This is a genomic window from Nonlabens sp., from assembly GCF_051251825.1.
Classification (GTDB): Bacteria; Bacteroidota; Bacteroidia; order Flavobacteriales; family Flavobacteriaceae; genus Nonlabens.
This window is the reverse complement of record NZ_JBPOGG010000011.1, coordinates 1-57,531: the sequence shown is the minus strand read 5'-3', so window position 1 is coordinate 57,531 and position 57,531 is coordinate 1. Positions and strand designations below refer to the sequence as shown.

Here is a 57,531-nt window from a genome sequence, read left to right as displayed (position 1 = left end):
TATAACACAATGGTTATTAGGCAACAATCCTAGCCATTCCTTAATAGTAAAAAGTGATTTAGAGCCAGTAGAGTACATGAAAACATTTTGCTTAATGGCTTATGGGAAAAGTGATTACTCACTTGATTATTCTATAGGACAAATATGGAGAAAGTTACAGCCTACTCTTTATGAATTATTAACGAGCTCACCGTTAAGTCAAGAATTGCAAAGTGAATTTATCAAAGTAGATGAGTTTACTAAAAGGTATTCTTATGGTCCACCAGTAAACCGAGTGCTTCAATTAATCGCTCTTGCCGAGGCTCAAATTTTAAATCTAGATTTCACCATCGATCCTAAGATTAGGGAAACTTTAACCGGTTGGGAACTTCATAATGGAACTAAAAATGTAAAGGTTGAAGCGATGGTTAATGGAGTTCTCGCAAGTCCAGATCTTAAAACTATTAAAGATGATCTCGTAGAAGAAATGTTTAATACTAATTATTTACAGCAATTTCACAAAGAACTAGGAATACTCACAGATGATTACGGCCGTGTACTTACTGACGCTGGCTCGGCTTTAAATATATCAGTATTAGGTAGAAATGCAAAAGGATCTGTTTATGGAGTAGATGCTATACTTGAATGTTTCAGTAATAAAATTACCCGATGGGCAAGTCAGTATGTGGAAGATTTTATGTCTGCAGATTGATTGTATGTGCGAACATTTAAAACATAGAAAAAGCCAGCATTTTAAAATACTGGCTTATGGAGTAGTACTGATTTATAGTTTAGTCTACTATATCTTCTAACTTCTTAATGGTATCAAGTGTGCTTTGAATTCCATTTAATTGAAATCTAACTACATCCTTGAATTCATGCAAGTAATCTTGGTTTTCAAGCACTTCCTGATATTCCTTAACAGCAGCTTCATCACCTCTTATGCATTCTTCTAGAATTGCTTCTTCATTCTTGCCCGTAAAAGCTGTTTTGAAATCCATCCAAGTTCTGTGTGCTGCAGCAGTTGCGCTACCTTTTTCAACTGGCTCGGCATTGAGCTTTCTTAATGAAGCATCTAATTCAGTTGCGTACTGACTGCGATTTGCAGCTTGGTTCTTGAAATAAGTCTTTAATCTACTATTATCAACATCAGTTAACGCATTTTTATAGCCTTTCTCTGCGTCATAATTTTTCTCTAATAATGCATTTAATGCATCTACTGTTGCATCATATGACTTTCTCTGTGCCTCTTCTCTTGTAGTTTCCATAGTTTTTTTTGATTTAAGTTGTTGTTTAATTTAAATTTTGCTCTAATTGTGCTTTCATTTCTTTTACTTCTTTATTACGTTTATGTTCCATGTAATAGTTATAAGCTTGAAACACAACTTGAGCTACGGTTAAGATTTTGAAAAATCGTTTCATTTTTATTTTAAAGGTAACAAGGATATTTCATACAGATTGAGACTTTAATACTATTTAACGTTGGACTATTAAAAAACTATTAAAAAAAGGCTCCAAGTAATAAGATTAACACATTTTATTAACTTAATATTAAATAATAACGTAATCTGATTTGAAATAGATAAGAACAGAAGTTTGACATATCCACTCGCCTAGATTCTCCAAAAAACTATCTTCGCGCCATGTGGATGTATTTGGGTCTTTTGGCCGCTTTATTTTTAGGATTACATAACTTATGTAAAAAGCATGCAGTTCAGGGAAATGAAGTATTCCCAGTTCTTTTAGGCACGCTCATCGCTGGATTTCTTTTAATTCTACCGTTTTTTATTGGATCTATATTCTATCCTCAAGAAACTAAAGAAATAGGCTTTTTCATAGAATCCATTCCATTATCAACTCATGGATACATATTGATAAAGTCCATGATTATGGCTGCGTCTTGGATTCTTGCCTATCAAGCACTTAAACATTTACCGCTTACTATTGTCACACCTATTAGGTCTGCAGGACCATTCTTTACCTTAATAGGCGCCATGGTTATTTATAAAGAAGCGCCTAACTCTTATCAATGGATCGGTTTCTTTTTAATCATACTTTCTGTGATTCTCTACTCACGCATTGGTAAAAAAGAAGGTATTATTTTTAAGAGTAATAAATGGATATTTGCCATTATAGGCGCCACGTTTTTAGGAGCTTCCAGCGGACTCTACGATAAGTTTTTGATTCAAAATTTATCGTTGAATCCGCAGACGTTGCAGTTCTGGTTTTGTTTCTACACCATTTTGATCTTACTAGTCATCCTATCATTTACTTGGTTTCCTTATGCTCAAAAACGTAAAGATTTCAAGTTTAGATGGACCATTCCAGCAGTTGGGATTCTTTTACAAACCGCAGACTATTTTTACTTTAAAGCACTTCAAGATCCTGAGGCGTTAATCATGCTACTATCTGCCATTAAGCGTAGTCAGCTTATAATAGCTGTACTTATAGGCGGATTTATCTTTAAAGAAAAGAACAAGCGTAAAAAACTCGTGCCACTTGCAGGAATCCTCATCGGTGTTTTTCTGATTCTATATTCTTAAATACTAGAAATCAGCGCTGTACTAAAAGAATTAGAACTAATATTTAAAACCACCTTTAATTACCGAGCAATACCTTAACACCTTTTTAGGAACAACTTTTGTATCTTTGAATTATGCTTTTAAAAGTTCTCAAAAATATAAGTTTAACCATACTAGCGGTAGTCGTCTTATGCTCTACCCTATCATTTAGTGTGCATAAACATTTTTGCGGTCCATTTTTAAAAGACATATCTGTCATGGTACCATCACACGGTTGTGGTATGGAAACTACTGATTCAACAGACTCTTGTGCGATATCGCTTGAAAAAAGCTGTTGTAATGATGTGGTAGAACTGGTTAAAGGTCAAGAAGATTTAAAGTTAACTTGGGACAACTTTGACCTCGAGCACCAACAGTTTATAGAATTATTCACACATTCTTACATCTACACAATTACTGGCGGCAGTTATGTAGATCAACCTTTTATTGCCTACTCGCCACCGCTGGTCACACGGGACATACCTGTACTGCACCAGTCTTTCCTTCTCTAGCTCGTGAATCTTGAGCGCATCTTTCTTGCGCGAGTATCACGTGCACAATCATTGTGTACTTCAATTTATTTTTGCGCTATACATGCGCACCACAATTTATATATACACTATGAAACATATTATAATGGTTATGTTGATGGTTTTCGCTTTCGCGAAAGCGTATTCACAAGGACCACCCATCACAGCTGACAAACCTATCATGTTAGGTGGCGGAAGTTTCACCATGAAAACGCTTACTGAAATAAGAAACACAGAACGCGGAACTATAGTTTATGCGCCGGTAATGTTACATTACTTGCCTACTAAAAATTCTCTTGTTGCGCTTCACATTCCTTATACGAGTTATAATTTTAACGATATAGATGGTAGCGGCCTGGCCGACATGAAAATCATGGGGAAATATCAATTCTATCGCAATGACGGAACTGGTAAAACCTTTCGTATGGTTGCCAAAACGCTGCAAACTTTACCTACAGGTAAAGAAATCGATGTTATGGATATTTCCACCGGTAAATATGCTGGTTACTATGGCATAGTTGCTGGACTAGAAACTCTTAAATACGGTATCTCTACAGAGATAGGATATAACTGGATGCCAGACGGTACACTAGATGAATTCAGGACTAAATTAGGTTTTGGGCTTCCATTATTGAAACCTCAGTATCCTAACAAGCAGCTGAATTTATATTTTGAATATAACAGTGTCTGGTTGCATGAACGTGACTGGTATCAACTATTATATTCTCAAGGAATTCAGTACGCAGGAAAAAATATCACTTATGATCTTGCCGTACAGTTGCCATTAGTTCAGGAAATAGATGCTGGTCGAGCACTGAATTATTCCGTGTTTGTAGGAACTCGATACACCTTTTAAATGAATAACCTAAATGTCTTGCTTAGCTTGTCGAAGCAGACTAAATATTAAAAACGTTTTGGTATCAATATTGAAATGAAATATCCAAAACAATAAAACAAAACAAGATGAAAAAAATAACTGTAATTTTAAGCATAATGATTGGTTTACTAGCTTTTACGCAAGCAGATGCACAAACCAATAAAGATAGAGATCAATATGAAGTACAAGTGGACGGACTAGGTTGTCCATTCTGTGCCTACGGACTTGAGAAAAAATTCAAAGAATTTAAAGGAATCAAAGATGTCGCTATCGATATAGAAACTGGTGACTTCTCTTTTAGCTATCCAGCTTCTAAACCATTATCTATGGAAAAAGTGGTTGCTCAAGTAGTAAAAGCAGGCTATACTCCTAACGATGCAAAAATCACTCGCGCAAATGGAACTATTGAAACAAACGAGAAGACAGACGACGTAGCTATGGGCGATGTGACCTCAGCAAAAGTTTTTGTGAACGGTATGTGCGGTATGTGTAAAGCACGTATTGAAAAAGCTACAACGGCACTAGCTGGTGTTGCAAGCGCGACTTGGGATGCAGATACAAAGATGCTAAGCGTGAGTTATGACTCAAAGCAAACGAGTGAAGCTGCTATAGAAAAAGCTGCAGCTGCAGTAGGTCATGATACCAAAGGAACTGTGGCTACTGATAAAGCTTATGATAACTTACACGCATGTTGTAAATATGAAAGAGCTAACTAAGATGAAGCAATTTATATACATCATCGCAGCTGCGGCTGCGATGATTTCTTGTACTGAAAAAGCTGCCGTACCACAAGACTGGCAGTATGAAAAAACAATCTCGCTTGATGATATCAACCCTATAGGGATTGCCATGGATGGTAATGACATTTTCTTAAGTGACGGCGATCACAATCGTGTGGTTAAAGTAGATGATAATGGAAGGATGATGTTTGAGATGGAAGGTTTTGAACGACCTATGCACATCGATTTTGGTGAGGCAGATTTTCAAATTACTGATAAGGTGACGACTTCCATGCTTAAAGAACGTGCGCTTTTTGTACCGGAATATGGTCGTGACTCTATTGCTGTAATGCGTGATAATAAATTAGATTATCTCGTTTTAAAAGACTCTCTAGATGCGCCAGCGGCAATAAGTGTTTATGAAAATGAAATCGCCATCGCAGATTTTTATCCTAATCGTGTACTGTTCTATAACGGTACGGACTGGATAAGCATAGGAACTGAAGGTAAAGAACTAGGACAACTCTACTATCCTACTGATGTACAAATCACAGAAGATAAGATTTTTGTGGCCGACGCTTATAATCATAGAGGTCAAGTTTTTGATAAAACTGGGAAAGGAATCGCTTTCATAGGTGCTGATCAAAAGATTAATGCAGCTACAGGTGTTTTTGTAAATGAAAATGAAATTTTCTTAACCGATTTTGAAAATGGTAGAATCTTAGTTTTTGATTTAGAATACAACCTCAAGCAAATTCTTGAAACTGGAATCGATAAACCTACTGATGTTTATGCTCAAGATGGAGTGCTCTATATTACTAACTACCGTAAAGGTGAATTAGTGAAATATACGCTCAAAGACATCATCGATGAAAAAGTTTAAATTCCTATTGCTACTGGTACTCGCGACCAGCTTGACCAACTGTAATGATGATAACGAACTTAACGGAAAAGTACAACATCGTGGAGCATTAATGAATTTGATGTCTGGAAATCTAGAGGCGACTGCGTCTCTAGATTCTTTGCAAACCTTACCTCATCTTTATGCACTTGGAGCGCTAGAAAATCTTAAAGGAGAAGTACAGATTTTTGATAGCAACTCTTATGTGAGTAAAGCTGGCGCGGCTAATAGCGTAGCTATTGAAGCTGATTATGACCACAATGCTTCATTATTAGTTTATGCTCAAGTTGCTGAATGGACAGAACCGATTCTATTAGATGAGTTCACAGTAAACTCACAGCTAGAAAAACAAATTAAAACTGCTGCTTTTGCAAATGGTATCGATGTAGAAAAGCCATTTCCTTTTTTAATTAAAGGCAAGCCATCTCTTTTGAGTTGGCATGTAATCAATTGGAAAGATGGTGATATGGTTCATTCACATAAAAAGCATAAAGAATCTGGTTCACATGGGACTTTTGAAAATGAAGAGGTAGAAATTATAGGTTTCTATTCTGAAAAGCATAAAGCTATTTTCACCCATCATACTACTTTTCTACACATGCATTTTAAGACAGAAATGGAACATCCTATTGCAGGCCACGTGGATGAATTGAAAGGCAAAGAATTGAATCTTTATTTACCTAGTATTTAATTATAAATTTTTAGTTATGAATTCAAAACCTTATTTAAAATTTGGAATAATGATGTTAACATCATTTGTGATTATGTATGTAGTGATGTTTTTAAATGTAGCTACTACTGACCATGTGATGCTTAGTACCATGCGCACTTACATGACATTATTGATGATTGCACCTATGGCAATTTCAATGATGCTGTTTATGTGGAAGATGTATAAAAACAAAATACTGAATTATATCATTCTGACAATCTCTAGTTTATTACTAGTAAGTGTCTTTTTTATGGAAAGAGAACAAACTGGTATAAGTGATGTACAATGGATGAAGGCAATGATACCTCATCATTCAAGTGCTATTCTTACCAGTTCAAATGCAGACTTAAAAGATCCTGAGGTAAAAAAGCTGGCAAATGACATCATTGAAGCTCAAGAAAGAGAAATTGCTGAGATGAAATCAATGATTAAACGTTTAGAAAACTAAAACATGAAACATACATATAACATCACGGGAATGACCTGTAACGGTTGCCGCACAGATGTTGAGAATAGATTAAATGCCGTAGATGGAGTTGATGAAGCAGTGGTTACTTTAGAAAACGAAAAAGCCGTAATCACCATGAACTCACATATTTCTTTAGAGACTTTTCAGAAAGCCTTGCCTGAGAAATATACCATCACAGTTCAACAAGAACGTAATGTTTTTGAAAGTACTTCCATACCTACCGGTAGGCAAGCTTTCGCGGAAGCGGAACCTACAAGATCTAAGCTTGAACAACTCAAACCTTTATTTTTAATATTAGGTTACATTTCAATCGCTACCATTCTTCTTAATTACCAGAGAGAAAACTGGGATGGCGCCATGCTGGATTTTATGGGAATGTTTTATATCGTTTTCAGCTTTTTTAAGATGTTGGATTTGAAAGGTTTTCCTGAATCGTTTAGAATGTATGATCCGCTTGCAAAGGTTTTACCAGTTTATGGATGGATTTATCCGTTTATTGAAACAGCGCTAGGATTGATGTTTTTAATGCGTTTTCAGGTGGATATGGCACTCATCTTTACGTTAGTTGTTTTGGGAATAACCACGATAGGTGTTACTAGAACTTTACTGGATAAAAAAGCGATTCAATGTGCTTGTCTAGGCACAGCATTAAAACTACCTATGACTGAGGCTACTTTTATAGAAAATGTAATTATGATAATCATGGCTGTTTTTATGCTATGTTATAATTAAATTATAACAAATTATCAATCCAACAGAGCGATTGTTAATAATTAGTTAATGAGGTTTTTTATCTACGATACAGCTAGGAATTAATTTATTTTTATAGAATGAAAACATTAATTACTTTACTACTATTCGCAACTGTTTTGAATGCTCAAACAATCTCAAAACAAATAATAAATACAACAGGTAATTCTACTGTTAGCGGAAATATTAAACTAAGTCATTCAGTCGGAGAAACTGTAACAGGCACTTTTACAGATAACAATGGTCTAATTCAAATAAGTAACGGATATTTTCCAGGCTTATTACAAAATGAACTATCCTTAAGTAGCTTTTCTAATTTAGACTTAAAGATTTATCCCAATCCAACCTCTTCAAAATTTTATTTTCTTAGTGATAGCTTGGAAAAATTTGAATTGAGTTTATTCGATTTAAGTGGAAAAGTTTTAATGAGAAAGAAATTAAATATTAATAACTCTGTTGATATGACGCCGTACCAAGCAGGAATCTACGTTTTGAGAATTAAATATGAAAATGGCAATGAAGAATTCATACATCAACTCATTAAAATATAAATTATGAAAAATATTTTTCAACATTTAGTATTAATAATAATTATTAATATTGGATTTTATTCTATTGCTCAAGCTCCTCAAGGATTTAATTATCAAAGTACGATTAGAGATAATTCAGGCTCATTAATAAATAATCAAACTGTCATTTTTCAGTTTGACATTTATTCTGTAAGCCCTAATACAACTCCCGTTTATTCTGAGAACCACACTGTCACGACAGATAATATTGGACAGATCTCTTTAGTTATTGGACAAGGCACACCATTACTCGGTACATTTTTAAATATCGACTGGGCAAATACAAATCATCATTTAGGAATACAAATTGATACTGGTTCAGGATTAGTTTCGCTTGGAAGTAGTCAGTTCCTAAGTGTCCCATATGCTTTATATGCAGAAAACAGTTCAATACCAAGTCTAACAGACGTATTATCTTCAGGGAATGATGCATCCGCAATAAGAATCACTAATCTACAAGACCCAGTTGATAATCAAGATGCTGCAACTAAAGCGTACGTTGATTCAAATAATTCTCAAAACCAAATACCGTCAGGAATTAATCCGGGAGATATGTTGATATGGGATGGAAATGCTTGGGTTGCCACTCCTTCACCCTTCTCAGCGACAAACATAACAGTAAACTCGGACTCAACGAGTTATTTATTAAATTCTGTAATCACTTTAACTTCAATTGATAATTTTAGTAATGACCTTACTACAGATACCATTTTTTCAATTGATGGGGCTCCAATTTCTGGCAATACTTTTATCGGTTTAACTCCTGGCACAAAAATTATTACAGGCGAGTACAATGGGCGAGTATCTTCACCACTAATAATAGAAGTAATAGCAAACTCATATACCAAAAAAATTCTTATTGATAGTTATACGGGCGCATGGTCTGGTCAAGCACCTAGAGTCTCAAATACTTTTTCCATAATTGATGGTCAAAGCAACGCAAATCAATTTATTCGGCTGGACATACATAATGGAGACAGTATGGCATATTTAGAAGAATCTATTTTAAGAAGTACATTTAATGTCAACTTGTTTCCATCAGCTTATATCGATAGATCTAATCTTTGGAATGCAGTTGATATTAACAACATGGACTTAGTTCAAATCAATGATTTCTTAAGTAATAATGATGCGCCTGGATCAGGATTATCTATTAATTCGACAATTAGTGGTAATATGGTTAATACAACCGTACAAGTAGGTTTTGATATTGATTTTTCAGACACTAAATTGGTTGTTTATTTGGTTGAAGATAATGTGATTTTCAATCAAAGCAATTCAACCACGAATTATGGAGGTGTAAACCCATTAGTGAATTTTCAACATAATAATGTAATGTTAGCTAGGTTTACTAATTTATTAGGTGACTCTATACCTAATAATCAATCATTAAGAAATAATATTTTTTCTTCTACGTATACAACTTCCATACCTTCTACTCCTATAGGAGTCGTTAACGGGAATCTTAAAATTATTGCTTTTCTTACAAATAATAATAATGAGGTCATTAATGCACAAATTGCCGGTGTTGGTACTAATCAACCATTTGACTAAGACAGAAAATCAAAACGCCCGTAATCTATAGAGATTACGGGCGTTTTTTTGTTTAAATATTTCTGGTACTATAAAGTTCCTCTTCTTGCTTGTTGTCTTTCTATAGCTTCAAAAAGCGCTTTAAAATTTCCTACTCCAAATGATTGTGCACCTTTGCGTTGTATCACTTCAATAAACATCGTAGGTCGATCTAAGACGTTATTAGTGAACAGTTGCAGCAAGTAACCTTCATCATCTCTATCGATGAGAATACCATGTTTTTTAAGTAATTCTATATCTTCATCTATCTCTCCTACTCGTTCTAGAATATCGTCATAATAAGTATCTGGAACATATAAGAATTCCACACCACGATCTCTCATGGCACTTACTGTTGCAACGATATCATCAGTCGCAACGGCGATATGCTGGACTCCAGGTCCATTATAGAAATCTAAGTATTCTTCTATCTGAGATTTTTTCTTTCCTTCGGCTGGTTCATTGATAGGGAATTTTACACGGCCGTTACCGTTACTCATCACTTTACTCATGAGTGCGGTATATTCAGTTGCGATATCATCATCAGCAAATGAAATGATTTGTGCAAAGCCCATAACTTCACCGTAGAACTTACACCATTTATTCATCTCGTCCCAGCCTACATTACCTACCATATGGTCGATAAACTTTAATCCTACTGGTTCTGGATTATAGTGTGATTCCCATTTCTCATAACCTGGTAAAAAGACTCCATTGTAATTTTTGCGTTCTACAAAAATATGCACGGTTTCTCCATACGTGTAGATTCCTGATCGCACTACTTCTCCATGCTCATCTTTCTCAACCGTAGGTTCCATATATGGTTTTGCACCACGTTTAGTAGTTTCTTCAAAAGCGCTTCTCGCATCCTCTACCCATAAAGCTACTACCTTCACTCCATCACCATGCACATTAATATGTTCATTGAGCTCACCACCTTTTTGCAATGGAGTGGTGAGAACTAGTTTAATCTTTCCTTGAGTTAACACATAAGACACGCGATCTTTTAATCCGGTTTCTAATCCTGCATAAGCAAAAGACTGAAAACCGAATGCACTTTTATAATAATGAGCAGCTTGTTTTGCATTCCCTACATAGAGCTCTACATAATCTGTTCCTAATAATGGAAGGAAATCCTCAGCCTCACTAAATAATTTCTTAAGTGAATATTCTGTATTTACTAGATTTTTTAAATCTTTTATTTCTTTGGCCATAATCGTAATTGTTTCAAATTTTTAAAATAGTTGATATCATAATCCTCATTAAAAAGATTACCACATAGCTCTTACATGAGCGGCTATTTTAAAAAGTGTACAAGTCATTAGTATTCATTAATTCATCTATTTCTAGATATAGGTAAAGATACAGATTAGAAAAGAAATGGATAGAGCTTAAACATAAGTTGTTGAAGATATAGCTATTATAAATCAGGAATTATTTCCCATAAAAAAACCGCTCAGCTGAGCGGTTTTTCATTTAAATTATATAGATCTATAATCCCATGTCTGCTTTAACAGCATCAGTAATATTTACAGAATCCTCTGCAAAAAGTACTGATCCTACAGAAACTATTATTTTAAAACCTTTTGCTTTGGCAACTTTAGAAATAGCCGCGTTAAGCTTTGCATAAATAGGTTCCATCAATTCATTGCGTCTCATAGAGAGTTTTAATTCTGCTCCTTGCTTTTCAGTATTCAAAGTACCTTCTAGTTGTTGCGCTTGTTTTTCTAGTTCTTGCTTTCGTGCATCAGTAATACCAGGTTTTTGAGATTCTTTCACAAGATCTTGAAATCTTGCGTTTGCATTATTCTCAGCTTTTGTAATTTCTACCTGAAGATTGTTTGCAAAGTTCTTCAATTGAGTTTCGGCAGCGCTTACTTCTGGCATTTTAGATAAAAGAAACTCTGCATCCACGTAACCTGTTTGTGCAAATGTGAAAGTTGATGCTACAAGTGCTACTAATAAAAATATTTTTTTCATGATTGTTTTTTAAGGAGCACAAGATAATTAAAATGTGCTTTTATGTTTATATAATTTTCAAATTCCAATAACTGAGCCAAAGTTATTTCAAGCTATCTTTTTACCGCAAAATATCCACTTATCTCTTGAGAGACTCCATTCACCTCATAGCTCAACATATACCAGTATGTACTCGATGGCAAGGGATTCCCATTATACATCGCATCCCAACCTATACCATCTGGAGCGAGTTGTTTTAATAATTTCCCATAACGATCAAAAATATAAATGCTAGTTACGGTAACATCTGTACTATTAACTTCAATCTTCCAGAAATCGTTATATCCATCATTATTAGGTGTCACATAATCTGGAATGATAAATAATGGTTCTTCAGGTTCGGGAATTATTACTACAGGATTTATTACTAAATCAAAATTCACCTCATCCTCACAACCCGAATTGTTTACATCATAAACATATAAGGTTACTGGATAGGTAGCAAAATCCAATATATCAATCACATCACCAGGCATGTAAGAAGTTCCCATTCCACCAGTTTGTGTAAAGTATAATTCATTACCACTTAAATTAGCACCAGTTATGGCTGGAAAAGTAAAAGTCCCAGTTGAAATTTGATTACCAATAGTATTTAAACTAGGAGCTGGAATCACAGTAATGGTAATCACCTCAGTAGCGGTATTATTCATAGCAAGTCCACTATCCATAACAGTACATTCATATATAGTAGTTGCTACTGGAGTCGCTGTAAAAGAAGCCGATGTTGATAAAACGGTAGTAGAGCCTTGCACACGCCATTGATACGTGTAAATCCCTTGAGCGCTTGATGGGTCAGGCGTTGCGGTTAAAACTGTAGATAATCCTTCACATATATTATTAGAAGAGCTACTCAAGCTTAAAGTTAAAGGCTGCGGCGTTACTATATCCAGTATAAAAGACTCCTCATCGTCGCATGAACCATTATCATCAAATATGTAAAGCGTTACAGGTAAAGATGTAAAATCTGCTGCGGTGACTATATCACCTGCAGTATATATGGTTCCCATTCCATTGGGTTGTGTATAATAAGCTTGTCCACCAGTAAGTCCAGTTCCAGTGATTGTAGGAAATGTGAAGTTGCCAGTTGCATTTTGATTAGCAAGCGCTGTAATATCTACTGTAGGCAAAACCGTAAAATCGGTCATGTCAAATCCCATTCCTGTACCATTCTCTACACCAGAGTCATTTACAGTTACAGAAACCGTAGTGGAAACCGATGCGGTAACCGTTATGCTTGCTGTATTGGGATAAGCCGTTCCTTGAGTATCGCTCCAGTTGTAAGTGTAAGTTCCATATGGTGTTGCAGGAACTGGAGTTGCCGTTAATGTAACCATTTCACCAGCACATACATTTTGAATTCCACCAGGTGTGATAGTTACTTGAGCATCTACAAATTCTATGTCAAACTGCTCAACAAGTTCACAACCGTTAGTGTCTAATCCATACACATATATGGTAGCAGGATTAGTCGCAAACATAGTAGGATCTACAATATCTCCAGTATTCCATGGAGTTCCTGTATGCATAGGATTATCATAAAAAGCAGTGTTTGCTGGAATATTAGTTCCCGTAATTGCAGGTAACGTATAAGAGGAATGAGCTATCACATTTGCTATAGGATTCCACACTGGTTGAGGATTTACCGTTACAGTTATGCTCGCTGTAGCAATATTATCTGGCGCAACTCGACCAGAGTCTGTGATGATACATTCATAAGTTGTTGTTGCTGTAATATTTATGGGTAACACAGCACTTGTACCTACCACACCTGCTTGACCTTGAATACTCCATTCATAACTATAAACACCAAGTGGCGTCAACGGATCTGCAATACTGTTGAGAACGGTATTTGCATTTTGACAATACTCTGGAGCGCTACTACCGTTTGAATCTTCAATCTCTAGAGTAATGGAACATATTACATCACTGGCAACCTCAGCAGCTCCAAAAATCGTCGAGTTCACCACGTTTGAACAATTAAACGTAGTTTGCGCGGTGTTCACATCTACAAATCTAGTGTCATTTCCACCAGTCGCTACAAGCGCATAAGTAGGGTTCACAGCACAAGGATTTGCTGTTATTATAGTTACCACTCCAAAAACGCTCGAAAAACCTGCAGTAGATGGAATTGTTCCTATAAGCGAAGAATTCCCTGGATTTGCAACATCTATTAAAACTAGTTCGTTACTCTCTGCGCTTAAGTATAAATTACCATTGAAAAAAGTCAAATCGCCGGCACTACCAAAACCCGTATTCCCTAAGAAAGTTGCCGTCATTGCGGCCACATCTATTCTAAAAAGTGCTCCAGGTTGGTCCTCATGAACTCCTAGCAATACACCTTGAGATTCCTTAACTAAAGAATTAATATTAAAACTCGTAGTTGTACCTACTACAGTCAAATTACCTAGCGAATTTATAGCTCCAGTTGTCACGTTAATCCTAAACAATTCCGAGTTACGCGTACCATAAAGAGTATCATCTGTATCTCCTTGAGCGATATCATAAAATGCAGACGTGTGACTCGCCACGACCGTTGATGTGCAATTACCTAAATCTGCCAGTACGACATCACCATTTCCTAGGCATAGGTAGGATGTGTTTACGGATTGCGCTTTCGCGAAAGCGAATAAAAACAAACATAACAGGCTCGTAATAAGATGCTTTTTCAAAAGAAATAGTGCTTTAATTATTATGCAAAATTACCGATTTATAAACTTTTACTAAGTGATTCCTTTAACAGACCAACTGAATAACTACTTCTTCCTGCGGCGATTTGCAGTTTTATCACCTCTTGTTTTAGGTTTCTTATACTTCTTCTCCATGATCCTGCGATAGCTACCACCTTGATTGGTCTTTTGGTTCTTTTCACTTTTTTCATGAAATGAAGCACCACGTTCCTCCTCAATTATCTTGTGCGGATTAAACAGCTCTCGCACGACTGGTTTTTCTTCAGGAGTTTTCTGAGTGGAGATCTCTACTTCTTCAGGGAAAGGAAGCTCTGGGATTTTATAATCCATTAATTCCTCAATCTTTTCTTTATCCTCTTTTTCTTTCTCGGTATAGAAAAGTATTGTTTTACCTTTCTCTTCGGCACGACCACTACGACCTATACGGTGCATATAGTTTTCAGGAAAAGAAGGAACGTCTAAATTAATAACGTGTGAGATTTTATCAAGATCGAGTCCACGAGCCATCACGTCTGTAGCTATTAAAATACGTCGCTCACCGCTATCAAATAATTCAATGGAGCGCAATCTATAATTCTGTGTCTTGTTGGAATGGATTACAGCGATTTCATCACCATAGCGTTCCAGCATGTATTCCTGTAAGCGATCTGCACTCTTTTTATTTCCTGCAAAAACGAGTACTTTTTTAAATTCTTCCTCATCAGTAAGTAAGTCCATGAGTAAGTTAGCCTTAGTGTAGAAATTCTCTACAGGATAACAAGTCTGCTCGATGTTTTCTAAACGAGTACCACTAACAGCAACACTTACTTTCTCTGGATTAAAGAAATAAGCTCTTATAAATTCCTCTATCAAGTCAGTCATGGTAGCACTGAACATGATGTTTTGACGCTTAACAGGTAAGTGTTCAAAGATATTAGTCAACTGAAAACGGAAACCCAAGTCCAGCATCACATCTACCTCATCAATAACCACTTTTTTACAGTTTTTCAATCGTACCGTTTGTGCAACTATTAAATCATACAATCTTCCAGGTGTTGCAACGATGATATCTACACCATCTGTCACAGCTTTCTTTTGAGTATTAATATTAGTTCCTCCATAGACTCCTAGCACTCTTACATTTATATAAGCAGCATAAGATTCTATTTGTTCCACTACTTGCACAACTAGTTCACGTGTAGGAACCATAATGAGCATGCGAGGATCTAAGCTTTCAGAATATTTTAATTCATGAAGTAACGGCAACATGTACCCGAGTGTTTTACCAGTACCGGTTTGTGCAATACCTATCATATCTCTACCCGATAAGATTACCGGAAAAGCTTGTTCTTGGATAGGTGTCATGGTAGTAAAACCTAAATCACTCAAGCCGTTACGTAACGGTGTGGATAGATTTAGTTCCTCAAAATTCTTCATGAAAATGATTTTTGCAAAGGTAGTGGAAATAGCGCTGAACTTGAACTTCAATTTGAATTCGAACCAGAACCTGAAAAAATGAATTTTCTTTTTATCAATCAGTAATATGCAAAGAAGCTATAATGAAGTGAAAAGAGACTCAGCAGTTTTAGAGAACTAATGACAATTAACCCAAGACTAACTTATCTTTGTGCCATGCACGATAATAATTTACACAAACACGGTTATGATTTACTCCTATTATCTGAGTCATTTCCTGCTTTAAAGTCCCATTTCATTACTAAGGAAGATGGACACATAAGTATAGATTTTACTGATCCAGATGCTGTCCTTGCGTTAAACACTGCGCTACTCAAGGAACACTATGGAGTTCAGAATTGGGAATTGCCGGTGGATTATTTGAGTCCGCCCATTCCTAGTCGTGTGGACTATATCTTACACCTAGCAGATCTTGTAGGAGAGAAAAACATCACTGGGCTAGATATAGGTACTGGCGCAAACATGATTTACCCTATTCTAGGAACAGCTATTTTTAATTGGAAAATGGTAGGTAGTGAGGTAGATGAGGATAGTTACGCTTTCGCGAAAGCGTTACAAGAAAAAATCTCCATGCCCAAATCTCGTAAAATTTCAAACATAGCCTTGAGATTCCAGGAAGATCGTGGTTCCATATTAAAAGGCATCATCAAGCCTCAAGAATTATATGACTTCACGATGTGCAATCCGCCGTTTTATGCTAGTGAAGAAGAAGCGCGCAAGGCTAACCAGCGCAAAAACAAAAATTTGGGCTATGAATCGCGCAACCGTAACTTTGCCGGGAAATCACATGAGTTATGGTGTAATGGTGGCGAGGCATTATTTGTAAAAAGGCTCATCAAGGAAAGTGCCGATTTTCAATCACAGGTAGGCTGGTTCACCAGTTTAATTTCTCGCAAAGAGAATTTACCTAAACTGGAAAAACAGCTCAAAAAGATGAAAACCACCTATAAAATTATCCCTATGAATAGTGGTAATAAAAAGAGTCGCTTGCTTGTCTGGAAGTTTGATCGTTAATATTTAGACAGGTAATTGCGCTTTAAAATCCTGTAAGAACTGAATGATTTTATCACCCTTCACATGATCCATTACCACAATCTTTAACCATTCAGGATTGTTATGATTATCTGGCACTAAACCGTATTTCAAGACTAAATCTGTAGTGACAAAATCCCTATGAATAGCGATGATGTTACTACCATCAAAGTGAATCATTTTCACGTTCCACTGTTCAAGCTGATTTTTCAATCTCAAAGTGCGTTGAGCAAGTGCCAGCATGCGCTCTGCCCAGTCATAAGGACCATAATTCATTAAAATCTTATAAATACTTATGGCATTTGCACCACTGCGACTTCCCACGAGTGTGCAATCCATTCCAGCTACGTATTGAGCACTGTCTGTTAAGCTGTACTTGAGCAGTCCTTTACGGATTACAAAAATCCCAGTTCCGTATGGTGCTTGTAACATTTTATGAGCGTCAAGTGTAAAGGAATCTATACGTTCATCTTCAAAAGTAAGTGGCTGGTCTGGATGTGTGAACGGCAGGAAAAACCCACCATAAGCTCCATCAACATGAACCTTAACGGTCATGGAAGCAAACTGAGCGATGATGTCCATATAATCATCTAGTGAATCCACTGAGCCATACATGGTCGTCATCATATTCACAACTAGGATTAATTTATCGATACCTTGATGTTTCAAAAGAGTTAATTGCTTTTTAAGATGTTCTTGATTAATGACTCTAGTGTCTTTTTCAACTGCTACTTTACATTGTTTGATATTCAACAAATTTGCAGCTTTATCCATGCTATAATGCGCATCTTCACTACACAATATAGCAATAGAACTATAATCCATATTGAGTTTAAAAGTCTCGTTATATAAATTACGATATACCCATATGGCCTGTATATTACCTTCAGTTCCACCAGAGGAAACATAACCATCAACTGTGTCGGGTTGCGCTTTTAAAATGTCATCACTTATAATTTTAATGACTTGCGCTTCCAGTTTTTGTGTTCCTGCAAAATAAGGCTCAGACAGATCAGTATCTGTATGAACTCCTATATGGTTAGGGTTATTAATAAGTGTTTTGAGAAAAGTAGAACCGTCGAGTACTTTAGAATCTGCAGCAAACTCACGTTGATCAAGATGTGATCCAGGAATTCCCATTTTTAAACTATCATAATAATTGATATTTTGATTCAACGCATCAATAATATGACTATCAATTTCTTTTTTAGTTAGTCTTTTCCAGTGAGAATAGGATTGATTATAGATCACACAAATAGTTTTAAATAAGTACCACACAAAAATAACCGATGTATTTTGCATACTTGCTGACAATTGTCATTTTTGTCAACATATCTAAGTACTAATTATTATTCTATGAAACCCGACATAAGAACTATATCAATTCGCCCATTTATAGGCTGTAATGATTATAAAGAATCTATCGCTTTTTATGAAGCGATAGGATTTCAGGTAATTTCAATAGCACAAAATATGAGTGTTTGTAGTATCGGAAGTTGCAGTTTTTATTTGCAAGACGCTCATATCAAAGATTGGATTGATAATACCATGCTTTTTCTAGAAGTAGAAAACCCAGAAGGCTTTTTAAATCACTTGAAGTCTCTAGATTTAAAGAAACAATTCCCTAGCATTCAACTTAAAGAAATGGTTCATCCAGATTGGGGAAAAGAGTTTTTCCTTCATGACCCGAGCAATATATTATGGCACATAGGTAGTTTTAAGAAGTAATGAAATGTTTAATCACCGACTTCATTAAAAACCACAATCATGTTTGGACTATTTAAAAAGAAAAGTGAGCTAGAAAAATTACAAGAAGAGTATCAAAAACTCATGGGAGATTTTCATAAACTTTCAAAATCAGACCGCTCTGCTGCAGATGCTGCTTTTGCAAAAGCCGACGAGATTGGAAAGAAGATGGATCTTTTGAAAAAGTAGGCAGGTTTTCAGTAAGCAGTAGGCAGTCTTTTTCTTTTCTATAATGCCAAAAACCTTATGCAACATTAGCAGAATGCTATTCTCTGCAAAGCCGAGATAGCAAAGATGTTATTAAAACCAACTTCAAATTTCCAGTTCGAGTTCAGATTCAAGTTCAAGTTCACCAACTTTACATCTGCTCAGGAACTTCTATTCCAAGTAAGCCACAAGCTGATTTAATCACATCGGCAGTTTTGAAACACAGTGCTAGACGGAATTGCTTCATATCTGCATTAGTTTCTTCAACTATTTTGGGAACGTTCTGGTAGAAAGAATTGAATTCTTTTACGAGTTCATAGACATAGTTTGCCACTAGTGCTGGACTGTAATTTCTTGCAGCAGCATGAACCGTTTCTGGATACTGCTGTAATAACTTGATTACGGTTACATCTTTATCGGTCAATTCTAAATCTGTTGCCACTTTTAAATCACCTTTTTCAAAAGCCGATTTCTTTAAAATAGACTTGATACGTGCGTGAGTATATTGAATAAATGGTCCTGTATTCCCTTGAAAATCTACAGATTCTTTAGGGTCAAACATCATGCTTTTTTTAGGATCAACTTTAAGCATAAAATACTTTAAAGCACCTAATCCTATCATTTTATAAAGACGCTCTTTTTCAGAATCACTCATTCCTTCGAGCTTGCCTTGTTCTTGAGCAATCTCTCTAGCAGTGTCTGTCATCTCTTCCATGAGCTCGTCTGCATCTACTACAGTTCCTTCACGAGATTTCATTTTACCCGATGGTAATTCTACCATTCCATAACTAAGATGATATAGATTATCTGCCCAATTGTATCCTAGTTTCTTGAGTATTAAAAACAACACTTTAAAGTGATAGTCTTGCTCATTACCTACGGTATACACCATAGAGTTGATATCGTGATCTTTTACACGTTGTATAGCTGTTCCTATATCCTGAGTCATGTAAACTGCGGTACCATCAGAACGTAAAACAATTTTGCGATCCAGTCCTTCATCTGTCAAATCTATCCATACAGAACCATCTGGATCTTTTTCAAACACATCTTTATCGAGGCCTATTTGCACTACATTTTTACCGAGTAAATAGGTGTTACTCTCATAATACAAGCTATCAAAATCAACTCCTAGATTCTTATAAGTGGTATCAAAACCTGCATAAACCCAACCGTTCATTTTTTTCCATAGCGCAACTACGGCTTCATCACCTTGTTCCCATTTGCGGAGCATTTCTTGGGCTGCGATGAGTGATGGCGCTTCTTTTTTAGCTTCTTCCTCCGTTTTACCAGCAGCTATTAAAGTGGCGATTTCTTTTTTATATTCTTGGTCAAACTTCACATAGTAATTCCCAACAAGTTTATCTCCTTTTAATCCTGTGGACGCTGGAGTTTCTCCATCACCATATTGTTCCCAAGCCAGCATAGATTTACAGATGTGAATTCCGCGATCGTTAATGATTTGGGTTTTATTCACTTTACGACCTGTTGCTGCTACTATTTGGGCTACAGAATATCCTAACAAGTTATTACGCACGTGTCCTAAATGCAATGGCTTGTTAGTATTAGGTGAGCTATATTCTACCATCACACCAGATTGTGATGCATCTACTGGCGTTTTACCATAATCAGCAGCGGCTAGGATGTTGTTGAAATCCTTGAGATAAATCGCTTGAGCGACTGTGATATTTAAAAAACCTTTGATGACTTCGTATGAAGTAATAAGGTCAGTTTTTGCCAGCTCTGCTCCTATTTGTTCTCCTATGACCGCAGGATTTCCTTTGATGTGTCTCAACATAGGAAATACCATTACCGTGAGGTCTCCGTTTTGATCTTTTCGCGTAAGCGTAATCTCAACAGATTCTAAACTCACAGAAAATAAATTTCCTACAGCGTTTTTAACAGCGTTTTCCAGTTGATTGTGAAGCGTCATGGGTACAAATTTAAGCCTGCAAAGATAAGTATTATGAAAGGCTTACGGAACTTTTGAGACTATTAGAAATATGCTATACAATGTCTCTTATAACGACTCAGAAACGCGACGCCTCATAGAAAAAGACGTAGGGAAAGTTTTAAGCTTGCGCGAAAGGTGGAAACTCAAGGGCAGCGGTTCACCTAAATTACATATCACTTCTAGCAGCATACAGATTCACAACTTGCTCGTGGTAGATAACAATCTTAATGTGTGTAATGTTGAGTTGCGTGAAAAAGGTATCATCGTAAGATTTAGATCTAGATTACAAACTTATGCACTACCTATTCCCTATTACAAACTAAACGTTTACAAAGGAAGAGCCGAAGAATACAGTATTTATAGAGATAATTATTTTGTAAAAGTAAAAGCCGACCGCAAGGTGATTCACGAGTTCTTTAAAAAGGTAAGCACTCAAAAAAGTGATTTGGGTTTTACTTATGTGGATGACCTTTGAAATAGTAGGCAGTTTTTAATGGGTTTTGAAGTTATTATGTAAACACCCCACTAAATGTCATTTCAAGGCGAGATTTTTAATGATATTCCCTTAATTGAAAACATAACTCCTTCCCTTGAGGGAAGGCTGGGATGGGTGTTTTACGAATATCATTTACTATAAAAAATCAATTATATTTCCAACATGAAAAAACTCTATTTTCTATTTCTAATTTGTCTTGTTGCTTTCTCTTGTGAAAAAGATGAAGGTGAAGAAAACACCATGCCTAAAACTATTGATTTCTATAAAGGAATGGATCTATCATTTCTACCAGAAATAGAATCTCTAGGAGTTACTTTTAAAGATGAAAATAATCAGATCATTGTAGATAATTACGCTTATCTAGCGAGTCGTGGAGTTAATCTAGTACGTATAAGATTATGGATTAATAATCCTCAAGATTTGTACAACCTCAACTTTGTAAAAGCACAAGCATTGCGTGCTCAAGCAAATGGCATGGATTTTTTATTAGATTTTCATTATTCAAACACTTGGGCAGATCCAGGTTCTCAGGACGTTCCATCTGTTTGGGCTTCACAAGATGTAACCGACTTATCTGAAAGTTTAAAAAACTATTCTCAAAATGCAGTCCGCGAACTCGTACTACAAGGAACACCACCTGCCATGGTTCAAATAGGTAATGAAACTAACAACGGATTCTTATGGCCAGTAGGTCAAGTTTATGATACCACTGGTGAAAACTGGGATGATTATGTTCAACTGACTAATGCCGCTATAGAAGGTGTACAACTAGCTTCTCCGGATTCTCAAATCATGATTCATTTTGCCGGAATTGAAAACGCTGCTTATTTTTATGAACAACTTATTTCTCGAGGTGTAAACTTTGACATAGCAGGATTGAGTTATTATCCATGGTGGCATAATCCAGATATCGATTTTATTGAAAATGAATTACAATCATTTGCCGCTGGGATCTCACAAAAAGTGATGATCGTAGAAACTGCTTATCCTTTTACTTTAAATTGGGATGACAATTCAAATAATGTGGTCGGGCTAGATAATCAGCTGGTTTCAAATTACCCAGCAACCGCAGCTGGACAGCGCACTTTTATGCTGCGTATTCATAATATGATCAAGAATTTACCAAACGAGCAAGGAATAGGCTATTGCTACTGGGCACCTGATTGGGTAGCTACAGATAATAGCGGTTCCTCCAGTACTAACGGAAGTAGTTGGGAGAATATGGCACTTTTCAATTTTAATCATCAGGTAAATCCGGCGCTTGAAGTGTACGAGTTGGATTAATTCTCTTTATCCTGTAACAATTCTTAAAGTTGATGTACTAACACATCAAATCAACTATTTAAGAACTGTTTATTATGATACTAAGTCTCAAAAATGTTTCCAAAACATATCCTAATGGTGTAAAAGCACTGGATGATGTTACTATAAATATTAATCAAGGAATGTTTGGTCTCCTAGGACCTAACGGAGCTGGTAAATCTTCTATGATGCGTACCATTGCGACGCTACAATCTCCAGATTCTGGTAGTATTCATTTAGATGGATTAGACATTTTAAATAACAAGATTGAGTTTAGAAAAACATTAGGTTACTTACCACAGGAATTTGGCGTATATCCTAAAATGAGCGCTCACGATTTACTGCATTACTTTGCAAGTCTTAAAGGAATCACGAGCAAATCTGAACGTAATGCGCTTGTTGATAAAGCCCTTGAAGTGACCAACTTGAGTGATGTGCGTAATAAGCACGTAGCTGGTTATTCTGGTGGTATGAAGCAACGTTTTGGTATCGCCCAGCTATTATTAAATGACCCTAAATTAATTATCGTTGATGAGCCTACTGCAGGTCTTGATCCAGCAGAACGTCACCGTTTTTTAAATGTTCTTAGAGAAATAGGAACTAATCACATTGTTATTTTCTCAACTCACATTGTGGATGATGTTAAGGAACTTTGTACAGACATGGCAATTCTTAACGGTGGTAAAATCTTAGCTCAAGCAACACCTAAGGAAATGGTGGCTGTCCTTGCAGATAAAATCTGGACCACAACTATTGAAAGAGAAGAAATCGAGAAAATGCAAAATGATTATAATGTGATTTCTTCAAACTATAATGAAGATAACAAATTGAATGTGCGTGTTTATGGAGATGTTTCTCCTGGTGCCGCTTTCGCGAAAGCGGATCCTACACTAGAAGACGTGTACTTCACAACCTTAAGCAATGATAAGTTCATCGCTGCAACCGAAATCGCTTAATCATGTTCTCAACAATATACATTCACGAAGTAAAAACCTGGTTTAAGAAACCACTTTTTTACATATACGCAGCTATTTTATTCTTATTATCTGGACTTGTTTCTGCTATCGCAGTAGGTGTTTTTGATAGTGATAGCGTTACGGTTACTAGTGCTATTAAACTCAACGGCGCCGTAGGTATTTATAGCTTATTAGGACTTTTTGCAATGCTCACTTACTTGTTAATCCCATCTATAATAGGTGGAACCATACAACGTGACTTTTCAAATAATATGCACAATGTGCTCTATTCATATCCGCTGACTAAGTGGAAATATTTAGTGGCTAAATTCAGTGCTGGAATGACGATGACATTGCTAGTAATTATCGCTAGTTTGATAGGAATAACGATAGGTTTTTACCTTCCAGGTGCAAACGAAGATCTAGTAGGTCCATTTAAAACCATGAACTATTTGCAACCGTTTTTAGTTTACATTATTCCTAATGTATTCTTTTATGGAGCCATAGTATTTGCGATAACTGCATTTTTACGTAACGTGAACATAGGTTTTATGTTTGTATTAGTAATGATTATTTTACAGTTTGCTGCGGCTAATAGTGCGCAAACTATGGATGACACTTACTGGTTAGAATTACTAGAACCTACTGGAGACACAGCAACTACAAATCAAATCAAATATTGGACTCCTGAGGAACAAAGCACACAATTAATACCTGTAGAAGGAACACTGCTATACAATCGTTTGATATGGCTTGGCATTTCATTACTCGTTTTCTTTGGAGTATTGTATGCTTTTAATTTCTCTCAAAACCCTACAAGTTTATCGTTTACTAAACCTAAGGCGCAACGAGTAACTAAAAAGAACTTTGGTACTATTTCTAAGGTTATCATGCCGCCGGCGACTCAAGATTTATCGTTTTTTGGACAACTTAAAACCGCATGGATTATTGCAAAATCTGATATCACATATATCTTAAAAGGTTGGCCATTTATCATTATTGCTGTTGTTGCTTTTGCATTTTCACTCCTAACTATGTTAATCACTGGTCAACAATATGGAACTGACATTTTACCTAAAACTTGGGTGATGTTGCAATTAGTTGGAGGTTTCTTTTTTCAAGGATTCTCATATCTCTTGATATTTTTGTATGCTGGATTAATAATTGATCGTGCAAAAGCAGCCCACATTAATCAACTAATAGATGTGACACCAACAAAAAACTGGGTGTTTCTAGTGGCTAAATTCATTGCTTTGGTTACAATGTTAGCTACGCTTCTAGTAATTGTTATTATTAGTGGAATTGTTATTCAAACTTACAACGGATTCTATGAGTTTGAATTACCTCTTTATCTTTTTGATTTATTTGTTATCAATATTTGGAGTTATTTACCATGGATTTTAATGTCCATTTTAATTCACACTTTAGTTAAAAATAAATGGCTTGGATTAATCATATTATTGGTAATGGCTCTAGGTGTGCCACCATTGTTAGGTGCGATAGGTGTTGAACAAGGACAATTTATATTTAATCAAGGTGCAGGTTCTCCTAGCCCTAGTGATATGAATGGTTACGGTAGTGGTTTACCTAAATACTTTACGTACAGAGTTTACTGGATGCTACTAGGTATTGCGTTGTTTGCTATTGCAATTTTGTTCTACCGCCGTGGTATGGGAACAAATGTGAAAGAACGTCTTGCTTTTGCAAAAGCGAGGTTATCAAAATCTATCATAGCCATAACAGCCATTTCTTTAGTAGGATTCCTTGCGATAGGTGGATATATGTGGAAAGTGAACAATGTAGATAATGAACGAACTACTGGTAAAGAACAAGAAGAAATGCAAGTTAACTATGAGAAAGAGTTAAGCAAGTTTGCAAAAGCACCTCAACCACGATTAGTAGCCGTAAATACGTTTATGGACATTTATCCAGATACGCGCGACTATAAAGCTGGAGCAACTTACACTTTAATCAACCAGACTGATGTGGCAATTGACACCTTACATGTCAACTATCCAGACCGACCTACAACTATTGAACTGGATCGTGAAACTGAGGTGGTTTATGATCAAGAAGATTATGATTATCGCATGTATCAATTTAAAGAGGCGTTGCAACCTGGTGATACCTTAATAATGAAGTTCACGACAGAGAATAAACCAAATACTTTCTTTGATAATAATTCTCAAGTAGTAGATAATGGTACGTTTATAAATAATGGGATTTTCCCATCTGTAGGTTATAGTGATCAAGCTGAAATACGCAACACACAAGTACGTGAGAAATATAACTTACCACCTAAAGATCGTATGCCAGCACCTGATGCTCCTGGAGCTAGAGAGAACAACTATATAGGTGGAAATAGTGACTGGATTGATTTTGAAGCTACGGTAAGTACGTCTAGTGATCAAATTGCGATAGCACCAGGATACCTTATTAAAGAATGGGAAGAAGATGGACGCAAGTACTTCCATTATAAAATGGACTCTAAAGTTCTTAACTTCTATGCCTTTTTAAGTGGTCGCTATGAAGTATTAAGAGATGAGCATGATGGTGTTAAATTAGAAATCTATTATCATCCAGATCACGCCTATAATGTAGATCGTATGATGAACGGATTGAAAGATGGACTGGATTATTATAATGCAAACTATACTCCATACCAGCATAGACAGGCTCGTATTATAGAATTCCCTAGAACTGGTGGTGGATTTGCTCAAGCATTTCCTAACACAATTCCATTTAGTGAAGCGATAGGATTTATCGCAGACGTAGATGATGAAGATAAAGATGCGGTGGACTACCCATTTAGTATTACAGCTCACGAGCTGGCACACCAGTGGTGGGCACACCAAGTCATAGGTGCAAATGCTAAAGGAGCAACATTACTTTCAGAGAGTTTATCTGAGTACAGTTCTCTTAAAGTTCTTGAGGCAACTAATGGTAAGGAGCAAATGCGCAAATTCCTTAAAGATGCCATGGATGGCTACCTTATGGGAAGAACTACAGAGCAAATTAAAGAGAACCCATTGATGTATAATGAAAATCAACAGTACATTCATTATCAAAAAGGATCTCTTGTGCTGTATGCTATGAGTGATTATCTAGGTGAAAAGAAATTCAATAACGTCGTTAAGGAATTTGCAGAGAAGTATCAATTTAAAAGTGCACCTTATCCAGTGGCCACTGAATTTGTAGATGATATAAGAGCTGTAACTCCTGATTCATTGCAGTATCTAATTAACGACATGTTTGAAACCATAACTTTATATGATAATAATGTTGAGGACGCTACCTATCAAGAATTACCAGATGGAAAATATCTGGTAACGATAAACGCTCAGGTTCTTAAATATAGATCTGACGAGAAAGGTAAATCTGTATATAAAAATAGAGCTGGTGACAGCATTACTTTTACTCCTGAAGGTAAGACCAAAGCTCTTAAATCTTTACCACTTGCAGACTATATTGAGGTAGGTGTTTTTGGTGAGGTAAATGAAGAAACTGGAATTGAAAAAGTTCTCTACCTAAAGAAAATGAAGGTAACTGAAATTTCAAACACCTTTGATGTGATTGTAGATTCTAAACCAGTAGTAGCTGGAATTGATCCCTATAATAAACTGATCGACAGAAACAGTAACGATAACAGATCTAAAGTTTCTGAGAAAAAAGCTAAAGAAAACACAGACGAATAGCGTTTATAGTCTTAACATAAAAACCTGCTTTTAAATTCATCATTGTGAATTATAAAAGCAGGTTTTTTTTATTGATTTAGATTTAACAAGTGAACACTTTTATCTACTTATCTTTAAGCATATGAAAGTTCTACTCACAGGTGCCAATGGTTACATAGGAATACGCTTACTCTACGAACTCCTTAAGCAAGATCACGAAGTAATTTGTGCGGTGCGAAGTGCTCATAGGTTGTCTGTACCACAAGAGATTAAGGATCAAATCAAGATTATTGAAATTGATTTTTTAAATATCAAATTAAATCAAGAACTACCTCAAGATATAGATGCCGCATACTACCTCATCCACTCTATGAGCAGCAGCACAGAGAGTTTTGACACGATGGAGTCTGAAAGCGCAATGAATTTCATTCAGCTTATTAATAGAACAAATTGCAAGCAAATTATTTATCTCTCAGGAATCGTTAATGAGGATAAATTGAGTAAACACCTGCTTTCGCGAAAGCGTGTGGAAGATCTTCTCTACACAGCAACAGCTGCCGTGACCGTACTGAGAGCAGGAATAATAGTGGGAAGCGGAAGTTCTTCCTTTGAAATAGTGCGTGATTTATGTGAAAAACTACCCGTCATGATTACGCCTAAATGGGTGAATACTAAAACGCATCCTATCGCAATAAGGAATGTGATGAGTTTTTTAACTGGTGTTTTAGGCCGTGAGGATTGCTATAATCACAGTTATGATATAGGTGGAAAAGACGTGCTTACTTATAAAGACATGATGCTGCGGTATGCAAAAAGGCGTAAAATCAAACTCTACATATTTACCGTTCCTGTAATGACTCCTAAGTTGAGTTCTTACTGGTTGTACTTTGTAACCAGTACTTCATACAAACTGGCTCAAAATCTAGTTGATAGCATGGCGATAGAAGTTGTCGCTCAACCTAACGATTTGCAAGAAAAACTAGGAATCGAGCTCTACAGTTATGAAGAAGCGCTCGATATGGCGTTTGCAAAAATCGAGCAAAACCAAGTTGCCAGCAGCTGGAAAGATTCCATGGTTAGTGGTCGGTTTAAACGCAATCTTAATAAGTACAAACAAGTTCCTAGTTACGGTTGTTTAAAAGACGCACAAGAACACAAAACAGATAATCCCACAGCTGCACTAGAACGCATTTGGTCTATAGGTGGAGAAAACGGATATTACTACGCAACGTTTCTATGGAAAATACGTGGATATGTAGATAAGCTTTTTGGCGGTGTAGGATTACGACGTGGTCGTACTAATGCAAATACAATTTATGCAGGAGATTCTCTAGATTTCTGGAGAGTCCTCGTAGCCGATAAAGATGAAAAACGCTTGCTCCTATTTGCAGAAATGCGCGTTCCAGGAGAAGCATGGCTCGAGTTTGAAATCGATGAAAATAACGTGGTTCATCAAACTGCAACTTTCCGTCCACGTGGTATATGGGGACGATTATACTGGTACAGCATGCTACCTTTTCATTACTTTATTTTTTCAGGAATGATCAGGCATATTGCTACTGGGAAATGATGTAGCATTCATATATAATTGACTTAATAATCGTAACTTTTCGAAATTGTTAGTCTATATGCTTCATCGATTATTCTGTTTCATAATTCTACTTTGCATTCTTAGCAGTTGCAGTAAGACTGTATATGTTAATCAATTAGGCAGCAGTAAATCTAAATTCATCTTATATAAGCATCGATTTAAATATGAAGAAAAAACAAGTATCGATGATATTAAGGCACGTGGCTCTTACAAATTAAATGATAGCACTATCTCATTTACATTTGACCACATAAAAACTACTCCATATAGTTACATTTCTCAAAAAACAAACAAGCTAGAAAAATCTAATCAATCACATATTAAACTTTACCTAGCTCAAGAAATTGATAACGAACCTATACTCGGTGCTGCTATACTTTTAAAAAATAAAAATCATGAAACCATCAATATTCTGGTAACTGACTTTGACGGTATGGTGGAAATCAAAAAAGATGATTCTATTTATCAAATAGAAATAATATCCACTGGCCATAGTAATAGTGTAATTAAAGCTGAAGATTTTTTGAATTACGATTTAAAAATCTTCCTAGAGAATCTCAACTACAAAGGAGCAAATTCAGATGGTACTTGTATTGCTCAGGCGGCTGACCCAATATTAGTTTACAGGATTGACAATTCCAATGACATTAAGGTCATAAGTAAAGATGATATTTTATTTGAAAAAGTACTAGATTAAGCTCTCGGCAAAAACACCTCAGCCATCATACATCTTACAGATCCACCACCTAGTGTTTCAATAGTCTCAATGGATGGATGTAAAATCTGGTTGTACTTTTCTAGTTTTTTAATTTGGTCTGGAGTAAGAGATTGATACGCCTGATCACTCATGACTAATATCTTATCTCCAGCAGCGTTATGAACTTGCATCATATTTCCTGCAAACGCGTTGACCTGCGCTTCAGTAATAGTGATGACTTCTTTTCCTGTTTCTTTAAGATGATACAGAACGCTTTTACGTTCTTTCTTATCATCTATACAGTCTAAACATATCACCGCATAGTTCTCTCCTAGCGCCATCATAACGTTAGTATGATAGATAGGTAAGCGCTTCTCTTCTACCGTTTGAAAGGCTGTAAAGATTACCGGTGTATATTCAAAATCCTCACAGAATTCAATCATTAATTCCTCGTCTGCTCGTGGAGAGATACTGCAGTATGCTTTTTTATTCACTCGGTCGAGTAATAAACTACCAGTTCCTTCAAGAAAAAAACCTTCTTCCTCTGCGCTGGTGTAATCGATGATATTATTTATAGAAAAACCTTCTGCTTCAAGAAGGTCTAGAACTTCTGGTCTGCGTTCTAGACGACGATTTTCTGCAAACATGGGATATAGAGCTATATCTCCATTCTGGTGTGTAGAAATCCAGTTGTTAGGGAAAATAGAATCTGGAGTATCGTTTTTCTCATCATCAGATACTATAATGACCTTGACTCCTTTTTCTTGTAAAGCTTTTACAAAGGCATCAAACTCAGCTTGAGCTTTAGTGTTCTGATCTATAATCTTAATACCTTCATCCTGGTAATAGTTATTAACCGCAGTTTGCTCGTTTAAACGGAATTGTACTGGCCTTACCATGAAGACCGTATCTGTAATTTGTTTCATTAATCTCTTATTAGTGGTAAGGTAGAACATCTCAACAAGCCTTCTTGCTTGGATATCTCAGCATAAGGAACTTCTTCTACGGTGATATTATGACTGCGCAACCAAGCATTTAACCTAGTAAAATTCTTTTCTGATATCACAACATCTGGTGCTATGGAAAACACGTTTGAATTCATGTGATACATTTCTTCTTGAGTGATTTCAAAACAATTTTCCTTTCCGAAGAAATCAATTAAATACTGATATTCTTCTTCCTCTAAAAATCCGTTTTTATGAATAATGCATTTGTCTTTTCCAACTGGTTGAAAACAGCAATCTAAATGCAGCGCATTATTATATGGATTAAGATTATCCTTGCGCAAGTTGAAGCTCACTACTTTCTTGTGTGGAAAGGTTTCTTTTAACCAGTCTATAGCTTCTACATTTGTACGAGCGATAATATAGTCAGCATAATCTGCTCCGCGATAGGTTCCTACAAAAACATAATCACCGTGTAACATTACATCTCCACCTTCTACATGAACCTCTTCTGGTGGTCTGATAACCTTGTCAGGATTTATTTGATCAATAACGTATTGAATCGCTTCTATTTCTTCCTCACGATCGGGAAGTATGTTTGATTTTACAAATACATTATCGATTACAAAACCGATGTCTCTCGTAAAAATCTGGTTGCAATCCTCAATATGCTCTGGACGATATACGGTAACATCATACCTTTTAAAAACAGCATTCACTGCCTCCATTTCTATGACCATGTCCTCGTTTGTAGGATAGGTTCCCGCAAGAATGTGCTCGCGTGATTTAGGATCATAAGCATCTTCCAGTGCAGGAACTGGACCATTGCTCGCTGCCGTTCCTAGAATAACCGCGCGTAGCCGTGAGGTCTCATCACTTACATTAAGATTCAATCTATTCATATTGCGAATTTAATAATATAACACTCTATTTTTTACGGAAATCTGAAGGAGATTTTACCATAACTCACAAAAAAACTCCTTATTGCAAAGCAATAAGGAGCTATAATAAATTTTAAAAGAAATTATCGTTTTGACACTTCTTTAAATGATCTTAAGTTCTCACCAGTGTAGACCTGACGTGGACGACCTATAGGTTCTTTATTCTCACGCATTTCTTTCCACTGTGCGATCCAACCTGGTAAACGACCTAATGCAAACATTACAGTAAACATTTCTACAGGAATTCCCATAGCACGGTAAATGATTCCAGAATAGAAATCTACGTTAGGATATAACTTGCGATCTACAAAGTAAGGATCGTTAAGTGCTTCTTGCTCTAATCCTTTTGCGATATCTAGAATAGGATCATCAACACCAAGTGCTTCAAGAACATCGTCTGCAGCTACTTTAATAATCTTTGCACGTGGATCAAAGTTTTTATAAACTCTATGCCCGAATCCCATTAAACGGAACGGATCTTCTTTATCCTTTGCTTTGGCCATATACTTTTTAGTATCGCCGCCATCTGCTTTAATATCTTCAAGCATTTCAAGAACTGCCTGGTTAGCTCCACCGTGTAATGGTCCCCAAAGTGCAGATATTCCTGCGCTTAAACTAGCAAAAAGTCCTGTATGAGCAGAACCTACGATACGTACTGTACTTGTAGAACAATTTTGTTCATGGTCTGCATGAAGTATTAATAATTTATCTAATGCATTTGAAACTACAGGATCGATTTTATACTCAGAGTTTGCTTTCTTAAACATCATTTTAAGAATGTTTTCTACATACCCTAAGCTATCATCACCATAATCAAGCGGCTGACCTGTACTTTTTCTTAATGTCCAAGCAACTAAAACTGGGAATTTACCCATGATTTTAACGATTGCTTTATACATTTCTTCCTCACTATCCACATTAACTGATGATGGATTAAATGCGATAAGCGCACTTGTTAATGAAGAAAGAACTCCCATAGGGTGAGCGCTTTTAGGAAATCCATCAAGGATTTTCTTAAGATCTTCATCTACGTGAGATTGTTCCTTAATGTCTGCGTGAAATTTATCAAGTTGTGCCTGTGTAGGTAACTCTCCAAAAATCAATAAATAAGCTACTTCTAGAAAATCTGCTTTTTCAGCAAGTTCTTCAATGGAATATCCGCGATATCTAAGAATACCTTCTTCTCCATTAAGGAACGTAATTGCGCTCTCACAACTACCAGTATTTTTAAAACCGGGATCGATTGTTGTAAGTCCACCTGTTGAACCTCTCAGCGCCTTAATATCTATGGCTTTCTCGTTTTCTGTTCCAGTGATTACAGGAAATTCATATTTTTTCCCGTCAAATTCTAAAATAGCTTTGTCTGACATTATTTTTCTATATTTTATCTTCCTCAAAAATAATACATAGTCCGTTAATTTGTCGTTAATCCCGAGCAGTAATTTAACAGTTTTAAGATAATTTTCTGTATTTCTGAATTGATTATGAGAAGCTCGTGTATTTTCTTAAGATTTTGAAGATCGATGAGTGGGATTTATCTCGCTTTCGCGAAAGCGTAATAACACATCTCAAAAAAAAAGGTGCCCAAAAATGGACACCTTTCTACTGCTTGATAGTTCCCAAAAACGATTTCAAACATTAATTTACAATAAATTGAATCGTGGCAAATTCATCTTGCGTATGTATTCTAGCAAAATAAACACCATTACTCAAATCGATTTGTGGTTTAACCGCTAGACTATTATTAAAAGTCGCTTCCTGGCTGTGCACTAATTGACCTAATGCCGTATATAAACGTACCGTTACTTCTTTACCATTCAATAAATTGCTCTGTATAGTGAACTGTCCATTTGTAACTGGATTAGGGAATAAAACGAGCTCGTTTTGCAACTGAACTTGTCCTGAACTAAGCGTGGTATTTTCAAAAACAATTTCAAATCTATTAAGATCATTACTTGCCGCATCACCAGCAATCACATCCATGTCTATTAAATTTATTCCATTATTTAAAGTAGTACGTAGTCCTGTGAAGTGATCAACAAAAACTGCTTGAGTCCCAACGAGTCCATCTACATTTATCTTAAACGTATAGTTACTATGTCTATAACGGTCAGTAAGTAATGTTACTCTATCACCAGTTGCAGGCATAGTAGTTTTATTTATACTCAACGAAGTTCCATTTAAGACCGTTGCTAGGGTTTCATCTTGGTTATAGAATTTAAGTGCATCACTTGAATCAATTAGGTCATTATTTACAGCATTAAATCTTAATACTGTTTGATCCATTAAAGATTGAGTATTGCGTTCTATTAAAGAAACAACTATGCTAGATTCTAACTGCTGTTGATTGAATATATTACTAAGATTTGCATCTACGCTTTTATGTGACTCTTTAAAAGTAATCGATGCTGCTCCTGTGGCCTGAACAAATAATGATTGACCTGACTGTAAATATTTATTTGCATTACTTGAAAACGGAATTGCGTCTCCATTTACAGAACTCATATCTATAGTCGCGTATCCACCGCGAGTATTCAAATTAGGATCCCAGTAATAAACAAAGTTTGTATTTACCCCACTTGTAGAAGCATCATTAAGCACACTTTTAAAATCTACGATGGCTTGATAAGGATTTGCAATCATTACAAATTCACCGTTTGTTGTTGAGGCGTTTTGGTTATGATTACCGGTATGCAAAGAACCTACTGCTCTTAACTTAGTGTTAGTAGGAGTTGCGTTATTACTTGCTAAATTTATACTTCTATCTCCTCTTACCATAAGTCTATATGGAATTCCCACATTGAGGCTCGTTAGATCAGTATTTGCAAAAGTGGTCCAAGACTGATTATTATTATCAAAACTAAACATAGAAGTGTTACCAGAAACTGTAGCATCAAATCCATTTGAACCAGCTGCAGATCCTGAAATATGTGTCCCTAAGCCAGCAGTGCTAGTACCATTTTCTTGCCAGTTTTCATAAATTGATCCAGTTGTATTTACTGAAGAAGCAAGAAATCTAAAAGCTCTTCTTGCCGGAATAAATCGCTCTACTCTAACAGATCCATTAATAGTTGCATTACTTGCATTATCCAACTGACCAGTTCCGTTTTCATCGCTATAGAATTCGATGTTTCCGTTAGTACTTATTATACTATTGTTAGGTGTTAATACTCCATGCACATAAGTGGTTGAATTAAAATTAAGCCCATTTGTATTTGAAACAGTGAGTTGATTCACATGAATCGATCCATCTCCCGATATGGACTGTGCCGTTGTTCCAGGAAATACTAATTCGCCATCCAGTGCATCTATATTACCTTGAATTGTTGTATTTCCATTTATGGTCAACATCGCGTTTAAGTCTAAACTATTTGCCGTTCCTAAGACATCAAAATTATTGATCGACGCGTCATCGTTAAGTGGAGCTAGTCCATTAATCACTTGTGCATTTAACGATCCTGTTTCCATGGATGGAGCAAAAGGAGTCCATCCAAAATCGTAAATCAAAGTAGGTTCCTCTATATTGATATTAAAAGTTTGAGCGTTCATTAATGAATTAGAAGATCCTTTAACCGTAAAGTCAAAACTATCTGTAAATACAATCTCTGTGGAGTCGTGATTGTATTGAATATTATCATTATTTAAATCTGCTTGAGTGAATGTATCACCTAGACCAAGTGGTGTAGCATTAAGCTCTAGTATTCCTTGTTGAGGTAGTTTAGTAATTACATAAACCATGTTTGCATTTGAAGTACCAGTTTGTTGTGTTCTTAGTAAGGACTGATCTATCGTAGCAGTAGCTCCATAAGATATGGTTAACAAGTTATTTCTATTATTATCGATGTCATTTACATATTGTAATCTTCCACAAACTGTCATAGCAAACTCATTGAACGTCCCACCAGTTCCAGACGTACGATCCGTAGCTAGTAACACCCATTCTCCTTGAGCACTTAGCCCGTTAAATCTTGTAAAAGCTTGACTAGGTCTTAGTACACCAGTAATCGTATTTGACGCTCCAGAGTTATCACCACACTGAAACGGTAAGGTTCCAGAATCTGAAACTGTAAGATCAAAATTGTCTCTAGTTTGACAATCTCTATTATAAATCTCTGCAAAACGTCCTGTAGGTGCACTAAACTGCATTTTAATATGTCCAGTATTACCGTGTGTTGCTCTCATGTAAAAACTTACTTGAGTGATTTCTATATCATCTGGAATATTCATGCGAGCACTTACAGCGTTCACATCTGTTTCCCAAACGTTGTCACCATTTTCAAAATATTCATTTGTATAGGTATTACATACATCTTGAGCTGTTTGAAATGAGGCTATTGAAGCTGCATTTCCAGCGTTACAATCATTTGAAGGTGTTATTCTCCAGTAATATATTTTACTAAAATCTAATTGAGTAGTTTGATACTCACTTACACCTACAACCGTAGCACTTTCTTCAATAGACGTAAATAAACTAGACTCTGATACTTCAACTAGGTAACTGGATGCACTAGCAAGATCATCCCAAACTAATAATGGGTTTGAAACTTGATTACCAGCTCCATTTATAGGCGCTGTTAAAATCACTTCACCAACGTTAGCATCAAAAACTTTAAATTCAAGATCTTTAGTAATTGTAGCACTAGGAGTATTTGCTATAATTTCTAAATCATACTTATCAGCATCAACAGTGTCTGTTCCGGTAATAGTCAATGTAACTGGACCACTAGAATTACGAGTAGAAGGACTGAAAGAGTGACTTAAAGTAGCCGGCAAATTATTCAAACTAAAAGTTGCTGTCTCACTGAATCCTGGTGCAGCATTATAGTCAAAAGTATAAGTAGCATCTGCTGGCTGACATGTTGTTACAAAATCTTGAGCTGCAACAAGTTCAAAGGTACCTTCTTTAATTTCAAAATCATTTGCTGAGATATTAAAGAAGTAGTTACCTACTGCCTCTACCATTATACGAGCTTGAGAAGTAACTATACCAGTAGGTAAAGTAACTGTTGTACTTCCATCATTAGGTGTAGAAGCTACAAGAGTAGTAGGATATGTCAATCCTCCATCTGTAGACAGTTTTATAGCAACGTTAGAGGCATAAGTTGAAGTTCCTGTCCCATTTACATTCCATGTAATGGTTTTATTTTCTCCTTCATACCATACTGTAGAAGCGCTAGGAGAATTTACGGTTAGTGGTCCAGCCGTACCTACGGTTAAGGTTAAGCCACCGTACTCAGTTTGTCCACCCATAGGATTATTATCTCTAACTGTACAAAAGAATCTTATATCTCTTGAAACGTTAGGTAAAACTTCCCAAGTAGGTGAAACACCATTAACTAAATCCTCAAGATTTGGAAAATATCTCGTTGGACTTGTGGTATGAAACTTAGTTCTAAATAATGGACCTCTCTCATTAGTAGGTAATGGTGGTTGAGTGTAACCAGTATCATTATAGATTCCAGTGTCTAATTCTTCCCAATTATAAGTATAAACTTCTCCAGAGTCTGGAGTGTTTGCAGTTGCAGTTAGCTTAAAAGGAGTTAATCTTGGAATAGTTTTATCTCCTTCATTGTTTGAGACAGGTGCGGTATTATTTCCGTTATTCACCAAGGTTACTTCTGAGTCACAGCTATCGTTTGCTAGTTGACCATGCATTTCAAATAAACTGATTAAATGAAAATAAGCATCGCTATTTTCTTGCACGTTTGGAGTACAAATACCGGCATATCCCATAATGGTAGAAGCACTACCTGTTTCGTAAGGTGAAGGACCAGGATTACCAAAACATGGATTATAATAAGTATGCGCTGCACCAAATTGGTGACCAATCTCATGACATACATAATCAATATCAAAAGGATCAAATTCAGGAGTTACAATTCCTGTCACACCTCTACCTTGATTATTAGCATTACATCTAAAATTAGAGGCTACTCCACCACCACCGGTTGAAAATACGTGACCTATATCATAATTTGAACTTCCACCTAATACTCCATTGATATTTGAAGTATTAATTCCTAACATTTGATTTCCCGAATAGTTATCATAAGGATCACTATCACCAGCTCCATTGTTGCCATTTACATAAATCAATAAATCATTATCAGGAACTAAAGTAAAACGCATAGACATCTCTTGCTCAAAAACTGAGTTTACACGTGTCATAGTAGTTACAACTCCTGCAAGAGCATCAGCTCTAGCGTCTCCATTTGCTGCGTTACCATCATCATGATAAGCACTGTACTCTGAGGTTACAGCAACTGCTATTTCATAGGTTCTAAAAGTTAAATCTTGAAATGCTTTTGCTCCATCAATAATTTCTATCTCATTAAAATTTCTGGATAATTCACTATCGTCGACTTCACATCTAAAATCTTCAAAATCGGTACGTTTTAAATCTTGACGATTGTAAATCATGATTTGGTTTGGAGCCGTTTTAGCAAATGGATCCATATATAATATCTTTTCACCAGTAATCACTCCTCTGAAGCCCTGAGGAGTAATAGAAAAGTAAATTTTATTAATACCACCATTTGCACTTTTACCAAAGTAGGATTGAATATTTGGAAATTGTGTAGCTAGACCTTTAGACATAGCTCCAGAAGTATATACTTCAAAAGTTTCAAATTGATCATCACCTACAGGAAAATCTACTTGTATCGCGTTTCCTCTTTCAAAGCGATCAATAGCATTTACAAGTTTGCCAGATAAAGCCTGAGCGTCTATTTGATAAACGTCATATGAGGAAGGCTGAATGGTTTTTAGAGAATCATCTATTTTTTGAAGTTGAGCAACTTCAGTTGTTTTCCATATAGTCTGAGCATTTAAGACTCCTGTGAAAATTAACGCAATAATTAGTACAAATTTTTTCATGTAAATCGTTTTAGGGAATACAAGTATGCAACACCAAAACGATAAAAACAACTTTTAAACGATATTATTTGTATTTCAATAGTTATTTACGCATTTCATCGATACAAAAAAGCCGCTCAATGTTGAACGGCTTTTAAAGTTTTGCTTTCGCGAAAGAGTAATGGACTAAGTCCTAGTGCTGAAAAGCATTGCGTGCTGGGTAATAAGCACTGTCATTTAATTCTTCCTCAATACGAAGTAGCTGATTGTATTTTGCCATACGATCTGATCGTGACGCACTACCTGTTTTAATCTGTCCTGTAGAAAGTGCTACAGCAAGATCTGCAATGGTATTATCTTCTGTCTCACCACTTCTATGTGACATTACAGAAGTATAACCAGCCTTATGAGCCATAGTTACTGCAGCAATCGTTTCAGTAAGTGTTCCTATTTGATTTACTTTGATAAGAATCGAGTTTGCAATGCCTTCTTTGATTCCTCTAGAAAGTCGCTCTACATTTGTAACAAATAAATCGTCACCTACTAGTTGAACTTTATCTCCAGCTAGATCTGTTAAGATTTTCCATCCTTCCCAATCGTTTTCATCCATACCATCCTCAATAGAAATAATCGGATACTTGTCTGCAAGCGACGTTAGATATTCTGCTTGTTCTCTACTAGAACGTATTACACCACTATCACCTTCAAATTTAGTATAGTCATATTTTCCATCTACAAAGAACTCAGCCGCTGCACAATCTAGGGCTATCATTATATCTTTTCCAGGAGTGTAGCCAGCGTTCTTTACGGCTAGTAAGATAGTATCTAATGCATCTTCAGTACCGTCCAAAGTAGGAGCAAATCCACCTTCATCACCTACCGCTGTGCTCAAACCGCGATCGTGTAATACTTTCTTTAAATGATGAAAAATCTCTGTTCCCATTTGTAATGCATGAGAAAAACTCTCTGCTTCAACAGGCATTACCATAAACTCTTGAAATGCAATAGGTGCATCACTATGAGAACCTCCATTAATAATATTCATCATAGGCACAGGTAGTGTACAAGCACTTATTCCTCCTATGTATTTATATAGCGGCTGATTAAGCTCAGCGGCAGCAGCTTTTGCACAGGCTAGAGAAACACCTAGAATAGCATTTGCTCCAAGTTTTGCCTTATTAGGAGTTCCATCAAGATCAATCATCAATTGATCGATGTACTGCTGTTCAAACACTGATGTTCCCATAAGTTCAACAGATATCAATGTATTCACATTATTAACTGCTTTACCTACACCTTTACCCATAAATGACTTACCACCATCTCTAAGCTCTACAGCCTCATGTTCACCGGTTGATGCTCCTGATGGCACTGCGGCTCTACCCATTACTCCATTTGAGGTAATCACATCTACTTCTACAGTAGGGTTTCCTCTTGAATCAAATATTTGTCTTGCGTGTACGTCAATTATAGTACTCATGCTGTTTGTTTTTTAGTTGTTTTGATTAAATCTATGAATTGGTCAAAAAGATAAGTTGCATCGTTTGGACCAGGACCAGCTTCAGGATGATACTGTACAGAAAAGCATGACTTTCCTTTAATTTGTATTCCTGCGACTGTATCATCGTTAAGATGAATATGTGTTATTTCAATATTTTCATTGGACTCTGCTGCTTGTTTATCAATAGCAAAACCATGATTTTGAGAAGTTATTTCTCCTTTTCCTGTAATCAAATTTTTAATAGGATGATTAATTCCTCTGTGACCATTATGCATTTTATAAGTAGGAATTCCCATAGCTTGAGCAATTATTTGATGTCCAAGACAAATTCCAAATAAAGGTACATTTGCATTAATAATATCTTGAGCACATTTAATAGTATCCATTAAAGGTTCTGGATCTCCTGGTCCATTAGATAAAAAATATCCATCTGGATTGAATTCAGATAATTCTTCAAAGGTAGCATTATATGGGAATACTTTTATATAAGCATCTCGAGCAGCAAGATTACGTAAGATATTAGTTTTTATACCTAAGTCTACTGCAGCTATTTTAAATGATGCATTTTCATTACCATAAAAATAAGGTTTACTACATGAGACCATAGAAGCTAATTCCAATCCTTTCATACTAGGAACGGTAGTTAACTGCTTCTTTAAACTATCTATATTATCTACATCTGTGGAGATAATAGCATTTTGAGCACCGTGATCTCTAATATACTTTACCAAAGCACGTGTATCCACGTCTGAAATAATGACTAGATTTTTCTTTTTCAAATAATCAAATAGAGAAGATTGAGCTGCTGGACGAGAGAATTCTTCAGAGAAGTTTTTACAAACTAAACCTGCTATTTTAACAGAATCAGATTCTGCATCTTCCTCGGTAACACCATAATTCCCTATATGAGCATTTGTGGTTACCATTATTTGTCCAGTATAAGAAGGATCTGTAAAGACTTCTTGATAGCCAGACATACCAGTATTAAAACAAATTTCTCCAGTTGCAGTGCCACCATCAGCTATAGCCTTACCATGAAAAATAGTTCCATCTGCTAATAAAATAATAGCATCTTTTTTATTTAAATATCCCATACTACAAATTTGTTTTGTCAAAAATAATTTAAAAAAAAAGGACCAATGCGAAAGCATTGATCCTTTTATCTACATGTTGTTAAAGATATTACTCTTCTTCATTTGTGTTCTCTGTTGCAGTTTCAACTGGAGCAGCGGCTTTAGAATTACTACGACGGCTACGACGAGTAGTTTTCTTTTTACCTTCATTAGGATTGTAAATCTCATTGAAATCCACAAGCTCAATCATTGCCATATCAGCATTATCACCTAAACGATTTCCAAGCTTAATGATACGTGTGTATCCACCTGGACGATCTGCTACTTTTGAAGAAACATCTCTGAATAATTCAGTGACTGCTTCTTTGCTTCTAAGCTTAGCAAAAACTAACCTACGATTGTGAGTAGTATCTTCTTTAGATTTAGTAATAAGTGGCTCAACAAACTGCTTAACAGCTTTAGCCTTTGCAACGGTAGTATTAATACGCTTGTGTTCTATAAGAGAACAAGCCATATTTGCTAGCATAGCCTTACGGTGTGCTGTTTTTCTACCTAAGTGATTAAATTTCTTTCCGTGTCTCATCTTATTTTATTTCTATAACTAGAATTACCTAGTCACGGTCGAGTTTATATTTTGATAAATCCATTCCGAAGTTAAGTCCTTTAACGTTCACAAGTTCTTCTAGCTCTGTCAAAGATTTCTTACCGAAGTTTCTAAACTTCATTAAGTCATTCTTATTATAAGATACTAAATCTCCAAGTGTTTCAACCTCGGCAGCTTTAAGACAATTTAATGCACGCACAGATAATTCCATATCTACAAGTTTTGTCTTAAGCAATTGTCTCATGTGAAGACTTTCTTCATCATAAGTTTCTGTTTGAGCAATCTCATCTGCTTCAAGTGTGATGCGCTCATCAGAGAACAACATGAAGTGATGGATAAGTGTTTTAGCAGCTTCTGTTAGAGCTTGCTTAGGATGAATACTACCATCAGTTGAAATTTCAAAAACTAATTTTTCATAATCAGTTTTTTGTTCAACACGGTAATTCTCAATACTATACTTTACGTTCTTAATAGGAGTAAATATAGAGTCAATAGCTATTGTACCTATTGCAGCATTAGAGTTCTTATTCTCCTCTGCAGGCACATAACCACGTCCTTTTTCAATAGTAAGTTCAAGATTCAAATTAACAGAAGATTCTGTATTACAAATTACCATTTCAGGATTCAATACTTGAAAACCTGAAATATACTTTTGCATATCACCAGCTGTAAATTTGTCCTTTCCAGAGAAAGCGATATTTACAACTTCACTGTCAACTTCATCAATTTGTCTTCTGAATCTGATTTGTTTGAAATTTAAAATAATTTCAGTTACATCTTCAACAACTCCTTCAATAGTAGAAAATTCATGATCTACACCTTCTATACGTACAGATGTAATCGCAAAACCTTCAAGTGAAGAAAGTAATACTCTACGAAGAGCATTTCCCACAGTAAGACCATATCCTGGTTCTAACGGTCTGAATTCGAATTTACCTTCAAAATCGGTAGAATCAATCATGATTACTTTATCCGGTTTTTGGAAATTTAATATTGCCATAAGATTACTTTGTGGATTATTATTATTTAGAGTACAATTCTACGATCAATTGTTCCTTGATGTTCTCAGGAATTTGTGTTCTTTCAGGAACACTAACGAAAGTACCCGAAAGACTAGCTTTATTAAAAGTAATGAAATCATAAACATGCTCATTACTTGATAAAGATTGATCGATTGCACTTAGTGATTTAGATTTCTCACGCACAGCAACAACGTCACCAGGCTTTAATTGATAAGAAGGTATATTCACCAACTCACCATTAACCGTCATGTGACGGTGAGAAACTAACTGACGTGCTCCACGACGAGTTTTTGCAACACCCATTCTATAAACCACGTTATCTAAACGAGATTCACATAATTGAAGTAATACTTCACCAGTAATACCAGTACTACGTACCGCTTTGTGAAACATTAAACGGAATTGCTTCTCTAATACACCATAAGTATATTTAGCTTTCTGCTTTTCCTTAAGCTGAACTGCATATTCTGATTCTTTACCACGGCGTCTTGCGTTACCGTGCATACCTGGAGGATAATTTTTCTTCTCCAAAGCTTTACTAGGGCCAAAAATTGGTTCTCTGAATCGACGCGCAATTTTTGCCTTAGGACCTCTATATCTTGCCATTTTACAAAATTTATTGAATAGTGTACTGTGAATTCAGGTCTATATCCTTCGACAGCCTAACAACTACTCGTTATTAATAATTAATTAAATTATACTCTACGTCTCTTTGGAGGACGACAACCATTGTGAGGAAGAGGCGTTACGTCAATAATTTCTGTAACTTCAATACCTGAGTTGTGAATACTACGAATAGCACTTTCACGACCATTACCAGGACCTTTCACATAAGCTTTCACTTTACGCAAACCAGCCTCATGAGCTACTTTAGACGCATCCTCTGCAGCAAGTTGCGCTGCATAAGGTGTGTTTTTCTTAGACCCACGGAAACCCATCTTTCCAGCAGATGACCATGAGATAACTTCTCCTTTTTTATTAGTCAAAGAAACAAGGATATTGTTGAAAGAAGATGAAATGTGAGCTTCACCAACTGATTCTACAATTACTTTACGTTTTTTTGATACTGTTTTAGACTTTGCCATATCAATTAGTTATTATTTAGTTGCTTTCTTCTTGTTAGCAACAGTCTTACGTTTCCCTTTACGAGTACGAGAATTATTCTTAGTTCGTTGACCTCTTAATGGAAGACCCGATCTATGACGAATACCTCTATAACAACCAATATCCATAAGACGTTTGATGTTAAGCTGAGTTTCTGATCGAAGTTCACCTTCAATAGTGAATTCACCAATTGCCGCACGAATCTTACCAATTTCATCATCGTCCCAGTCGTTAACTTTTTTGTCTAAGCCAACACCAGTATCAATAAGAACTTGTTTTGCACGATTACGTCCTATTCCGTATATGTAGGTTAAAGAAACCTCTCCACGTTTGTTTTTAGGTATATCTACCCCTGCAATTCTAGCCATAGCTTAACCTTGTCTTTGTTTAAATTTTGGATTCTTTTTGTTGATTACATAAAGACGTCCTTTACGGCGTACTATTTTGCAATCAGCACTTCTCTTTTTAATGGATGCTCTTACTTTCATATTAGTATCTATAAGTGATCCTTGCTTTCGTTAAATCGTAAGGACTCATTTCTAATTTTACTTTATCTCCAGGTAACAATTTGATATAATGCATACGCATCTTTCCAGATATGTGTGCGGTAACCACGTGACCATTTTCTAATTCTACTCTAAACATTGCATTAGACAATGCCTCTATTATTGAACCATCTTGTTCAATTGCTGATTGTTTTGCCATTATGCTACTGCTTTTCTATTCTTACCAGTCTTAATTAAACCATCATAATGACGATTAAGTAAGTAAGAGTTTATCTGTTGCATAGTATCTATTGCTACACCAACCATAATTAATAACGAAGTTCCTCCGTAAAACAATGCCCATTGCTGAGTAACACCCATTAATGATACAAAGGCAGGAAATATAGCTACTAATGCTAAAAACACAGAACCTGGTAATGTAATTTGAGACATTATTTTATCTAAATAATCTGCAGTTTCAGTACCTGGACGAATTCCAGCAATAAAACCGCCATTCCTTTTCAAGTCATCAGCCATTTTGTTCGTTGGGACAGTAATAGCAGTATAGAAATAAGTAAAAACAATGATCAATAAGGCAAATACTAGATTATACCAAAAACCAAAAATATCACCAAATGCAGTTTGCACAGAAGATGCCCATGAAGTATCCAATTGACCTAAAGCAGCAGGAACAAACATAATTGCTTGAGCAAATATAATAGGCATAACCCCAGAGGCATTAAGCTTAAGAGGAATAAATTGTCTAGATCCTTCTTCATGCTTCTCATAACCTCCAGATGCTGCTCTCCTTGCGTATTGAACTGGAATCTTACGTACAGCCATTACTAGCATAATACATAACAAAATTATAACAAACCAAACCAATAACTCAACCAAAACTAACATCACTCCACCTGAACCAGTAATTCTTGCAGCTACTTCCTGCACAAATGCTTGAGGTAACGTAGCAATTATACCAACCATAATTAATAAGGAGATACCATTACCTATACCTTTATCAGTAATTTTTTCACCCAACCACATTGCAAATACGCAACCAGTGACAAGAATAATAGTACTACTAACTAAAAACAATGTCATGTTATCTGGCATAAGATAAGCTTCTGCAGGAACACCTAATGTACCTAAACTTAGCAAATAACTAGGAGCTTGGATTAAACAAATCCCTATAGTCAACCAACGTGTAATTTGATTAATTTTCTTTTGCCCACTTGCACCTTCCTTTTGAAGCTTCTGTAAATAAGGAATAGCTATACCCATTAGCTGTACTACAATACTTGCTGATATATAAGGCATAATACCCAAAGCAAAAACAGAAGCATTAGAAAATGCACCACCGGTAAATGCGTTTAAAAGAGTACCTATTCCACCACCATCAAGGTTTTGAGAAAAGTTAGCTAACTGACTAGAGTCTATACCTGGCAAAACAACTTGAGCACCAAAACGGTAAACAAGAAGCAAACTGAAAGTCATAATAATACGATCTTTCAGTTCTTCAATATTCCAGATGTTTTTTAATGTATTAATTAATTTCATCTAATTATTTTAAACTGTTTGAGCCGTACCGCCAGCCTTTTCAATAGCCGTTTTTGCCGTCGCAGTAAACTTATGAGCAGTTACATTGATATTTGCATTCAACTCACCACGTCCTAATATTTTTACTAAGTCCTTTTTACCGACCAATCTTTGTTCAACCAAATTTTCTAAAGTTATCACATCAGATAAACGACCAGCATCAACATATTCTTGCAAAGTATCAAGATTCACACCTGCATACTCTTTACGATTAATGTTAGTGAAACCAAACTTAGGAACACGTCTCTGCAATGGCATCTGACCACCTTCAAAACCTATTTTCTTAGAATATCCCGAACGAGATTTCGCACCCTTGTGACCACGTGTTGCGGTACCACCTTTACCAGATCCCTGACCACGACCAATGATTTTTGCTGATTTCTTAACAGAACCTGCAGCAGGTTTAAGATTATTTAAACTCATCTTATATATTTTTAAGCCTTCTCAACAGAGACTAAATGTTCAACTTTTGCAATCATACCTTGAATAACAGGAGTGTCATCATGTTCAACAACCTGATTCATTTTACGCAGACCTAGAGCCTCTAAAGTCCTCTTTTGTCTTAACGGCCTTTTAATTGCACTACGCACTTTCTTAATTTTCAACTTCGCCATAATAAATAATTAACCGTTAAACACTTTATCCAATGACACACCTCTTTGCTTAGCAACAGTGTGAGCATTTCTTAATTGAAGTAAGGCATCAAACGTAGCTTTAACAACATTATGTGGATTTGATGAGCCTTGATTCTTTGATAACACATCATGAACACCTACAGCTTCCAGTACAGCACGAATAGCTCCACCTGCAATAACTCCTGTTCCCGTCGCAGCTGGAATCAGTAGCACTCTTGCTCCACCAAATTTACCTTTTTGCTCATGAGGAATAGAACCTTTTACTAAAGGAATTCTAACTAAATTCTTTTTAGCATCTTCAACGGCCTTTGAAATAGCTTCCGAAACTTCTTTAGACTTTCCTAATCCATGACCTACAACACCACTTTCATCTCCAACAACAACAATTGCAGAAAAACCGAATGCACGACCACCTTTAGTAACTTTTGTTACACGTTGAACACCTACTAGACGATCTTTAAGATCAAGTCCACTTGGTTTAACTAACTCTACGTTTTTATATTTTTGGTACATTTATAAAATGTTTGTAATTAAAAATTAAGTCCTGCTTCTCTAGCACCTTCAGCAAGAGATAAAACACGACCGTGATATAAATACCCACCTCTATCAAAAGAAACGGTATCAATGCCAGCAGATTTTGCTTTTTCAGCAACAATTCTACCTACCTCTTTAGCTATCGCTACTTTTTCACCTTTAGCATCAATATCCTTTGAGGACGCAGAAGCTATAGTTAAACCATCAACATCATTGATCACTTGAGCATAAATTTCCTTATTGCTACGATATACTGACAAACGCGGACGTAACGCAGTACCGGATACAGTCTTACGAATTCTTCTACGTATTTTACTTCTTCTTTCAGACTTTGAAAATGCCATAATTATTCTATTATGCTGATTTACCAGCTTTTCTTCTTAATATTTCGCCTACAAATTTAACACCTTTTCCTTTATAAGGCTCAGGTTTTCTAAAAGATCTTACCTTAGCCGCAACCTGACCAACTAATTGTTTGTCAAAAGAGGTTAATTTCACTCTAGGATTTTTACCTTTTTCGGAAATTGTTTCAACTTTAACCTCAGGAGCTATATCCAAAACAATATTATGAGAATACCCCAATGCTAAATCTAAAACCTGGCCTTGATTTGAAGCTCTATAACCAACTCCAACCAACTCAAGTTCTTTCGTCCAACCTTCAGAAACACCAGCAATCATATTAAAAACCAAAGATCTATATAACCCATGTTTTGCTTTATGATCTTTAGAGTCAGAAGGTCTAGTAACAAGAACCTCATCTCCTTCAACCTTGATGGTAACATCAGAGAACTCTTGAGTAAGCTTACCTAACTTACCATCTACACTTATTAATCCATTGTCAACTTTCACATTGACACCAGCTGGAATAGCTACAGGATTATTTCCTATTCTTGACATATCTATATATTTAATAAACGTAACAAAGAACTTCACCACCAACGTTCTCGGCGCGAGCTTGTTTATCAGTCATTACACCTTTACTAGTTGAGACAATAGCGACACCTAAACCGTTCAATATTCTAGGTAACTCTCCTGCTCCAGCATACTTACGTAAACCAGGCTTACTTAATCTTTGAATATCCTTAATGACTGACTCCTTAGTTTCACGATCATACTTAAGAGCTATCTTAATATTATCTTGAGCAGTTTGCTCCTCAAACTTGTAACTAAGAATATAACCTTGATCAAAAAGAATTTTAGTTATCTCCTTCTTTAACTTCGATGCAGGTATATCAACAACACGGTGATTAGCACGTACTGCATTCCTAACTCTAGTTAAATAATCTGCGATTGGATCTGTATTCATAATGTTATATTTCAGCTGTTTACCAACTAGCTTTTTTAACTCCTGGGATTAAACCTTGATTTGCCATCTCTCTAAAAGTAACTCTTGACACACCAAACTGTCTCATGTAACCTTTTGGCCTTCCAGTTAACTTACATCTATTATGCTGTCTTACTGGAGATGCGTTCTTAGGTAACTTTTGCAATCCTTCATAATCTCCTGCTTCTTTTAATGCCTTACGCTTGTCAGCATACTTCGCAATTAAAGCTTCACGTTTGCGCTCACGCGCTTTCATTGATTCTTTTGCCATGTTTAGTCCTTTTTAAATGGTAAGCCTAACTCACCTAATAAAGATTTAGCTTCTTTATCTGTTTGTGCACTGGTAACGAATGTGATATCCATACCAGAAATTTTATTAACCTTATCAATATTGATTTCAGGAAAAATAATTTGTTCTGTAATACCAAGGTTGTAATTTCCACGACCATCAAAACCAGTAGCCTTAATTCCCTGAAAATCCCTTACTCGAGGTAAAGCAACAGTGACTAAACGATCCAAAAATTCATACATGCGCTCACCTCTCAACGTAACCTTAACACCGATAGGCATTCCCTTACGTAATTTAAATGAGGCAACATCTTTTTTAGATAATGTAGCTACAGCCTTTTGCCCAGTGATGGTAGTAAACTCATCCAAAGCATAATCAATAAGCTTTTTATCAGCAACTGCAGCACCAACACCACGGCTTAATACAATTTTTTGCAATTTAGGAATCTCCATTACATTATTGTAACCGAACTCCTCTTTTAAAGCAACGGCAACGCGTTCCTTGTATTCTGTCTTGAGTCTAGGGATATATGCCATGACTTATATAACTTCGTTTGTTGATTTCGCAAATCTTACTTTCTTATCACCTTCTATACGATAACCAACACGTGTTGATTTACCATTCTTGTCAATTAATGACAAATTAGAAATCTGAAGAGCAGCTTCAATCTCCTTAATTCCACCTTGAGGATTAGTAGCACTTGGTTTCTCGTGTTTAGAAACCATGTTAACACCTTCCACGATGGCTTTATTTTTTTCCTTAAAGATACGTGTAACAACACCTTCAGAACCTTTATGTTCACCAGCAATCACACGAACTTTATCACCTGTTTTAATTCTTACCTTTACCATGATTGTAAATTATAATACTTCTGGAGCTAATGATACAATCTTCATAAATTGCTTATCTCGCAATTCTCTAGCCACTGGCCCAAATACTCGAGTTCCTCTCATTTCTGAATTAGGATTTAATAATACACAAGCATTATCATCAAATCGAATATATGATCCATCTGGACGACGCACCTCTTTTTTAGTTCTAACAACAACTGCCGTTGAAACAGCTCCTTTTTTAATATTTCCATTAGGAGTAGCCTCCTTAACAGAAACAACAATTTTATCCCCAACAGAAGCATATCTTCTCTTAGTACCTCCTAAAACTCTAATACAAAGCACTTCTTTAGCTCCAGTATTATCAGCAACTTTAAGTCTTGATTCCTGTTGTAACATTATTTAGCTCTTTCTAAAATTTCTACTAATCTCCAGTTCTTTGACTTACTCAAAGGACGTGTTTCCATGATACGAACCGTATCACCTTCACTACACTCATTTTTCTCATCATGAGCAACGTATTTTTTCGTTTTCAAAACGAACTTACCGTACATAGGATGCTTTTGCTTTTTAACTTCGGCAACCACTATACTTTTATCCATCTTGTTACTTCTAACAATACCAATACGTTCTTTTCTTAAATTTCTAGTTTCCATAATGTAAGTCTACTGATTATTTATAGCCGTTTTTAATCGAGCAATAGTTCTACGTAAACTTTTGATCTGAGAAGGATTCTCCAAAGGAGAAACAATATGCGTTCTTTTTAAATCTGCATACATCTTCTGAGATTCCGCAAGCTTGTCGTTAAGCTCTGTAGCCGAATATCCTTTAACCTCTGATTGTTTCATAACTATATACTATTCTTGAAAATCGCGAGCGACTATAAATTTTGTTTTAACTGGTAATTTCTGAGCAGCAAGTCTTAAAGCTTCCTTAGCTGTCTCCATTGGAACACCAGAAATCTCGAAAATGATTCTACCTGGCTTCACTACAGCAGCCCAATACTCAACAGCACCTTTACCTTTACCCATACGTACCTCTAAAGGCTTCTTAGTAATAGGCTTATCCGGAAATATTTTAATCCATAAAGAACCTTCTCTTTTCATATAACGAGTTGCAGCAATACGTGCAGCCTCTATTTGACGAGAATTAATGAATTCTGAATCTAATGACTTAATACCAAAAGTACCGTATGCTAGCTGATTACCACGTCCGGAATTACCCTTCATGCGACCCTTTTGCTGTTTTCTAAACTTTGTCTTTCTAGGTTGTAACATCTCTAGCTATTATTTTCTACGACGACGATTACCACCTCTGTTGGCAGAACCACCTTCTGATTTACTTTGTTTCTTTGATAATCCTGCTAAAGGGGATAATTCACGTTTACCATAAACTTCACCTTTCATAATCCACACCTTAACACCTAAGCGACCATAAGTCGTGTGAGCTTCAACTAAAGCATAATCAATATCTGCTCTAAACGTTGAAAGTGGAATACGACCATCCTTGTAAGATTCTGAACGAGCCATCTCAGCACCATTCAATCTACCAGAAATTTGGATTTTAATACCTTCCGCATTCATTCTCATTGCAGCAGCGATTGCCATCTTAATTGCACGTCTATAAGAAATTCTATTTTCAATTTGACGAGCAACACTAGAACCAACTAAAAACGCATCTAATTCAGGTCTTTTAATCTCATGAATGTTAATTTGAACATCCTTCCCTGTAATCTTTTTTAGTTCTTCTTTAAGACGATCAACTTCCTGACCACCTTTACCTATAATAATACCAGGTCTTGCAGTAGTTATTGTTACCGTAACAAGCTTTAATGTTCTTTCAATAATAACTCTAGATACAGACGCCTTAGAAAGACGTGCATGAATATATTTACGAATTTTATTGTCTTCAGCAAGTTTATCACCGTAATCATTACCACCGTACCAATTAGATTCCCATCCTCTGATGATACCTAAACGATTTCCTATCGGATTAGTTTTTTGTCCCATATCCTAAATTAGTTAACCTCTGTATTAATAGCTTGACCCAAAACCAATGTTACATGGTTAGATCTTTTTCTTATTCGATGAGCTCTACCTTGAGGAGCTGGACGCAACCTCTTTAACATAGCACCACCATCAACTCTAATCTCTTTAATAAACAAACCAGCCTCAGCAACATCAGCATCCTCATTTTTTGCTTGCCAGTTAGCTATTGCAGACAACACGAGTTTGTCTAATCTGCGAGCAGCTTCCTTAGAGGAAAACTTAAGAATATTCAAAGCATCCTCAACCTTTTTACCTCTTATCAAATCCACAACTAATCTCATTTTACGAGGACTAGTAGGGCAATTATTAAGCTTCGCAAATGCAATGCTCTTTTTTTCTTCCTTAAGCCTTTCAGCCATCTGTTTTTTACGAACTCCCATAGCTTAGATTACTTTTTACCTTTATTCTTAGCTCCCGCGTGACCTCTAAAAGATCTTGTCGGTGAGAATTCACCCAACTTATGACCAACCATATTCTCAGTAACATATACTGGGATAAATTGTTTTCCATTATGAACTCCTATAGTCTGACCGACAAAATCAGGAGTAATCATAGATGCACGTGACCAAGTTTTAATAACTGTCTTTTTTCCGGACTCAACATTCTGAGCCACCTTAGATTCCAACTTATGAAATACATAAGGTCCTTTTTTTAATGAACGAGCCATAATTATTTCTTTCTACGTTCTAAAATATATTGAGTACTTGCTTTATTTTTGTCACGAGTACGATAACCTTTAGCAGGTATACCATTACGAGACCTAGGATGACCACCTGAAGACTTACCTTCACCACCACCCATTGGGTGATCAACTGGATTCATCACTACTGGACGCGTTCTTGGTCTTCTACCTAACCATCTAGACCTACCAGCTTTTCCACTGACAACTAGTTGATGATCACTATTAGACACAGCACCTATGGTTGCTAAACACTCCTGCAACACTAAACGTGTTTCACCAGAAGGCATTTTAACAGTAGCATACTTACCATCACGAGCCATCAATTGCGCAAAAGAACCAGCACTACGTGCAATAACAGCACCTTGTCCAGGATGTAATTCAATACAACTAATGATACTACCTAATGGAATATTAGCAAGCTTCATTGCATTACCAACTTCAGGAGCAACAGAGTCACCAGAAACAATGTTCTGACCAACTTGTAAACCATTTTGAGCTACAACATAACGCTTCTCACCATCTTGGTAATTAACTAGCGCTATAAAAGCAGTTCTATTAGGATCATACTCTATTGAAGCGATAGTAGCAGGAACTCCTTGCTTATCTCTTTTAAAGTCAATAATACGGTAGCGTCTCTTATGACCACCACCTTTGTAACGCATAGTCATACGACCACTTGCATTACGTCCACCTGAGCGTTTTTTCGGAGCGAGTAAACTCTTTTCCGGCTTATCAGTTGTAATGGCGTCATAGCCGTTTACAACTCTAAATCGCTGCCCAGGAGTAACAGGTTTTAATTTTCTAACTGACATCTCTTGTCTGTTTAATTATAGATTACTATAAAGGTCGATGGTTTCTCCATCTTGCAATTGTACAAAAGCCTTTTTACTAGCTTTAGTTTTACCAATTTGCATCCCTGATTTAGTGAATTTTGTTTTGCGCTCTACACGAACATTCATGGTTCTAACTTTAGTAACAGTTACACCATAAGTTGCCTCAACCGCTTTTTTAATTTGAATCTTATTAGCGTTAGGCATAACCTCAAACCCATAACGATTCAACAGCTCACTATCACTAGTAGCTTTCTCTGTAATGATTGGTTTTATTAAGATATTCATGACCTATTTGCTTAAATTTTCTTCAATTCCTTCTAGCGAGCCTTCTAAAACAACTACGCTGTTAGCGTGTAAAATCTTATAAGTATTTAATTCTGAGTTTGTTACAACATCAGCACCCTTGAAATTTCGAGAAGACAAATATACATTATTATTTGAACCACCCAACACGAAAAGGGATTTTTTATTATCTAATCCTAAAGACTTTAAAACATCAATAAAATTCTTTGTTTTAGGAGCCTCAAAATTGAAGTCTTCAACTACGTGTAAATTACCTTCAGCCATCTTTTGACTTAAAACAGATTTACGCGCTAAACGCTTTTGACCTTTATTCAATTTGAATGAATAATCTCTAGGTACTGGTCCGAACATACGTCCACCACCTCTAAAAACACCAGACTTTATAGATCCTGCACGAGCAGTACCTGTTCCTTTTTGCTTTTTGATCTTACGAGTACTACCTGTAATCTCAGCACGTTGTTTAGCCTTATGAGTTCCTTGACGTTGATTTGCTAGATATTGCTTAACATCTAAATAAATAGCGTGATCATTAGGCTCAATTCCGAAAATGCTGTCAGATAATTCAACCTGACGTCCAGTTTCTTTTCCTTTAATGTCTATTACTGATATCTTCATTACTTCTGTAAGATTACATAAGCGTTCTTATGACCAGGAACACATCCTTTAACAACTAAAAGATTTTTTTCTGGAACTACTTTAAGAACTCTCAAATTTTCAACTTTAACTTTAACGTTACCCATCTGTCCTGCCATGCGCATTCCTTTGAATACACGAGCTGGATATGATGCAGCACCTATTGAACCAGGAGCACGTAAACGATTGTGCTGTCCGTGAGTTGCTTGACCAACTCCAGCAAATCCGTGGCGTTTTACAACACCTTGGAAACCTTTACCTTTTGACGTTCCTGACACATCTATAAATTCACCTTCAGTAAAAATATCTACTGATATTGAATCTCCTAATTTGTACTCCTCATCAAAACCTTGAAATTCTACAACTTTTCTCTTGACACCAGTTCCCGCTTTTTTAAAGTGACCTTGAGCCGCTTTAGATGCGTTTTTGTCTGATTTGTCATCGAAACCAAGTTGAAGGGCTGTATAACCATCCACTTCTTCAGTTCTGACTTGGGTAACAACGCAAGGACCAGCTTCAATGATTGTACATGGCATGTTTTTACCATTCTCATCATAGATACTTGTCATTCCGATTTTTCTTCCTATTAACCCAGACATAATTATTATTTAAATTATTAATACTATAGTAATTGTTAACGCTTTCGCGAAAGCGTTAACAATTAAATTATTTATTACACTTTAATCTCTACCTCTACTCCACTAGGAAGTTCTAATTTCATAAGCGCATCAATAGTCTTACTTGAAGAACTATAGATATCCAACAATCTCTTGTAAGAACTTAGTTGAAATTGCTCACGAGATTTCTTATTAACGTGAGGAGATCTTAATACAGTAAAAATTTTCTTGTGTGTAGGTAAAGGAATTGGTCCAGTAACAACAGCACCTGTGCTTTTTACAGTTTTAACGATTTTTTCAGCAGACTTATCTACCAGCATGTAATCGTAAGATTTTAACTTAATTCTGATTTTTTGACTCATCTTTTGAATATTAATTAGTTGCACCTTTAGCAGCTGCGATTACTTCTTCACTAATGTTAGAAGGAGTCTCAGCATAGTGTGAAAATTCCATTGTTGAAGTAGCACGACCTGATGAAAGTGTACGTAACGTAGTTACATAACCAAACATTTCAGAAAGTGGCACTTCTGCCTTCACCACCTTAGCACCGGCACGATCACCCATATCATTAACTTGACCACGACGACGGTTTAAGTCACCTACTATATCTCCCATGTTTTCTTCTGGAGTTATAACTTCAAGTTTCATAATAGGCTCAAGAATAACAGCTCCTGCAGATTTTGCAGATGCTTTATAACCCATTCTAGCAGCAAGTTCAAAAGAAAGTGCATCAGAATCTACTGGGTGGAAAGATCCATCAGTAAGAGTCACACGCATGCTATCCATTTCAAATCCAGCAAGAGGACCTGCTTTCATTGCTTCACGGAAACCTTTCTCAATAGCAGGAACAAATTCCTTAGGAACGTTACCACCTTTAATCTTATTTATGAACTGTAAACCTTCTTCAACCTTACCTTCTTCATTCTCTTCAGCAGGCTCGATAGTAAATACGATATCTCCAAATTTACCACGACCACCAGATTGCTTCTTATAAGTTTCTCTATGATCAGCAGCTCTTGTGATAGCTTCTTTATACTCTACTTGTGGTGCACCTTGATTAAGTTCTACTTTGAACTCACGACGCATACGGTCTACAATAATATCTAAGTGAAGCTCACCCATTCCAGAAATAATAGTTTGACCAGAAGCCTCATCAGTTCTAACTTGGAATGTAGGATCCTCTTCTGCTAATTTAGCAAGAGCCATACCCATCTTATCAACATCGGCCTTAGTCTTAGGCTCTACCGCGATACCAATTACTGGATCAGGGAAGTCCATAGATTCTAATACAATAGGATGCTTTTCATCAGACATAGTATCACCAGTCTTGATATCCTTAAATCCTACTGCAGCACCTATATCTCCAGCCTCGATATAATCGATAGCGTTTTGCTTATTGGAGTGCATTTGATAAATACGAGAGATACGTTCTTTTTTACCTGAACGGTTGTTCAAGATATAAGAACCTGCATCTAAACGACCAGAATAAGCACGGAAGAATGCAAGACGACCTACGAAAGGATCTGTAGCAATCTTAAATGCAAGAGCAGCAAATGGCTCCTTTACATCTGGCTTACGTAATTCTTCTTTTTCAGTATCAGGATTAATTCCTTTGATACCTTCCTTATCTGTAGGAGCAGGTAAATAACGACAAACAGCATCTAACAAGAACTGAACACCTTTATTTTTAAATGCTGATCCACAGATCATAGGAATGATAGACATATCCATTACCGCAGCACGAAGAGCAGCATGCACTTCATCTTCAGTAATAGAATCTTCATCTTCCATATATTTCTCTAGCAATTCTTCATCATAAGCAGCTACCTCTTCGATAAGCATACCACGATATTTCTTTGCCTCAGCCTTCATATCTTCAGGAATCTCAATAACATCAAAAGTTGACCCTTGAGTTTCATCATGCCATACAATAGCACGGTTTTTTACTAAATCTACAATACCTTTAAAATCAGCCTCATCACCGATGTTTAATACAATCGGCACAGCATTAGATTTCAACATATCTTTCACCTGCTGACAAACAGCAAGGAAATTAGAACCTTGACGGTCCATTTTGTTAACAAAACCAATACGTGGAACTTTATAGTTATCTGCAAGTCTCCAGTTAGTTTCTGACTGTGGCTCAACACCATCAACAGCACTAAATAAGAAAACTAAACCATCAAGAACACGTAACGATCTATTCACCTCTACGGTAAAATCAACGTGACCAGGAGTGTCTATAATATTAAAGTGGTAATCTTTAGTTTCTGGTAACGATTGTGCGTTCTCTAGAGGAAATTTCCATGTACAAGTTGTAGCAGCAGAAGTAATCGTGATACCACGTTCTTGCTCTTGCTCCATCCAGTCCATAGTTGCCGCACCATCATGAACTTCTCCAATTTTGTGAGAAACTCCAGTATAGTAAAGAATACGCTCTGTAGTAGTTGTTTTTCCTGCATCAATGTGTGCAGCAATACCTATATTTCTTGTGTATTTTAAATCTCTTGCCATGGTTTCTTAGAATCTAAAGTGAGAGAATGCCTTGTTAGCCTCAGCCATTTTGTGCGTATCTGTCTTTTTCTTAACAGCAGCACCTTCTTCTTTTGAAGCAGCTAGAATTTCAGAAGCTAGTTTTTGAGAAAAACTTTTCTCGTTACGCTTACGTGAATATCCTATCAACCACTTCATAGCGGTAGATATCTTTCTGTCTGGACGAATTTGCATAGGAATTTGAAAAGTAGCTCCACCTACACGACGACTACGTACTTCTACGTGAGGCATCACATTTGATAATGCGTCTTTCCATAATTCAAGAGCTGTTTTCTCTTCATCTTGTTTTTTCTCTTCTACGATGTCAATTGCATCATAAAAAAGTTTAAAAGCTGTTGACTTTTTTCCATGTAACATCATCATGTTCACGAAACGTGTCACTAGCTGGTCGTTAAAACGTGGATCCGGAAGGATAGGACGTTTCTTGGCCTGTCTTTTTCTCATTTCTTCTCTTTGAGTTGTTTATTAAAGCTCATGAACTGAGTATAGCTCACTTACTTAAAAAAATTTACTTCTTAGGGCGTTTTGCACCATACTTAGATCTACGTTGTGTACGACCTGCAACACCTGCTGTGTCCAGTGCGCCGCGCACGATGTGATATCTAACTCCTGGCAAATCTTTTACCCTTCCACCTCTAACCAATACTATCGAGTGCTCTTGTAGATTGTG

65 protein-coding genes and 1 pseudogene (1 of these 66 only partly in view) are annotated in these 57,531 nt (G+C 36.2%); 20 read left to right on the top strand and 46 right to left on the bottom strand.

The features are described from left to right. A protein-coding gene (locus tag ACSHWW_RS12065; RefSeq protein WP_435682714.1) for an FAD/NAD(P)-binding protein crosses the window boundary here: on the top strand, window positions 1–691 show its end. It extends 1,025 nt beyond the left edge of the window; only the last 691 of its 1,716 coding nucleotides appear in the window; the start codon falls outside the window, past its left edge; the stop codon is at window positions 689–691. Window positions 692–770: 79 nt separating this feature from the next. Here the strand turns inward: ACSHWW_RS12065 and ACSHWW_RS12060 are convergent, their stop codons facing one another. Beyond that, a complete protein-coding gene (locus tag ACSHWW_RS12060) occupies window positions 771–1,247 on the bottom strand; it encodes a ferritin-like domain-containing protein (protein ID WP_435682713.1) in 477 nt (158 codons plus the stop codon). A 25-nt stretch (window positions 1,248–1,272) separates the two neighbouring features. Next, a complete protein-coding gene (locus tag ACSHWW_RS12055) occupies window positions 1,273–1,401 on the bottom strand; it encodes a hypothetical protein (RefSeq protein WP_435682712.1) in 129 nt (42 codons plus the stop codon). A 221-nt stretch (window positions 1,402–1,622) separates the two neighbouring features. Between ACSHWW_RS12055 and ACSHWW_RS12050 the strand changes: the two genes are divergently transcribed. From ACSHWW_RS12050 to ACSHWW_RS12005, 10 genes are all read left to right on the top strand, one after another. Continuing rightward, entirely contained in the window at window positions 1,623–2,522 is a 900-nt protein-coding gene (locus tag ACSHWW_RS12050; RefSeq protein WP_435682711.1) for an EamA family transporter, read from the top strand. Between the two features lie 113 nt (window positions 2,523–2,635). Continuing rightward, window positions 2,636–3,052 (top strand): HYC_CC_PP family protein, encoded by a 417-nt coding sequence (locus ACSHWW_RS12045; protein ID WP_435682710.1) that lies wholly within the window; start codon window positions 2,636–2,638, stop codon window positions 3,050–3,052. Between the two features lie 109 nt (window positions 3,053–3,161). Then, the gene (locus ACSHWW_RS12040) at window positions 3,162–3,926 is read left to right on the top strand and encodes a hypothetical protein (RefSeq protein ID WP_435682709.1); all 765 of its coding nucleotides are present in this window, start codon (window positions 3,162–3,164) and stop codon (window positions 3,924–3,926) included. A gap of 107 nt (window positions 3,927–4,033) precedes the next feature. After that, on the top strand, window positions 4,034–4,663 hold the full coding sequence (locus ACSHWW_RS12035; RefSeq protein WP_435682708.1) for a heavy-metal-associated domain-containing protein: 630 nt from the start codon (window positions 4,034–4,036) through the stop codon (window positions 4,661–4,663). Window position 4,664: 1 nt separating this feature from the next. Next, complete coding sequence (locus ACSHWW_RS12030; RefSeq protein ID WP_435682707.1) at window positions 4,665–5,549, top strand: NHL repeat-containing protein; 885 nt, start codon at window positions 4,665–4,667, stop codon at window positions 5,547–5,549. Continuing rightward, a complete protein-coding gene (locus tag ACSHWW_RS12025) occupies window positions 5,536–6,258 on the top strand; it encodes an acetolactate decarboxylase (protein ID WP_435682706.1) in 723 nt (240 codons plus the stop codon). Before ACSHWW_RS12030 ends, ACSHWW_RS12025 begins: the two co-directional genes overlap by 14 nt. Window positions 6,259–6,274: 16 nt before the next feature. Then, a complete protein-coding gene (locus ACSHWW_RS12020; protein ID WP_435682705.1) occupies window positions 6,275–6,727 on the top strand; it encodes a DUF305 domain-containing protein in 453 nt (150 codons plus the stop codon). A 3-nt stretch (window positions 6,728–6,730) separates the two neighbouring features. Next, complete coding sequence (locus ACSHWW_RS12015) at window positions 6,731–7,480, top strand: heavy-metal-associated domain-containing protein (RefSeq protein WP_435682704.1); 750 nt, start codon at window positions 6,731–6,733, stop codon at window positions 7,478–7,480. Window positions 7,481–7,578: 98 nt separating this feature from the next. Beyond that, window positions 7,579–8,049, top strand: a complete 471-nt coding sequence (locus tag ACSHWW_RS12010; protein WP_435682703.1) for a T9SS type A sorting domain-containing protein — start codon at window positions 7,579–7,581, stop codon at window positions 8,047–8,049. Between the two features lie 3 nt (window positions 8,050–8,052). After that, window positions 8,053–9,621: an Omp28-related outer membrane protein gene (locus ACSHWW_RS12005; RefSeq protein ID WP_435682702.1), complete on the top strand. Its 1,569-nt coding sequence runs from the start codon at window positions 8,053–8,055 to the stop codon at window positions 9,619–9,621. 68 nt (window positions 9,622–9,689) lie between these two features. On the opposite strand, the gene hppD is transcribed toward ACSHWW_RS12005, so the two are convergent. The 4 genes from hppD to ACSHWW_RS11985 form a co-directional block, all read right to left on the bottom strand. Then, window positions 9,690–10,853 (bottom strand): 4-hydroxyphenylpyruvate dioxygenase, encoded by a 1,164-nt coding sequence (hppD, locus tag ACSHWW_RS12000; protein WP_435682701.1) that lies wholly within the window; start codon window positions 10,851–10,853, stop codon window positions 9,690–9,692. A gap of 277 nt (window positions 10,854–11,130) precedes the next feature. Further along, complete coding sequence (locus ACSHWW_RS11995) at window positions 11,131–11,619, bottom strand: OmpH family outer membrane protein (protein WP_435682700.1); 489 nt, start codon at window positions 11,617–11,619, stop codon at window positions 11,131–11,133. Between the two features lie 92 nt (window positions 11,620–11,711). Then, a complete protein-coding gene (locus ACSHWW_RS11990; RefSeq protein ID WP_435682699.1) occupies window positions 11,712–14,327 on the bottom strand; it encodes a T9SS type B sorting domain-containing protein in 2,616 nt (871 codons plus the stop codon). A gap of 84 nt (window positions 14,328–14,411) precedes the next feature. Then, on the bottom strand, window positions 14,412–15,761 hold the full coding sequence (locus ACSHWW_RS11985) for a DEAD/DEAH box helicase (RefSeq protein WP_435682698.1): 1,350 nt from the start codon (window positions 15,759–15,761) through the stop codon (window positions 14,412–14,414). Between the two features lie 195 nt (window positions 15,762–15,956). Here ACSHWW_RS11985 and rlmF point away from each other — a divergent pair, with 195 nt between their 5' ends. Further along, the gene (rlmF, locus tag ACSHWW_RS11980) at window positions 15,957–16,814 is read left to right on the top strand and encodes a 23S rRNA (adenine(1618)-N(6))-methyltransferase RlmF (RefSeq protein WP_435682697.1); all 858 of its coding nucleotides are present in this window, start codon (window positions 15,957–15,959) and stop codon (window positions 16,812–16,814) included. A gap of 3 nt (window positions 16,815–16,817) precedes the next feature. Here rlmF and ACSHWW_RS11975 read toward each other — a convergent pair whose 3' ends face one another. After that, the gene (locus ACSHWW_RS11975; protein WP_435682696.1) at window positions 16,818–18,146 is read right to left on the bottom strand and encodes a pyridoxal phosphate-dependent decarboxylase family protein; all 1,329 of its coding nucleotides are present in this window, start codon (window positions 18,144–18,146) and stop codon (window positions 16,818–16,820) included. A 42-nt stretch (window positions 18,147–18,188) separates the two neighbouring features. Here ACSHWW_RS11975 and ACSHWW_RS11970 point away from each other — a divergent pair, with 42 nt between their 5' ends. Together ACSHWW_RS11970 and ACSHWW_RS11965 are read left to right on the top strand one after the other, a co-directional pair. Further along, a complete protein-coding gene (locus ACSHWW_RS11970; RefSeq protein ID WP_435682695.1) occupies window positions 18,189–18,560 on the top strand; it encodes a glyoxalase in 372 nt (123 codons plus the stop codon). Between the two features lie 39 nt (window positions 18,561–18,599). Continuing rightward, entirely contained in the window at window positions 18,600–18,767 is a 168-nt protein-coding gene (locus ACSHWW_RS11965) for a Lacal_2735 family protein (RefSeq protein ID WP_435682694.1), read from the top strand. A 169-nt stretch (window positions 18,768–18,936) separates the two neighbouring features. On the opposite strand, the gene argS is transcribed toward ACSHWW_RS11965, so the two are convergent. Continuing rightward, a complete protein-coding gene (argS, locus tag ACSHWW_RS11960; protein ID WP_435682693.1) occupies window positions 18,937–20,718 on the bottom strand; it encodes an arginine--tRNA ligase in 1,782 nt (593 codons plus the stop codon). Window positions 20,719–20,788: 70 nt separating this feature from the next. Here argS and ACSHWW_RS11955 point away from each other — a divergent pair, with 70 nt between their 5' ends. The 6 genes from ACSHWW_RS11955 to ACSHWW_RS11930 all read left to right on the top strand — a co-directional run bounded on the left by ACSHWW_RS11955 (window position 20,789) and on the right by ACSHWW_RS11930 (window position 29,455). Continuing rightward, complete coding sequence (locus ACSHWW_RS11955; RefSeq protein ID WP_435682692.1) at window positions 20,789–21,214, top strand: hypothetical protein; 426 nt, start codon at window positions 20,789–20,791, stop codon at window positions 21,212–21,214. Window positions 21,215–21,397: 183 nt separating this feature from the next. Next, window positions 21,398–22,519: a glycoside hydrolase family 53 protein gene (locus tag ACSHWW_RS11950; RefSeq protein WP_435682691.1), complete on the top strand. Its 1,122-nt coding sequence runs from the start codon at window positions 21,398–21,400 to the stop codon at window positions 22,517–22,519. A gap of 74 nt (window positions 22,520–22,593) precedes the next feature. After that, a complete protein-coding gene (locus ACSHWW_RS11945; protein WP_435682690.1) occupies window positions 22,594–23,493 on the top strand; it encodes an ABC transporter ATP-binding protein in 900 nt (299 codons plus the stop codon). A gap of 2 nt (window positions 23,494–23,495) precedes the next feature. Then, window positions 23,496–27,188 carry an ABC transporter permease/M1 family aminopeptidase gene (locus ACSHWW_RS11940; RefSeq protein WP_435682689.1) on the top strand — a complete coding sequence of 1,231 codons (3,693 nt, stop codon included), beginning with the start codon at window positions 23,496–23,498 and terminating at the stop codon, window positions 27,186–27,188. 121 nt (window positions 27,189–27,309) lie between these two features. Beyond that, on the top strand, window positions 27,310–28,737 hold the full coding sequence (locus ACSHWW_RS11935) for an SDR family oxidoreductase (RefSeq protein WP_435682688.1): 1,428 nt from the start codon (window positions 27,310–27,312) through the stop codon (window positions 28,735–28,737). Window positions 28,738–28,795: 58 nt separating this feature from the next. After that, window positions 28,796–29,455, top strand: coding sequence for a hypothetical protein (locus ACSHWW_RS11930; RefSeq protein WP_435682687.1), 660 nt, complete (start codon window positions 28,796–28,798; stop codon window positions 29,453–29,455). Here ACSHWW_RS11930 and ctlX read toward each other — a convergent pair. From ctlX to ACSHWW_RS11740, 38 genes and pseudogenes are all read right to left on the bottom strand, one after another. Continuing rightward, the gene (ctlX, locus tag ACSHWW_RS11925) at window positions 29,452–30,381 is read right to left on the bottom strand and encodes a citrulline utilization hydrolase CtlX (protein ID WP_435682686.1); all 930 of its coding nucleotides are present in this window, start codon (window positions 30,379–30,381) and stop codon (window positions 29,452–29,454) included. The two genes, ACSHWW_RS11930 and ctlX, sit on opposite strands and share 4 nt — an antisense overlap. Further along, a complete protein-coding gene (locus ACSHWW_RS11920) occupies window positions 30,381–31,301 on the bottom strand; it encodes a dimethylarginine dimethylaminohydrolase family protein (RefSeq protein WP_435682685.1) in 921 nt (306 codons plus the stop codon). The genes ctlX and ACSHWW_RS11920 overlap by 1 nt, the downstream gene beginning before the upstream one ends. Window positions 31,302–31,423: 122 nt before the next feature. Further along, window positions 31,424–32,710 carry a citrate synthase gene (locus ACSHWW_RS11915; RefSeq protein ID WP_435682684.1) on the bottom strand — a complete coding sequence of 429 codons (1,287 nt, stop codon included), beginning with the start codon at window positions 32,708–32,710 and terminating at the stop codon, window positions 31,424–31,426. A gap of 268 nt (window positions 32,711–32,978) precedes the next feature. Continuing rightward, the gene (locus ACSHWW_RS11910; protein WP_435682683.1) at window positions 32,979–38,216 is read right to left on the bottom strand and encodes a reprolysin-like metallopeptidase; all 5,238 of its coding nucleotides are present in this window, start codon (window positions 38,214–38,216) and stop codon (window positions 32,979–32,981) included. 172 nt (window positions 38,217–38,388) lie between these two features. After that, window positions 38,389–39,675, bottom strand: coding sequence for a phosphopyruvate hydratase (gene eno / locus ACSHWW_RS11905; protein ID WP_435682682.1), 1,287 nt, complete (start codon window positions 39,673–39,675; stop codon window positions 38,389–38,391). Beyond that, on the bottom strand, window positions 39,672–40,790 hold the full coding sequence (carA, locus tag ACSHWW_RS11900) for a glutamine-hydrolyzing carbamoyl-phosphate synthase small subunit (RefSeq protein ID WP_435682681.1): 1,119 nt from the start codon (window positions 40,788–40,790) through the stop codon (window positions 39,672–39,674). Before carA ends, eno begins: the two co-directional genes overlap by 4 nt. A gap of 88 nt (window positions 40,791–40,878) precedes the next feature. After that, a complete protein-coding gene (gene rplQ / locus ACSHWW_RS11895) occupies window positions 40,879–41,352 on the bottom strand; it encodes a 50S ribosomal protein L17 (protein WP_435682680.1) in 474 nt (157 codons plus the stop codon). A gap of 28 nt (window positions 41,353–41,380) precedes the next feature. Beyond that, complete coding sequence (locus ACSHWW_RS11890; protein ID WP_435682679.1) at window positions 41,381–42,373, bottom strand: DNA-directed RNA polymerase subunit alpha; 993 nt, start codon at window positions 42,371–42,373, stop codon at window positions 41,381–41,383. 22 nt (window positions 42,374–42,395) lie between these two features. Then, window positions 42,396–43,001: a 30S ribosomal protein S4 gene (rpsD, locus tag ACSHWW_RS11885; protein ID WP_435682678.1), complete on the bottom strand. Its 606-nt coding sequence runs from the start codon at window positions 42,999–43,001 to the stop codon at window positions 42,396–42,398. A gap of 89 nt (window positions 43,002–43,090) precedes the next feature. Beyond that, complete coding sequence (rpsK, locus tag ACSHWW_RS11880) at window positions 43,091–43,480, bottom strand: 30S ribosomal protein S11 (protein WP_435682677.1); 390 nt, start codon at window positions 43,478–43,480, stop codon at window positions 43,091–43,093. A 12-nt stretch (window positions 43,481–43,492) separates the two neighbouring features. Beyond that, window positions 43,493–43,867, bottom strand: coding sequence for a 30S ribosomal protein S13 (gene rpsM, locus ACSHWW_RS11875; protein WP_435682676.1), 375 nt, complete (start codon window positions 43,865–43,867; stop codon window positions 43,493–43,495). Between the two features lie 3 nt (window positions 43,868–43,870). Further along, window positions 43,871–43,987 (bottom strand): type B 50S ribosomal protein L36, encoded by a 117-nt coding sequence (ykgO, locus tag ACSHWW_RS11870; protein ID WP_015361145.1) that lies wholly within the window; start codon window positions 43,985–43,987, stop codon window positions 43,871–43,873. 1 nt (window position 43,988) lies between these two features. After that, window positions 43,989–44,204, bottom strand: a complete 216-nt coding sequence (gene infA / locus ACSHWW_RS11865; protein ID WP_015361146.1) for a translation initiation factor IF-1 — start codon at window positions 44,202–44,204, stop codon at window positions 43,989–43,991. Next, the gene (secY, locus tag ACSHWW_RS11860; protein ID WP_435682675.1) at window positions 44,204–45,541 is read right to left on the bottom strand and encodes a preprotein translocase subunit SecY; all 1,338 of its coding nucleotides are present in this window, start codon (window positions 45,539–45,541) and stop codon (window positions 44,204–44,206) included. The genes infA and secY overlap by 1 nt, the downstream gene beginning before the upstream one ends. A 9-nt stretch (window positions 45,542–45,550) precedes the next feature. Next, on the bottom strand, window positions 45,551–46,003 hold the full coding sequence (gene rplO, locus ACSHWW_RS11855) for a 50S ribosomal protein L15 (RefSeq protein ID WP_435682674.1): 453 nt from the start codon (window positions 46,001–46,003) through the stop codon (window positions 45,551–45,553). Between the two features lie 11 nt (window positions 46,004–46,014). Next, a complete protein-coding gene (gene rpmD / locus ACSHWW_RS11850) occupies window positions 46,015–46,194 on the bottom strand; it encodes a 50S ribosomal protein L30 (protein WP_036580343.1) in 180 nt (59 codons plus the stop codon). Between the two features lie 9 nt (window positions 46,195–46,203). Beyond that, the gene (rpsE, locus tag ACSHWW_RS11845) at window positions 46,204–46,728 is read right to left on the bottom strand and encodes a 30S ribosomal protein S5 (RefSeq protein WP_006795799.1); all 525 of its coding nucleotides are present in this window, start codon (window positions 46,726–46,728) and stop codon (window positions 46,204–46,206) included. A 17-nt stretch (window positions 46,729–46,745) separates the two neighbouring features. Further along, window positions 46,746–47,093, bottom strand: coding sequence for a 50S ribosomal protein L18 (gene rplR, locus ACSHWW_RS11840; protein WP_435682673.1), 348 nt, complete (start codon window positions 47,091–47,093; stop codon window positions 46,746–46,748). 10 nt (window positions 47,094–47,103) lie between these two features. Then, window positions 47,104–47,646, bottom strand: coding sequence for a 50S ribosomal protein L6 (rplF, locus tag ACSHWW_RS11835; protein WP_435682672.1), 543 nt, complete (start codon window positions 47,644–47,646; stop codon window positions 47,104–47,106). 10 nt (window positions 47,647–47,656) lie between these two features. Further along, window positions 47,657–48,055: a 30S ribosomal protein S8 gene (gene rpsH, locus ACSHWW_RS11830; protein WP_435682671.1), complete on the bottom strand. Its 399-nt coding sequence runs from the start codon at window positions 48,053–48,055 to the stop codon at window positions 47,657–47,659. A gap of 19 nt (window positions 48,056–48,074) precedes the next feature. Further along, window positions 48,075–48,344 (bottom strand): 30S ribosomal protein S14, encoded by a 270-nt coding sequence (gene rpsN / locus ACSHWW_RS11825; RefSeq protein WP_435682670.1) that lies wholly within the window; start codon window positions 48,342–48,344, stop codon window positions 48,075–48,077. Between the two features lie 2 nt (window positions 48,345–48,346). Beyond that, on the bottom strand, window positions 48,347–48,898 hold the full coding sequence (gene rplE, locus ACSHWW_RS11820) for a 50S ribosomal protein L5 (RefSeq protein ID WP_435682669.1): 552 nt from the start codon (window positions 48,896–48,898) through the stop codon (window positions 48,347–48,349). A gap of 3 nt (window positions 48,899–48,901) precedes the next feature. Next, a complete protein-coding gene (gene rplX, locus ACSHWW_RS11815; protein ID WP_435682668.1) occupies window positions 48,902–49,213 on the bottom strand; it encodes a 50S ribosomal protein L24 in 312 nt (103 codons plus the stop codon). Window positions 49,214–49,222: 9 nt separating this feature from the next. Next, on the bottom strand, window positions 49,223–49,591 hold the full coding sequence (rplN, locus tag ACSHWW_RS11810; protein ID WP_006795805.1) for a 50S ribosomal protein L14: 369 nt from the start codon (window positions 49,589–49,591) through the stop codon (window positions 49,223–49,225). Continuing rightward, window positions 49,591–49,848, bottom strand: coding sequence for a 30S ribosomal protein S17 (rpsQ, locus tag ACSHWW_RS11805; protein WP_435682667.1), 258 nt, complete (start codon window positions 49,846–49,848; stop codon window positions 49,591–49,593). Before rpsQ ends, rplN begins: the two co-directional genes overlap by 1 nt. 9 nt (window positions 49,849–49,857) lie before the next feature. Further along, window positions 49,858–50,040, bottom strand: a complete 183-nt coding sequence (rpmC, locus tag ACSHWW_RS11800) for a 50S ribosomal protein L29 (RefSeq protein ID WP_435682666.1) — start codon at window positions 50,038–50,040, stop codon at window positions 49,858–49,860. 9 nt (window positions 50,041–50,049) lie between these two features. Next, the gene (gene rplP, locus ACSHWW_RS11795) at window positions 50,050–50,469 is read right to left on the bottom strand and encodes a 50S ribosomal protein L16 (RefSeq protein WP_435682665.1); all 420 of its coding nucleotides are present in this window, start codon (window positions 50,467–50,469) and stop codon (window positions 50,050–50,052) included. A gap of 9 nt (window positions 50,470–50,478) precedes the next feature. Then, window positions 50,479–51,201 (bottom strand): 30S ribosomal protein S3, encoded by a 723-nt coding sequence (gene rpsC, locus ACSHWW_RS11790; protein WP_435682664.1) that lies wholly within the window; start codon window positions 51,199–51,201, stop codon window positions 50,479–50,481. An 8-nt stretch (window positions 51,202–51,209) separates the two neighbouring features. After that, window positions 51,210–51,620 (bottom strand): 50S ribosomal protein L22, encoded by a 411-nt coding sequence (gene rplV, locus ACSHWW_RS11785; RefSeq protein ID WP_435682663.1) that lies wholly within the window; start codon window positions 51,618–51,620, stop codon window positions 51,210–51,212. A gap of 8 nt (window positions 51,621–51,628) precedes the next feature. Further along, window positions 51,629–51,907, bottom strand: a complete 279-nt coding sequence (gene rpsS / locus ACSHWW_RS11780) for a 30S ribosomal protein S19 (RefSeq protein WP_435682662.1) — start codon at window positions 51,905–51,907, stop codon at window positions 51,629–51,631. A gap of 2 nt (window positions 51,908–51,909) precedes the next feature. Next, entirely contained in the window at window positions 51,910–52,734 is an 825-nt protein-coding gene (rplB, locus tag ACSHWW_RS11775) for a 50S ribosomal protein L2 (RefSeq protein WP_435682661.1), read from the bottom strand. Window positions 52,735–52,749: 15 nt separating this feature from the next. Continuing rightward, a complete protein-coding gene (gene rplW / locus ACSHWW_RS11770) occupies window positions 52,750–53,040 on the bottom strand; it encodes a 50S ribosomal protein L23 (protein ID WP_435682660.1) in 291 nt (96 codons plus the stop codon). A 3-nt stretch (window positions 53,041–53,043) separates the two neighbouring features. Then, window positions 53,044–53,673, bottom strand: coding sequence for a 50S ribosomal protein L4 (gene rplD / locus ACSHWW_RS11765; protein WP_435682659.1), 630 nt, complete (start codon window positions 53,671–53,673; stop codon window positions 53,044–53,046). Beyond that, a complete protein-coding gene (gene rplC / locus ACSHWW_RS11760) occupies window positions 53,673–54,290 on the bottom strand; it encodes a 50S ribosomal protein L3 (protein ID WP_435682658.1) in 618 nt (205 codons plus the stop codon). The genes rplD and rplC overlap by 1 nt, the downstream gene beginning before the upstream one ends. Window positions 54,291–54,364: 74 nt before the next feature. Beyond that, window positions 54,365–54,670 (bottom strand): 30S ribosomal protein S10, encoded by a 306-nt coding sequence (gene rpsJ, locus ACSHWW_RS11755; protein WP_006795812.1) that lies wholly within the window; start codon window positions 54,668–54,670, stop codon window positions 54,365–54,367. A gap of 10 nt (window positions 54,671–54,680) precedes the next feature. Continuing rightward, a complete protein-coding gene (gene fusA, locus ACSHWW_RS11750) occupies window positions 54,681–56,822 on the bottom strand; it encodes an elongation factor G (protein WP_435682657.1) in 2,142 nt (713 codons plus the stop codon). A gap of 6 nt (window positions 56,823–56,828) precedes the next feature. Then, on the bottom strand, window positions 56,829–57,305 hold the full coding sequence (rpsG, locus tag ACSHWW_RS11745; RefSeq protein WP_435682656.1) for a 30S ribosomal protein S7: 477 nt from the start codon (window positions 57,303–57,305) through the stop codon (window positions 56,829–56,831). Window positions 57,306–57,369: 64 nt separating this feature from the next. Further along, window positions 57,370–57,531 (bottom strand): annotated as a pseudogene (locus tag ACSHWW_RS11740) (30S ribosomal protein S12); the annotation flags it as partial.

Excerpts from the sequence above, each read along its gene's own strand:
- rpsD (WP_435682678.1), bottom strand. The coding sequence starts at position 43,001 with ATGGCAAGATATAGAGGTCCTAAGGCAAAAATTGCGCGTCGATTCAGA.
- ACSHWW_RS12020 (WP_435682705.1), top strand. The coding sequence starts at position 6,275 with ATGAATTCAAAACCTTATTTAAAATTTGGAATAATGATGTTAACATCA.
- ACSHWW_RS12030 (WP_435682707.1), top strand. The coding sequence starts at position 4,665 with ATGAAGCAATTTATATACATCATCGCAGCTGCGGCTGCGATGATTTCT.
- rplX (WP_435682668.1), bottom strand. The coding sequence starts at position 49,213 with ATGGTAAAGGTAAGAATTAAAACAGGTGATAAAGTTCGTGTGATTGCT.
- ACSHWW_RS12010 (WP_435682703.1), top strand. The coding sequence starts at position 7,579 with ATGAAAACATTAATTACTTTACTACTATTCGCAACTGTTTTGAATGCT.
- rpsQ (WP_435682667.1), bottom strand. The coding sequence starts at position 49,848 with ATGGAAACTAGAAATTTAAGAAAAGAACGTATTGGTATTGTTAGAAGT.
- ACSHWW_RS11995 (WP_435682700.1), bottom strand. The coding sequence starts at position 11,619 with ATGAAAAAAATATTTTTATTAGTAGCACTTGTAGCATCAACTTTCACA.
- ACSHWW_RS11920 (WP_435682685.1), bottom strand. The coding sequence starts at position 31,301 with ATGAATAGATTGAATCTTAATGTAAGTGATGAGACCTCACGGCTACGC.
- secY (WP_435682675.1), bottom strand. The coding sequence starts at position 45,541 with ATGAAATTAATTAATACATTAAAAAACATCTGGAATATTGAAGAACTG.
- ACSHWW_RS12040 (WP_435682709.1), top strand. The coding sequence starts at position 3,162 with ATGAAACATATTATAATGGTTATGTTGATGGTTTTCGCTTTCGCGAAA.
- ACSHWW_RS12060 (WP_435682713.1), bottom strand. The coding sequence starts at position 1,247 with ATGGAAACTACAAGAGAAGAGGCACAGAGAAAGTCATATGATGCAACA.
- ACSHWW_RS11970 (WP_435682695.1), top strand. The coding sequence starts at position 18,189 with ATGAAACCCGACATAAGAACTATATCAATTCGCCCATTTATAGGCTGT.
- ACSHWW_RS11985 (WP_435682698.1), bottom strand. The coding sequence starts at position 15,761 with ATGAAGAATTTTGAGGAACTAAATCTATCCACACCGTTACGTAACGGC.
- ACSHWW_RS12035 (WP_435682708.1), top strand. The coding sequence starts at position 4,034 with ATGAAAAAAATAACTGTAATTTTAAGCATAATGATTGGTTTACTAGCT.
- rpsS (WP_435682662.1), bottom strand. The coding sequence starts at position 51,907 with ATGGCTCGTTCATTAAAAAAAGGACCTTATGTATTTCATAAGTTGGAA.
- ACSHWW_RS11890 (WP_435682679.1), bottom strand. The coding sequence starts at position 42,373 with ATGGCAATATTAAATTTCCAAAAACCGGATAAAGTAATCATGATTGAT.
- rplP (WP_435682665.1), bottom strand. The coding sequence starts at position 50,469 with ATGTTACAACCTAGAAAGACAAAGTTTAGAAAACAGCAAAAGGGTCGC.
- rpsE (WP_006795799.1), bottom strand. The coding sequence starts at position 46,728 with ATGTACCAAAAATATAAAAACGTAGAGTTAGTTAAACCAAGTGGACTT.
- rpsM (WP_435682676.1), bottom strand. The coding sequence starts at position 43,867 with ATGGCTAGAATTGCAGGGGTAGATATACCTAAAAACAAACGTGGAGAG.
- rlmF (WP_435682697.1), top strand. The coding sequence starts at position 15,957 with ATGCACGATAATAATTTACACAAACACGGTTATGATTTACTCCTATTA.
- ACSHWW_RS11965 (WP_435682694.1), top strand. The coding sequence starts at position 18,600 with ATGTTTGGACTATTTAAAAAGAAAAGTGAGCTAGAAAAATTACAAGAA.
- rplO (WP_435682674.1), bottom strand. The coding sequence starts at position 46,003 with ATGAGTTTAAATAATCTTAAACCTGCTGCAGGTTCTGTTAAGAAATCA.
- rpmD (WP_036580343.1), bottom strand. The coding sequence starts at position 46,194 with ATGGCGAAGTTGAAAATTAAGAAAGTGCGTAGTGCAATTAAAAGGCCG.
- ACSHWW_RS12045 (WP_435682710.1), top strand. The coding sequence starts at position 2,636 with ATGCTTTTAAAAGTTCTCAAAAATATAAGTTTAACCATACTAGCGGTA.
- ACSHWW_RS11950 (WP_435682691.1), top strand. The coding sequence starts at position 21,398 with ATGAAAAAACTCTATTTTCTATTTCTAATTTGTCTTGTTGCTTTCTCT.
- rpsJ (WP_006795812.1), bottom strand. The coding sequence starts at position 54,670 with ATGAGTCAAAAAATCAGAATTAAGTTAAAATCTTACGATTACATGCTG.
- ACSHWW_RS11955 (WP_435682692.1), top strand. The coding sequence starts at position 20,789 with ATGCTATACAATGTCTCTTATAACGACTCAGAAACGCGACGCCTCATA.
- rplQ (WP_435682680.1), bottom strand. The coding sequence starts at position 41,352 with ATGAGACACGGAAAGAAATTTAATCACTTAGGTAGAAAAACAGCACAC.
- fusA (WP_435682657.1), bottom strand. The coding sequence starts at position 56,822 with ATGGCAAGAGATTTAAAATACACAAGAAATATAGGTATTGCTGCACAC.
- ctlX (WP_435682686.1), bottom strand. The coding sequence starts at position 30,381 with ATGAAACAAATTACAGATACGGTCTTCATGGTAAGGCCAGTACAATTC.
- rplB (WP_435682661.1), bottom strand. The coding sequence starts at position 52,734 with ATGTCAGTTAGAAAATTAAAACCTGTTACTCCTGGGCAGCGATTTAGA.
- rpmC (WP_435682666.1), bottom strand. The coding sequence starts at position 50,040 with ATGAAACAATCAGAGGTTAAAGGATATTCGGCTACAGAGCTTAACGAC.
- hppD (WP_435682701.1), bottom strand. The coding sequence starts at position 10,853 with ATGGCCAAAGAAATAAAAGATTTAAAAAATCTAGTAAATACAGAATAT.
- rplF (WP_435682672.1), bottom strand. The coding sequence starts at position 47,646 with ATGTCAAGAATAGGAAATAATCCTGTAGCTATTCCAGCTGGTGTCAAT.
- ykgO (WP_015361145.1), bottom strand. The coding sequence starts at position 43,987 with ATGAAAGTAAGAGCATCCATTAAAAAGAGAAGTGCTGATTGCAAAATA.
- ACSHWW_RS12015 (WP_435682704.1), top strand. The coding sequence starts at position 6,731 with ATGAAACATACATATAACATCACGGGAATGACCTGTAACGGTTGCCGC.
- argS (WP_435682693.1), bottom strand. The coding sequence starts at position 20,718 with ATGACGCTTCACAATCAACTGGAAAACGCTGTTAAAAACGCTGTAGGA.
- ACSHWW_RS12005 (WP_435682702.1), top strand. The coding sequence starts at position 8,053 with ATGAAAAATATTTTTCAACATTTAGTATTAATAATAATTATTAATATT.
- rplR (WP_435682673.1), bottom strand. The coding sequence starts at position 47,093 with ATGGCATTTTCAAAGTCTGAAAGAAGAAGTAAAATACGTAGAAGAATT.
- ACSHWW_RS12025 (WP_435682706.1), top strand. The coding sequence starts at position 5,536 with ATGAAAAAGTTTAAATTCCTATTGCTACTGGTACTCGCGACCAGCTTG.
- ACSHWW_RS11935 (WP_435682688.1), top strand. The coding sequence starts at position 27,310 with ATGAAAGTTCTACTCACAGGTGCCAATGGTTACATAGGAATACGCTTA.
- ACSHWW_RS12050 (WP_435682711.1), top strand. The coding sequence starts at position 1,623 with ATGTGGATGTATTTGGGTCTTTTGGCCGCTTTATTTTTAGGATTACAT.
- ACSHWW_RS11930 (WP_435682687.1), top strand. The coding sequence starts at position 28,796 with ATGCTTCATCGATTATTCTGTTTCATAATTCTACTTTGCATTCTTAGC.
- rplD (WP_435682659.1), bottom strand. The coding sequence starts at position 53,673 with ATGAAGATATCAGTAATAGACATTAAAGGAAAAGAAACTGGACGTCAG.
- ACSHWW_RS11945 (WP_435682690.1), top strand. The coding sequence starts at position 22,594 with ATGATACTAAGTCTCAAAAATGTTTCCAAAACATATCCTAATGGTGTA.
- rplN (WP_006795805.1), bottom strand. The coding sequence starts at position 49,591 with ATGTTACAACAGGAATCAAGACTTAAAGTTGCTGATAATACTGGAGCT.
- rplW (WP_435682660.1), bottom strand. The coding sequence starts at position 53,040 with ATGAATATCTTAATAAAACCAATCATTACAGAGAAAGCTACTAGTGAT.
- eno (WP_435682682.1), bottom strand. The coding sequence starts at position 39,675 with ATGAGTACTATAATTGACGTACACGCAAGACAAATATTTGATTCAAGA.
- ACSHWW_RS11915 (WP_435682684.1), bottom strand. The coding sequence starts at position 32,710 with ATGTCAGACAAAGCTATTTTAGAATTTGACGGGAAAAAATATGAATTT.
- carA (WP_435682681.1), bottom strand. The coding sequence starts at position 40,790 with ATGGGATATTTAAATAAAAAAGATGCTATTATTTTATTAGCAGATGGA.
- rpsG (WP_435682656.1), bottom strand. The coding sequence starts at position 57,305 with ATGAGAAAAAGACAGGCCAAGAAACGTCCTATCCTTCCGGATCCACGT.
- ACSHWW_RS12055 (WP_435682712.1), bottom strand. The coding sequence starts at position 1,401 with ATGAAACGATTTTTCAAAATCTTAACCGTAGCTCAAGTTGTGTTTCAA.
- rpsC (WP_435682664.1), bottom strand. The coding sequence starts at position 51,201 with ATGGGACAAAAAACTAATCCGATAGGAAATCGTTTAGGTATCATCAGA.
- rpsN (WP_435682670.1), bottom strand. The coding sequence starts at position 48,344 with ATGGCAAAAGAATCAATGAAAGCGCGTGAGCGCAAACGTGAAGCTTTA.
- ACSHWW_RS11910 (WP_435682683.1), bottom strand. The coding sequence starts at position 38,216 with ATGAAAAAATTTGTACTAATTATTGCGTTAATTTTCACAGGAGTCTTA.
- rplV (WP_435682663.1), bottom strand. The coding sequence starts at position 51,620 with ATGGGAGTTCGTAAAAAACAGATGGCTGAAAGGCTTAAGGAAGAAAAA.
- rplE (WP_435682669.1), bottom strand. The coding sequence starts at position 48,898 with ATGGCATATATCCCTAGACTCAAGACAGAATACAAGGAACGCGTTGCC.
- ACSHWW_RS11940 (WP_435682689.1), top strand. The coding sequence starts at position 23,496 with ATGTTCTCAACAATATACATTCACGAAGTAAAAACCTGGTTTAAGAAA.
- infA (WP_015361146.1), bottom strand. The coding sequence starts at position 44,204 with ATGGCAAAACAATCAGCAATTGAACAAGATGGTTCAATAATAGAGGCA.
- rpsH (WP_435682671.1), bottom strand. The coding sequence starts at position 48,055 with ATGAATACAGATCCAATCGCAGATTATTTAACTAGAGTTAGGAATGCA.
- rplC (WP_435682658.1), bottom strand. The coding sequence starts at position 54,290 with ATGTCTGGGTTAATAGGAAGAAAAATCGGAATGACAAGTATCTATGAT.
- rpsK (WP_435682677.1), bottom strand. The coding sequence starts at position 43,480 with ATGGCAAAGTCTAAAACAGTATCAAAAAAACGTAAAGTAATTGTAGAA.